Annotated in this window: 51 protein-coding genes (2 of these 51 only partly in view); 28 read left to right on the forward strand and 23 right to left on the reverse strand. The window is 66.9% G+C overall.

Annotated elements, in window-relative coordinates; translation table 11 throughout:
* A protein-coding gene (gene lysS / locus ACL58G_RS22320) for a lysine--tRNA ligase (protein ID WP_440963214.1) crosses the window boundary here: on the forward strand, positions 1-339 show its end. It extends 1,206 nt beyond the left edge of the window; the window shows 339 of its 1,545 coding nt (coding positions 1,207-1,545); its start codon lies beyond the left edge, outside the window; it ends in the stop codon at positions 337-339.
* Between the two features lie 123 nt (positions 340-462).
* On the forward strand, positions 463-1,038 hold the full coding sequence (locus ACL58G_RS22325) for a hypothetical protein (protein ID WP_413388391.1): 576 nt from the start codon (positions 463-465) through the stop codon (positions 1,036-1,038).
* Between the two features lie 112 nt (positions 1,039-1,150).
* Here the strand turns inward: ACL58G_RS22325 and ppnN are convergent, their stop codons facing one another.
* Positions 1,151-2,521 (reverse strand): nucleotide 5'-monophosphate nucleosidase PpnN, encoded by a 1,371-nt coding sequence (gene ppnN, locus ACL58G_RS22330; RefSeq protein WP_413388390.1) that lies wholly within the window; start codon positions 2,519-2,521, stop codon positions 1,151-1,153.
* A 235-nt stretch (positions 2,522-2,756) separates the two neighbouring features.
* On the opposite strand from ppnN, the gene ACL58G_RS22335 reads away from it, so the two are divergent.
* Positions 2,757-4,259, forward strand: coding sequence for a peptide MFS transporter (locus ACL58G_RS22335; protein WP_440963215.1), 1,503 nt, complete (start codon positions 2,757-2,759; stop codon positions 4,257-4,259).
* Positions 4,260-4,325: 66 nt separating this feature from the next.
* Here ACL58G_RS22335 and ACL58G_RS22340 read toward each other — a convergent pair whose 3' ends face one another.
* Entirely contained in the window at positions 4,326-5,255 is a 930-nt protein-coding gene (locus ACL58G_RS22340; RefSeq protein WP_440963216.1) for an NAD-dependent epimerase/dehydratase family protein, read from the reverse strand.
* 136 nt (positions 5,256-5,391) lie between these two features.
* Here ACL58G_RS22340 and ACL58G_RS22345 point away from each other — a divergent pair, with 136 nt between their 5' ends.
* The gene (locus ACL58G_RS22345) at positions 5,392-6,288 is read left to right on the forward strand and encodes a LysR substrate-binding domain-containing protein (protein WP_413388387.1); all 897 of its coding nucleotides are present in this window, start codon (positions 5,392-5,394) and stop codon (positions 6,286-6,288) included.
* A 71-nt stretch (positions 6,289-6,359) separates the two neighbouring features.
* Here the strand turns inward: ACL58G_RS22345 and ACL58G_RS22350 are convergent, their stop codons facing one another.
* Positions 6,360-8,612 (reverse strand): OPT family oligopeptide transporter, encoded by a 2,253-nt coding sequence (locus ACL58G_RS22350; RefSeq protein WP_440963217.1) that lies wholly within the window; start codon positions 8,610-8,612, stop codon positions 6,360-6,362.
* A 180-nt stretch (positions 8,613-8,792) separates the two neighbouring features.
* Here ACL58G_RS22350 and ACL58G_RS22355 point away from each other — a divergent pair, with 180 nt between their 5' ends.
* The 7 genes from ACL58G_RS22355 to ACL58G_RS22385 all read left to right on the forward strand — a co-directional run bounded on the left by ACL58G_RS22355 (position 8,793) and on the right by ACL58G_RS22385 (position 20,938).
* Positions 8,793-11,198, forward strand: coding sequence for a penicillin-binding protein 1A (locus ACL58G_RS22355; protein WP_440963218.1), 2,406 nt, complete (start codon positions 8,793-8,795; stop codon positions 11,196-11,198).
* Positions 11,199-11,380: 182 nt separating this feature from the next.
* Entirely contained in the window at positions 11,381-11,674 is a 294-nt protein-coding gene (locus ACL58G_RS22360; RefSeq protein WP_440963219.1) for a hypothetical protein, read from the forward strand.
* A gap of 140 nt (positions 11,675-11,814) precedes the next feature.
* Positions 11,815-15,264, forward strand: a complete 3,450-nt coding sequence (gene mfd / locus ACL58G_RS22365; protein WP_440963220.1) for a transcription-repair coupling factor — start codon at positions 11,815-11,817, stop codon at positions 15,262-15,264.
* A 22-nt stretch (positions 15,265-15,286) separates the two neighbouring features.
* Positions 15,287-16,135 carry a phosphoserine phosphatase SerB gene (gene serB, locus ACL58G_RS22370; RefSeq protein ID WP_413388382.1) on the forward strand — a complete coding sequence of 283 codons (849 nt, stop codon included), beginning with the start codon at positions 15,287-15,289 and terminating at the stop codon, positions 16,133-16,135.
* Between the two features lie 82 nt (positions 16,136-16,217).
* On the forward strand, positions 16,218-17,441 hold the full coding sequence (locus ACL58G_RS22375) for an SGNH/GDSL hydrolase family protein (protein WP_440963221.1): 1,224 nt from the start codon (positions 16,218-16,220) through the stop codon (positions 17,439-17,441).
* 31 nt (positions 17,442-17,472) lie between these two features.
* On the forward strand, positions 17,473-17,892 hold the full coding sequence (locus ACL58G_RS22380) for a hypothetical protein (protein WP_413388379.1): 420 nt from the start codon (positions 17,473-17,475) through the stop codon (positions 17,890-17,892).
* Between the two features lie 559 nt (positions 17,893-18,451).
* Entirely contained in the window at positions 18,452-20,938 is a 2,487-nt protein-coding gene (locus ACL58G_RS22385; protein ID WP_440963222.1) for a TonB-dependent receptor plug domain-containing protein, read from the forward strand.
* Here ACL58G_RS22385 and ACL58G_RS22390 read toward each other — a convergent pair.
* The 3 genes from ACL58G_RS22390 to ACL58G_RS22400 all read right to left on the reverse strand — a co-directional run bounded on the left by ACL58G_RS22390 (position 20,895) and on the right by ACL58G_RS22400 (position 23,887).
* The gene (locus tag ACL58G_RS22390) at positions 20,895-21,884 is read right to left on the reverse strand and encodes a ThuA domain-containing protein (protein ID WP_413388376.1); all 990 of its coding nucleotides are present in this window, start codon (positions 21,882-21,884) and stop codon (positions 20,895-20,897) included. The two genes, ACL58G_RS22385 and ACL58G_RS22390, sit on opposite strands and share 44 nt — an antisense overlap.
* Positions 21,884-22,867, reverse strand: a complete 984-nt coding sequence (locus ACL58G_RS22395; protein ID WP_440963223.1) for an aldo/keto reductase — start codon at positions 22,865-22,867, stop codon at positions 21,884-21,886. Before ACL58G_RS22395 ends, ACL58G_RS22390 begins: the two co-directional genes overlap by 1 nt.
* Before the next feature lie 126 nt (positions 22,868-22,993).
* On the reverse strand, positions 22,994-23,887 hold the full coding sequence (locus ACL58G_RS22400; RefSeq protein WP_413388375.1) for an EamA family transporter: 894 nt from the start codon (positions 23,885-23,887) through the stop codon (positions 22,994-22,996).
* A 181-nt stretch (positions 23,888-24,068) separates the two neighbouring features.
* Between ACL58G_RS22400 and ACL58G_RS22405 the strand changes: the two genes are divergently transcribed.
* From ACL58G_RS22405 to ACL58G_RS22425, 5 genes are all read left to right on the forward strand, one after another.
* Positions 24,069-24,476, forward strand: a complete 408-nt coding sequence (locus ACL58G_RS22405) for a hypothetical protein (protein WP_413388374.1) — start codon at positions 24,069-24,071, stop codon at positions 24,474-24,476.
* 224 nt (positions 24,477-24,700) lie between these two features.
* Positions 24,701-25,858, forward strand: coding sequence for an ABC transporter substrate-binding protein (locus ACL58G_RS22410; RefSeq protein WP_413343036.1), 1,158 nt, complete (start codon positions 24,701-24,703; stop codon positions 25,856-25,858).
* Positions 25,859-25,978: 120 nt separating this feature from the next.
* Complete coding sequence (locus ACL58G_RS22415; protein WP_056131728.1) at positions 25,979-26,869, forward strand: branched-chain amino acid ABC transporter permease; 891 nt, start codon at positions 25,979-25,981, stop codon at positions 26,867-26,869.
* Positions 26,866-28,812 (forward strand): branched-chain amino acid ABC transporter ATP-binding protein/permease, encoded by a 1,947-nt coding sequence (locus tag ACL58G_RS22420; protein WP_413343033.1) that lies wholly within the window; start codon positions 26,866-26,868, stop codon positions 28,810-28,812. The genes ACL58G_RS22415 and ACL58G_RS22420 overlap by 4 nt, the downstream gene beginning before the upstream one ends.
* A gap of 9 nt (positions 28,813-28,821) precedes the next feature.
* The gene (locus ACL58G_RS22425; RefSeq protein WP_413343032.1) at positions 28,822-29,544 is read left to right on the forward strand and encodes an ABC transporter ATP-binding protein; all 723 of its coding nucleotides are present in this window, start codon (positions 28,822-28,824) and stop codon (positions 29,542-29,544) included.
* Here ACL58G_RS22425 and ACL58G_RS22430 read toward each other — a convergent pair.
* The 3 genes from ACL58G_RS22430 to ACL58G_RS22440 are packed head-to-tail and all read right to left on the reverse strand — an operon-like array spanning position 29,523 to position 33,225.
* Positions 29,523-30,689 carry an aminotransferase class V-fold PLP-dependent enzyme gene (locus tag ACL58G_RS22430; protein WP_440963224.1) on the reverse strand — a complete coding sequence of 389 codons (1,167 nt, stop codon included), beginning with the start codon at positions 30,687-30,689 and terminating at the stop codon, positions 29,523-29,525. The genes ACL58G_RS22425 and ACL58G_RS22430 overlap by 22 nt on opposite strands.
* Positions 30,690-30,738: 49 nt before the next feature.
* A complete protein-coding gene (locus ACL58G_RS22435; RefSeq protein ID WP_413388373.1) occupies positions 30,739-31,878 on the reverse strand; it encodes a glycerate kinase in 1,140 nt (379 codons plus the stop codon).
* A gap of 9 nt (positions 31,879-31,887) precedes the next feature.
* Positions 31,888-33,225: an MFS transporter gene (locus tag ACL58G_RS22440; RefSeq protein WP_413388372.1), complete on the reverse strand. Its 1,338-nt coding sequence runs from the start codon at positions 33,223-33,225 to the stop codon at positions 31,888-31,890.
* 210 nt (positions 33,226-33,435) lie between these two features.
* Between ACL58G_RS22440 and ACL58G_RS22445 the strand changes: the two genes are divergently transcribed.
* From ACL58G_RS22445 to ACL58G_RS22470, 6 genes are all read left to right on the forward strand, one after another.
* Positions 33,436-34,584: a sugar diacid recognition domain-containing protein gene (locus ACL58G_RS22445; protein WP_413388371.1), complete on the forward strand. Its 1,149-nt coding sequence runs from the start codon at positions 33,436-33,438 to the stop codon at positions 34,582-34,584.
* Positions 34,585-34,813: 229 nt separating this feature from the next.
* Complete coding sequence (locus ACL58G_RS22450) at positions 34,814-35,233, forward strand: DUF4019 domain-containing protein (protein ID WP_440963225.1); 420 nt, start codon at positions 34,814-34,816, stop codon at positions 35,231-35,233.
* A gap of 16 nt (positions 35,234-35,249) precedes the next feature.
* The gene (locus ACL58G_RS22455; RefSeq protein ID WP_440963226.1) at positions 35,250-36,053 is read left to right on the forward strand and encodes a lipid II flippase Amj family protein; all 804 of its coding nucleotides are present in this window, start codon (positions 35,250-35,252) and stop codon (positions 36,051-36,053) included.
* Between the two features lie 4 nt (positions 36,054-36,057).
* Entirely contained in the window at positions 36,058-36,633 is a 576-nt protein-coding gene (locus ACL58G_RS22460) for a hypothetical protein (RefSeq protein ID WP_440963227.1), read from the forward strand.
* A gap of 123 nt (positions 36,634-36,756) precedes the next feature.
* Positions 36,757-37,104 carry a hypothetical protein gene (locus tag ACL58G_RS22465; protein WP_440963228.1) on the forward strand — a complete coding sequence of 116 codons (348 nt, stop codon included), beginning with the start codon at positions 36,757-36,759 and terminating at the stop codon, positions 37,102-37,104.
* Entirely contained in the window at positions 37,104-37,859 is a 756-nt protein-coding gene (locus tag ACL58G_RS22470) for a hypothetical protein (protein ID WP_440963229.1), read from the forward strand. The genes ACL58G_RS22465 and ACL58G_RS22470 overlap by 1 nt, the downstream gene beginning before the upstream one ends.
* A gap of 1 nt (position 37,860) precedes the next feature.
* Here ACL58G_RS22470 and ACL58G_RS22475 read toward each other — a convergent pair whose 3' ends face one another.
* Genes ACL58G_RS22475 through ACL58G_RS22485 form a run of 3 tightly spaced genes read right to left on the reverse strand, consistent with a single transcriptional unit; the run spans position 37,861 to position 39,788 of the window.
* Positions 37,861-38,268: a hypothetical protein gene (locus ACL58G_RS22475; protein ID WP_413345765.1), complete on the reverse strand. Its 408-nt coding sequence runs from the start codon at positions 38,266-38,268 to the stop codon at positions 37,861-37,863.
* A 12-nt stretch (positions 38,269-38,280) separates the two neighbouring features.
* The gene (locus ACL58G_RS22480; protein ID WP_440963230.1) at positions 38,281-39,039 is read right to left on the reverse strand and encodes a Mut7-C RNAse domain-containing protein; all 759 of its coding nucleotides are present in this window, start codon (positions 39,037-39,039) and stop codon (positions 38,281-38,283) included.
* Positions 39,003-39,788, reverse strand: a complete 786-nt coding sequence (locus tag ACL58G_RS22485) for a DUF72 domain-containing protein (protein WP_440963231.1) — start codon at positions 39,786-39,788, stop codon at positions 39,003-39,005. Before ACL58G_RS22485 ends, ACL58G_RS22480 begins: the two co-directional genes overlap by 37 nt.
* A 117-nt stretch (positions 39,789-39,905) precedes the next feature.
* On the opposite strand from ACL58G_RS22485, the gene trxC reads away from it, so the two are divergent.
* Complete coding sequence (trxC, locus tag ACL58G_RS22490) at positions 39,906-40,349, forward strand: thioredoxin TrxC (protein WP_413388363.1); 444 nt, start codon at positions 39,906-39,908, stop codon at positions 40,347-40,349.
* 46 nt (positions 40,350-40,395) lie between these two features.
* Positions 40,396-40,749 carry a DUF4870 family protein gene (locus ACL58G_RS22495; protein ID WP_413342687.1) on the forward strand — a complete coding sequence of 118 codons (354 nt, stop codon included), beginning with the start codon at positions 40,396-40,398 and terminating at the stop codon, positions 40,747-40,749.
* Between the two features lie 78 nt (positions 40,750-40,827).
* Here the strand turns inward: ACL58G_RS22495 and ACL58G_RS22500 are convergent, their stop codons facing one another.
* The 4 genes from ACL58G_RS22500 to phaC all read right to left on the reverse strand — a co-directional run bounded on the left by ACL58G_RS22500 (position 40,828) and on the right by phaC (position 46,211).
* Positions 40,828-41,991, reverse strand: coding sequence for a cystathionine beta-lyase (locus tag ACL58G_RS22500; RefSeq protein WP_440963232.1), 1,164 nt, complete (start codon positions 41,989-41,991; stop codon positions 40,828-40,830).
* A 120-nt stretch (positions 41,992-42,111) separates the two neighbouring features.
* The gene (gene rimO, locus ACL58G_RS22505) at positions 42,112-43,515 is read right to left on the reverse strand and encodes a 30S ribosomal protein S12 methylthiotransferase RimO (RefSeq protein ID WP_440963233.1); all 1,404 of its coding nucleotides are present in this window, start codon (positions 43,513-43,515) and stop codon (positions 42,112-42,114) included.
* Positions 43,516-43,726: 211 nt separating this feature from the next.
* Entirely contained in the window at positions 43,727-44,281 is a 555-nt protein-coding gene (gene phaR / locus ACL58G_RS22510) for a polyhydroxyalkanoate synthesis repressor PhaR (protein ID WP_056131689.1), read from the reverse strand.
* Between the two features lie 175 nt (positions 44,282-44,456).
* Positions 44,457-46,211 (reverse strand): class I poly(R)-hydroxyalkanoic acid synthase, encoded by a 1,755-nt coding sequence (gene phaC / locus ACL58G_RS22515; RefSeq protein ID WP_440963234.1) that lies wholly within the window; start codon positions 46,209-46,211, stop codon positions 44,457-44,459.
* A 50-nt stretch (positions 46,212-46,261) separates the two neighbouring features.
* Between phaC and ACL58G_RS22520 the strand changes: the two genes are divergently transcribed.
* Complete coding sequence (locus ACL58G_RS22520; protein WP_413388359.1) at positions 46,262-46,531, forward strand: hypothetical protein; 270 nt, start codon at positions 46,262-46,264, stop codon at positions 46,529-46,531.
* Between the two features lie 11 nt (positions 46,532-46,542).
* On the opposite strand, the gene pgeF is transcribed toward ACL58G_RS22520, so the two are convergent.
* Both pgeF and ACL58G_RS22530 read right to left on the reverse strand, forming a co-directional pair.
* Entirely contained in the window at positions 46,543-47,337 is a 795-nt protein-coding gene (gene pgeF / locus ACL58G_RS22525; RefSeq protein ID WP_413388358.1) for a peptidoglycan editing factor PgeF, read from the reverse strand.
* Entirely contained in the window at positions 47,337-48,374 is a 1,038-nt protein-coding gene (locus tag ACL58G_RS22530; protein ID WP_413343492.1) for an RluA family pseudouridine synthase, read from the reverse strand. The genes pgeF and ACL58G_RS22530 overlap by 1 nt, the downstream gene beginning before the upstream one ends.
* A 67-nt stretch (positions 48,375-48,441) precedes the next feature.
* On the opposite strand from ACL58G_RS22530, the gene ACL58G_RS22535 reads away from it, so the two are divergent.
* Positions 48,442-49,281, forward strand: a complete 840-nt coding sequence (locus tag ACL58G_RS22535; RefSeq protein WP_413343494.1) for an outer membrane protein assembly factor BamD — start codon at positions 48,442-48,444, stop codon at positions 49,279-49,281.
* A 215-nt stretch (positions 49,282-49,496) separates the two neighbouring features.
* On the opposite strand, the gene yaaA is transcribed toward ACL58G_RS22535, so the two are convergent.
* Positions 49,497-50,267 (reverse strand): peroxide stress protein YaaA, encoded by a 771-nt coding sequence (gene yaaA, locus ACL58G_RS22540; protein WP_413388356.1) that lies wholly within the window; start codon positions 50,265-50,267, stop codon positions 49,497-49,499.
* Between the two features lie 38 nt (positions 50,268-50,305).
* Here yaaA and ACL58G_RS22545 point away from each other — a divergent pair, with 38 nt between their 5' ends.
* A complete protein-coding gene (locus tag ACL58G_RS22545) occupies positions 50,306-50,776 on the forward strand; it encodes a putative toxin-antitoxin system toxin component, PIN family (protein WP_440963235.1) in 471 nt (156 codons plus the stop codon).
* The gene (locus tag ACL58G_RS22550) at positions 50,773-51,930 is read left to right on the forward strand and encodes a pyridoxal phosphate-dependent aminotransferase (RefSeq protein ID WP_440963236.1); all 1,158 of its coding nucleotides are present in this window, start codon (positions 50,773-50,775) and stop codon (positions 51,928-51,930) included. Before ACL58G_RS22545 ends, ACL58G_RS22550 begins: the two co-directional genes overlap by 4 nt.
* 81 nt (positions 51,931-52,011) lie before the next feature.
* Here the strand turns inward: ACL58G_RS22550 and ACL58G_RS22555 are convergent, their stop codons facing one another.
* The 4 genes in view from ACL58G_RS22555 to ACL58G_RS22570 are tightly spaced (at most 12 nt apart) and all read right to left on the reverse strand, a layout consistent with a single transcriptional unit that may run on beyond the window.
* Positions 52,012-53,241 carry a tetratricopeptide repeat protein gene (locus tag ACL58G_RS22555; RefSeq protein ID WP_440963237.1) on the reverse strand — a complete coding sequence of 410 codons (1,230 nt, stop codon included), beginning with the start codon at positions 53,239-53,241 and terminating at the stop codon, positions 52,012-52,014.
* 11 nt (positions 53,242-53,252) lie between these two features.
* The gene (locus ACL58G_RS22560; protein ID WP_413388352.1) at positions 53,253-54,146 is read right to left on the reverse strand and encodes an ExeA family protein; all 894 of its coding nucleotides are present in this window, start codon (positions 54,144-54,146) and stop codon (positions 53,253-53,255) included.
* On the reverse strand, positions 54,147-56,024 hold the full coding sequence (gene mshL, locus ACL58G_RS22565; protein ID WP_440963238.1) for a pilus (MSHA type) biogenesis protein MshL: 1,878 nt from the start codon (positions 56,022-56,024) through the stop codon (positions 54,147-54,149).
* A gap of 12 nt (positions 56,025-56,036) precedes the next feature.
* Positions 56,037-56,330, reverse strand: partial view of a hypothetical protein gene (locus ACL58G_RS22570; protein ID WP_413388350.1) — the 3' portion only. The gene runs 105 nt beyond the window's last position; only the last 294 of its 399 coding nucleotides appear in the window; its start codon lies off the right edge, out of view; its stop codon occupies positions 56,037-56,039.

Raw genomic sequence — 56,330 nt, forward strand, 5'->3', positions numbered from 1 at the left:
CCGGTCGAAGTGTCGCCGCTGGCGCGCGCGTCGGATACGCGCGAAGGCATCACGGAACGCTTCGAGCTGTTCATGGTGGGCCGCGAGATCGCCAACGGCTTCTCGGAGCTGAACGACCCGGAAGACCAGTCGGCACGCTTCCTGGCGCAGGTCGAAGCGAAGCAGGCGGGCGACGAGGAGGCGATGTACTACGACGCCGACTACATCCGCGCGCTGGAATACGGCATGCCTCCCACCGGCGGCTGCGGCATCGGCATCGACCGTCTCATGATGATCATCACCGATTCGCCGAACATCCGTGACGTGCTGCTGTTCCCGCACCTGCGCAAGGAAGATTGATCGACGGAGCGATGCAATGCATCACGAAAAAGGCGCGAACGAGAAATCGTCCGCGCCTTTTTCTTCGCCGACTCCCGGCATGACAATCACACGAGTAGAAGTCCGTGCAAAAATGGATATGACGTGCAATTGCAACGCCAGAAGATCCCACTCACGGTCCAGGCAACGAGAAAGGTGGATAACATGCAGTTCTTCGCAGCGCTTGTCGAGCATCTCATCGTCGGCATACTGGCCTTGGTTTGGATTTTGCCCGTGGCGCATTTTTTCGGGATCATTCCGTTACTTCCGCCGACAGAAAAATGGTCGGATTATAAAGAAGTACTGATTGCCGTCGGCTTGCCTGCTGCTTACGTCGCCGGCATGTTTGTGGACGTGTTTGCCTCGATGGCGACGCAGCGCCTACGAAACTTCGCCAAAAGAAGGTTCGGGGCTGCTTCAGGCACCTCTTACAAAAACACGATCAGGATTATCAAACCCTCCGCCGACGAAAGTGCCCGCTACCTGCTTCAATTGACAGCACGAGAAAAAATAGCTCGAGGAGCAGCACTGAATTTTCTTATAGGCGCATTCGTCAATTTCGCGCTCCCGAAAAGCACGTACTCCATACCGGGTTGGCTACTGATTGCCCTTTGCGTTCTCGGGACCTTTGTCTGGATGCGCCTGTACGGTCTTGTCGACAGATTCAAGGCACACTGGTAACCCGGATCGGGCGTCACACCCTACATAAGGATTGCCCATATAGCCGGCAAAAGAGGCCGATCTCAGGGAAACGGCCGCCCACCACACGCCGCAGACGACCGTTTGGCTTCCCTTATCGAACCACCCGATAGCAAGGCACATACTCCTTGCCCGGCAACTTCATGCGGCTCTGCTCCACGAACGACTGCAGCAGCTTGTCCATCGGCGCCATGATCTCGTTCTCGCCATGGATCTCGAACTTGCCGAACTGTTCGATCGCACGGATGCCCTCTTCCTTCACGTTGCCCGCGACGACGCCGGAGAACGCGCGGCGCAGGTGCGCGGCCAGCAAGTGCGTTTCCTGGTTCTTGTGCAGCGACAGGTTGCGCATGTTCTCGTGCGTCGGGCGGAACGGCTTCTGGAATTCCGGATCGATGCGCAGGCCCCAGTTGAAGTAGTACGCGTCGCTGCGCGACTTGCGGAATTCGCGCACCTGGCGGATCCCCTGCTGCATCTCGCGCGCCACCGCATCCGGGTCGTCGATGATGATCTTGTAGCGGCGCTGCGCCGCCTCGCCCAGGGTCAGGCCGATGAACTGGTCGATCTGTTCGAAGTACTCGCGCGCCGTCGCCGGGCCCGTGAACACGAGCGGGAACGGCTGTTCCGCGTTGTCCGGGTGGAGCAGGATGCCGAGGATGTACAGGATCTCTTCCGCCGTGCCGGCGCCGCCCGGGAACACGACGATGCCGTGGCCCGTGCGCACGAAGGCTTCGAGGCGCTTCTCGATGTCCGGCATGATCACGAGGTCGTTGACGATCGGGTTCGGCGATTCCGCCGCGATGATGCCCGGCTCCGAGATGCCCAGGTAGCGGCCGCCCTGCAGGCGCTGCTTGGCGTGGCCGATGGTGGCGCCTTTCATCGGCCCCTTCATCGCGCCCGGACCGCAACCCGTGCAGATGTCGAGTTCGCGCAGTCCGAGCTGGTAGCCGACGTGCTTCGAATAGTTGTACTCGACCCGGTTGATCGAGTGGCCGCCCCAGCACACGACGAGGTTCGGGTTGCGCTGCGGCTGGATCACGTTGGCGTTGCGCAGGATGTGGAAGACGGCGTCGGTGATGCCCTCCGGGCGCGTGAGGTCGAAGCGCGGATTGTCCGTCACTTCGAAATTCACGTAGACGATGTCGCGCAGGACCGAGAACAGGTGCTCGTGGATCCCCTTGATCATCTTGCCGTCGACGAAGGCGTGCGCGGGCGCGCCGCGGATATCGAGCTTGATGCCGCGTTCGCGCTGGATGATCTTGATGTCGAAATCCTTGTAGCGCTCGAGCAGCTCCTTGCCGTCGTCGATCGAACTGCCGGAGTTGAGCACCGCCAGCGCGCACTTGCGGAAGATCTGGTAGAGCCCACCCTGGCTCGTATCGAGGAGCTTGGCCACTTCGGCCTTGGACAGGACTTCCAATCGGCCTTCCGGAGAAATCAGCGTATCGACAACGTCGTAGTTCATGGTGTATTCCTTTTCTCTTCTGTGAATCGGTGTGGCTTTTGCTCCAATATACGACAAGTCAACCGAGTTTGCGTCTCCGTTTTCGCTTATGCCGATTCCGCATATGGCTGAGCTGTAAAAAGCTGGCCCCATATGCACGATTTCCACTAAAATGCGACGCTAGCCGCGGTCCTTACCCAGGACGCGCAGGCCAGGAAAAGACAATCACTCTTAAAAAGATTAGGGGAGGAACCGCATGAGCGGTGCAGCTACTTCAACCGCCGAACCGAAGGCGGTCCCGGAATTCAAGCAGATCATGGGCCATCCGGCGCCCCTCTGGATGCTGTTCATGACCGAATTCTGGGAACGCTTCGCTTTCTACGGCATCCGTTGGGCCCTGGTGCTCTACATCGTCGCCCAGTTCTACGGCGGCAGCGGCGTGGGCCAGGCCGACGCCAACCTGACCTATGGTTCCTACCTCGCCCTGGTGTATGCCGGCGCCGTGTTCGGCGGCTACATCGCCGACCGCGTGATCGGCTACCAGCGCTCGATCCTCGTCGGCGCCTCGTTCATGGTGGCCGGCCTGTTCGCCATCACCATTCCCAACCCGGACATCTTCAAGCTGGGTCTCGCCACGATCATCGTCGGCAACGGCATGTTCAAGCCGAACATCTCCGCCATGGTCGGCCAGCTGTACGGCATCAACGACCAGCGCCGCGATTCCGGCTTCACGATCTTCTACATGGGCATCAACGGCGGCGGCTTCCTCGCCCCGATCCTGACCGGCGCGCTGGCGCAGAGCATGTCCAGCCAGACCGGCGTGCCCGCGTACAAGGTCGTGTTCTTCGCCGCCGGCGTCGGCATGATCCTGTCGCTGATCTGGTTCCAGATCGGCCGTCGCATGCTGAAGGGTATCGGCGCTGCCACCGGCCCGCTGGCCAATCCGGTACGCCTCGTCGGCGTCGTCATCGGTTCGCTGCTCGTCATCCCGGTCGTGTACTTCCTGCTGAAGCTCGGCGCGGAAAAGCTGCAGGGCGTGCTGTCGGTCCTCTTCATCATCCTCGCGATCATGCTGATGGTGGAAGGCATCCGCGGCGGCGCGGTCGTGCGCGACAAGACGATCGCCATGCTCGTCATCTTCTTCTTCAACGTGATGTTCTGGTGCTTCTTCGAACAGGCCGGCAGCTCGTTCACGTTCCTGGCCGAATACATCGTGCGCCGCGACTTCGGCGGCTGGACCTTCCCGACCGGCTGGTTCCAGTCCGTGAACACGCTGGCCATCATCGTGTGCGCGCCGATGGTCGCCGCCGTGTGGGTCGCGATGGGCCGCAAGAACCCGTCGATCCCGCGCAAGTTCGGCCTGGGCCTGATCTTCAACGGCCTCGCCTTCCTGCTGCTGATGTTCGCGCTGCAGCACCTCGTCGGCGCCGACAGCAAGATCCCGTTCTGGACGCTGTTCATGGTGTACGTGATCCAGTCCATCGGTGAGCTGTGCCTGTCGCCGATCGGCCTGTCGATGGTGACCAAGCTCGCACCGACCCGCCTCGTGGGCCTGGGCATGGGCGGCTGGTTCCTGTCCACCGGTATCGGCAACAACCTGTCGGGCATCTTCGCTTCCGTGGTCTCGGGTGAAAAAGGCATGACCGTGGAATCGGCGCTGTCCGGCTACACGTTCGGCTTCTGGGCCCTGATCGGTGCCGGCGTGCTGCTGTTCCTGGTCGCACCGCTGATCCAGAAACTGATGCACGGCGTGAAGTAAAACGTCACGCTTCGTCCTCGACGGCGGCCTGCGGGCCGCCGTTGTCGTTGCCGTTGTCGATTCGCGTCAGACGAACGCCAGGTCGTGCAGCTGGATCGTCTCGTCGATCCAGTCCTCGCAATGGCCGAACCGGTAACCGAGCGCCTGCGCGCGCGACGTGTCGAGCACCATCGCGCCCGGCACGTCGAACGGCGACAGGCGCCCCATCTCCGCCGGCGGCACGCGCTGGCGCATGCGTACGGGCGTGTCGAGCACGGCGCCGACCCGCTCGTACAGGCTTTTTGCCGACAGAGCGCCGTCGCAGGCCGCATTGACCGGCCCCGTGAAATCCTGCATCCCGACCCACACGAGGAAGTCGGCCGCGCCCTGCAGCGGCATGAACGACAACACGGCGTCCGGGTTCGAATACTCCAGCACCCCGTTCATGCGCGCCAGTTCCACGTAGTGCGCGAGGCGGCCGGTAAAGTCTTCCGGCCCGCCCAGCACGTGCGCCAGGCGCGGCGTGACGAGGGGCAGCGAGCCGTCGCGTACGAGATAGGCCTCCGCCTGCACCTTGCCCGCGACGTAGCACTCGGTCGCGCGACACGGGTCGTGCCACGGATAGCCCGTGTCGATCGGCTGCGCCTCCACGGCCAGGTCGCTCTCGCGCAGCGGGTCGGCGTGGTCGTAGCCGAGGGCGCGGTAAGCGTCGATCGTGGACGCCATCACGTAGCGCCCCACCTTGCCCGCGAACGTGCGCACGGCGATGGCCGCGTCCAGCGGGTTGTAGCACATCTGGTCGTACACGATGTCGAACGGGCCGCGATGGGCGAACGCGTTGCGCATCGCGGTCTCGTTGCGGCGGTCGACGCGCACGCGCGCGATCCGGTCGCCGAACGGGTCGGGCGCATAGCCGCGCGTCGCGATGGTGACGCGATGGCCGGCGCGGAGCAGCCGCTGCACGAGCAGCTTGCCGATATAACGGGTACCGCCGATCACCAGGACATTCTTGGGCATGAAGTTTTCCTTAGTCTGTGGGCGAGGCTCGTAGCACTGTTTTGGTGAATCCGTTATATTCTGTAACTAGAACGGCAATTGTTCAAACGAGAAAAATAAATGATATGAATAAGAAAAACTTACGCTCGGGGATGGCGTGAAGCCGCTGCGCAGCCTCTCGGGCCTGATCGATTTCGATTGCGCCGCGCGCTGGGGCAGCTTCAAGCTGGCCGCGCGCGAGCTGCACAAGACGCCCGCCGCCGTCAGCCTGCAGGTCAAGCAACTGGAAGAAGCCATCGGTTTTCCGCTGTTCGTGCGGCATCCGCGCCACATCGCGCTGACGGCCAAGGGGCAGGAACTGGCGATCGTCGTCGCGCGCATGCTGGCCGACCTGCGCGGCAAGGTGGCGGCGCTGCAGCGGGGCGACGAGGAAGCGGTCCTTCGGATCTCGACCACGCACTCGTTCGCGATCAAGTGGCTCGTGCCGCGCATGTCGCGCTTCACCAAGCTGCATCCGGAGCTGGACCTGCGTATCGACTCCAACGACACGCCCGTGGACATCGAGGACGACACCGTCGACGTGGCGATCCGCTACGGCCCCGTGCGCGACGACGACCCCGCCCTGCTGTTCCGCGAGCGGCTCGTGCCGGTGTACAGCCCGGACCTGCTGGCGGAGGGCCAGGATGCCCTGCAGTTATCCGACCTGACCCGATTCCCGCTGCTGTGCGAACGCACGCCGGAAACGTGGCTGCAGCTGTTGAACGAGAACCGCGCGCTGAAAGGCGATTACGATTTTGCGCGCACGTACAGCCATTGGGGCGTGCTGGCGCAGGCAGCCGTCGCGGGCCAGGGGATCGGCCTCGTGCCGTACGGGATCGCGTTCGAGGACATCCGCGCAGGCACGCTGCTGCAGCTCGCGTGCAGGAGCGCGCCGTTCGGCTACGGGTACCGACTGCTCGTCAATCCGCACAAGGAGGCGATGACGAAGGTCCAGCACTTCCGGGCGTGGATCCTGGCCGAGATGGAATCCATGAAAGCCACGCTCAATACGTAGGGTGGGCTCGCCGAGCCCACGCGTGGCGCCAACCCATCGCATGCGTCACGCGTGGGCACCGGGTGCCCGCCCTACCGTGCTTTTTCGCGTCCGACGACGTACAACAGCACGCAGATCGCCGCATACGGCAGGATCGACAGCAGGTCCGCGCTGGCGCCCGCGAAGAACGGATTCGCGGCCTCGGCCCACCTGTTCATCGCATCGTCGAAGCCCGTCATCACGCCGGCCGTGATGGCGATGATGATGCCCGCCAGCGCGCCGCCCGCGATGTAGCCGGAGGCCAGCAAGGTGCCCGAGCTGCGGTCGCCCGCGGCCTGCAACTCGTCCTCGTTCAGGCCCTGGTACTGCGGCAGCCCGCTGTTGCGGCGGTCGACCATCCAGCGGATGATGCCGCCGATCGCGATCGGCAACGTGGACACGAGCGGCAGGTACACGCCCACCGTGAACGCGAGCGACGCGACGCCGGACATCTCCAGCACGACCGCGACCATCACGCCGAACAGCACGAGGGTCCATGGCAGCTGGTGGTCGAGGATGCCCTTGATGATGTACGACATCAGCACGGCCTTCGGCGCATCGAATTTCTTGACCTCGGTGCCGTCAGGCCGCGTGTGGTACTGGCCGTTGATGCCCGGGTCGACGAGCCAGGCGAGCGAACCGTCGGCGCGCACGAGGTATTTGCCGGCGGGGCCGCCCACGGTGTCCGTCTTCTGCCAGACTTTATACGTTGCGTGATCGGATGCGGCCTGCGGGCCTTGCAGCTGCGCGGACTCCGTCAGCTTCGATGCGTCCGTCCTGATGTGCGGCGCCACCTGCGCGGCCGGCACGTACACGGTGCCCGCGTCGTTCAGCTTCAGCAGGATCGGGCCGAGGATCAGCGCGGACGCGAGCGCGCCCGCGAGGATCGCGTACTGCTGCAGCTTCGGCGTCGAGCCGACGAGGAAGCCCGTCTTGAGGTCCTGCGAGGTCGTGCCCGCGTTGCTGGCGGCGATGCAGACGATGGCGCCGACCGACAGCGCCGTCACGTAGTAGCGCCCGCCCGTCCAGCCCATCACGAGGAAGATCAGGCACGTGAACAGCAGGGTCGCCACGGCCATGCCGGAAATCGGATTCGACGACGAACCCACCTCGCCCGTCAGGCGCGAGGACACGGTCGAGAACAGGAAGCCGAACACGAGGATCAGCAGCGCGCCCAGCACGTTCATGTGCAGCGGCGTCGCGAACGTGATCACGGCGATGATGGCAAGGCAGCCGATCACCACCCATTTCAGCGGCATGTCCTGCTCGGTGCGCAGCGACGTATCCACGTTCGAGGATTTACCGATGCCGGCCAGGCCGCCCTTGAGACCATGCCAGATCGTGGGCAGCGAGCGCACGAGGGAAATCAGACCGCCGGCCGCTACGGCGCCGGCGCCGATGTACAGCACGTAGGCGCTGCGCACGTCGTCCGGGCTCATGTCGCGGATCAGCATCGTGCCCGGCGCCACGGGTACCGTCAGCGCGTCGCCGAAAAACTTGATCATCGGGATCAGGAGCAGGTACGACAGCACGCCGCCGCCCGCCATGATCATCGCGATGCGCGGGCCGATGATGTAGCCGACGCCCAGCAGCTCGGGCGAGATCTCGGCGCCGGCCGAACCGGATTTCAGCGGCGCGTCGAAGATGAAGTTGACCGTGTCCTTCCACAGCTTCAGCGAGATGTTCATCACCTTGTACAGCAGGCCGAGGCCGAAGCCGCCGAAGATGATGAAGGCGCGCCGGCGGGCGTCCCTGGCTTCGTCCGAGTCCGCGTCGCGCACCTCGCCGGCCGCCTCGCGCGACGTTTCCGTGGCCGCCGCCTTCAGCACTTCGGCGCACGCGGTGCCTTCCGGGTATTTCAGTTCGCGGTGCTGGTCGACGATCATCGTGCGCCGCATCGGGATCATCATGAGGATGCCCAGCAGGCCGCCCAGCACGCCCACGAGCATCACCCGCGAGATCTCCAGGTCGAAGCCGAGGATCATGATCGCGGGCATGGTGCAGCCGAGGCCGAACGCGAGCGATTCGCCGGCCGAGCCGGCCGTTTGCGTAATGCTGTTTTCGAGGATCGTCGATTCGCGCCCGCCCATCTTCTTGGCGAGCCCGAACAGGGTGATCGCGATGACGGCCACGGGAATCGATGCGCTGACGGTCAGGCCCACCTTCAGCACGAGGTACAGCGACGACGCGCCGAAGACCATGCCGAGTACGGTGCCCATGATCAGGGCGCGCCACGTCAGCTCGGGCAAATGCGCCGACGCCGGAATATACGGTTTGACCGCGGGCGGATGGGGATCGTAGGGCATCGGAGGGATTTCCTTCAGGCGTGGGTAGTGGCAAACAGGACTGCCGGGATCGCCATGCAGCCCTTGAAAGCGTGACTATCTCACATGCCGTACGTTAAGAAAAGCGGATTATAATTTCTCAAACCGCCCGTGTTTACGGCCTCAACGGGGTTTTACGACCCGCATCAAGAGAGTTCAGTTTTGGCAACTATCCCCCGCCGCCAACGCGGCTTCCTGCTCCCCATCCTGGCCGTCGCGGCCGCAATCATCGTCCTGTTCATTGCCGGCGTCGCCGGCTACGTGGTGTTCCGCGTGCTGCCCAACGTGCCGGCGCTGGATGCCGTCACCGACTACCGGCCCAAGATCCCGCTCCGGGTCTATACGGCGGACAACGTCCTGATCGGCGAGTTCGGCGAAGAGCACCGCGATTTTGTCCCGATCAACAAGATCCCGGACCTGATGAAGAAATCGCTGCTCGCCATCGAGGACGCCCGCTTCTACGAGCACGGCGCCATCGACTGGAAGCGCGCGATGGGCGCCGTCGGCTCGAACCTGCGCGGCGGCTTCGGCTCCGGCGGCGCGTCGACGATCACGATGCAGGTCGCCCGCAACTTCTTCCTGTCGCGCGAAAAGCGCTTGTCGCGCAAGATCAACGAGATCGCGCTCGCGTACAAGATCGAGACCGCCCTGTCGAAGGACGAGATCCTCGAGCTGTACATGAACCAGATCTACCTGGGCCAGCGCGCCTACGGCTTCTCCAGCGCCGCACGCATCTATTTCAACAAGACGCTGGACCAGCTGTCGGTGGCCGAGATGGCCATGCTGGCGGGCCTGCCGCAGAACCCGGCGCGCCATAATCCGGTGGCCAATCCGAAGCGGGCGCGCGAGCGCCAGCACGCCGTGCTGGGCCGCATGCGCGCACTGAACTACATCACGGACGCGCAATACGAAAAGGCCATGGCCGAACCGCTGCGCGTCAACCAGCGCGGCGTCCAGGACTTCGGCACGCACGCGGAGTACGTGGCCGAACTGGCGCGCCAGGCCGTCTACAGCCAGTTCAAGGAAGACGCGTACACGAAAGGCATCAAGGTCTACACGACGATCCTGAAGCCCGAGCAGGACGCCGCCTACGCCTCCGTGCGCCGCAATGTGCTCACGTACGACCAGCGCCACGGCTGGCGCGGCCCGGAAGACCGCATGGAGCTGCCGTCCGATCCGGTCGAGCGCGAAGACGCGATCGGCGACGCGCTGGGCAAGCGCCCGACCAGCGATGGCCTGATCCCGGCCGTCGTGCTGTCGGCCACGAGCAGGATGGTGCGCGTGGAGACCGTCGACGGCGACACGGTGGACCTCACCGGCGCCGGCCTGAAATTCGCGCAGGCCGGCCTGTCGTCCAGCGCCAGGGAAAAGATGAAGCTGACGCCGGGCGCGATCATCCGCGTCGCGAAGGATGCGAAAGGCAACTGGAGCGTCACGCAGGTGCCGCAGGTGGCCGCGGCCTTCGTCGCCATCGATGCCGATACGGGCGCCTACCACGCGCTCGTCGGCGGCTTCGACTACAACTTCCAGAAGTTCAACCACGTGACGCAGGCGTACCGCCAGCCCGGTTCCGGCATGAAGCCGTTCATCTACTCGGCCGCCGTCGACAAGGGCTATTCGCCGGCCACGCTCATCCTCGACGCGCCGCTCGACATGGCGGGCGAGGATGCTGGCAAGACGTGGTCGCCGCAGAACGACGACGGCAAGTGGGACGGTCCGATCACGATGCGCCGCGCGCTGGCCGAATCGAAGAACGTCCCGTCCGTGCGGCTGCTGCGCGCCGTCGGCGTGCCGTATGCGCACGAGTTCATCGCCAGGTTCGGCTTCGACCTCGCGCGCCAGCCGTCGAACTACACGCTGGCGCTGGGCACCGGCGCGGCGACGCCGCTGCAGATGGCGGGCGCGTACGCGGTCTTCGCGAACGGCGGCTACCGCGTGCAGCCCTACCTGATCGCCCGCATCGAGGATGCCGACGGCAAGATCATCCAGGAGACGAAGGCGCCCGCCGAACACACCGACGAACAGCGCGTGCTCGACCCGCGCAACGCCTTCATCACCGACAGCATGCTGCGCGACGTGACCCGCTACGGCACGGGCGCCGAAGCGACCAGGGCGCTGGGCCGCACGGACATCGCCGGCAAGACCGGTACGACCAGCGACGCCGTGGATGGCTGGTTCTCGGGCTATGGCGGCAACGTCGTCGCGGTCGCGTGGATGGGCTACGACGATCCGAAATCGCTGGGCGGGCGCGAATTCGGCGCCACCGTCGCGCTGCCGATCTGGATCGACTACATGCGGGTGGCGCTGGCCAAGCGCCCGCAGCAGGAAGAGCGCCTGGCGCCGGAGGGCGTCGTGCGCGAGAACGACGACTGGGTGTATGCCGAGTTCGCGGAAACGCCGGCCCTCGGCGGCATCGACCTCGACCAGGCGCCGGATCCGAACGCCGTACAGCCGGTGGACGGCACGGTCCCGCCGGGCCAGCCTGGCCAGCCTGGCCAGCCTGGCCAGCCGGTGCAGCCGGTGCGGCCGGTGCCGCAGCAACAACAGCCGTCGAATACGCTGTTCTGACCTGCTGCTCGCTCGCCGAACGGGCCGCCGCGTGCGGCCCGTTTTCATTGGCAGGCCGGCAATCGCATTGCAACAAATGGAAGAGATCGTGCGCCCAGTCCTACATGTCTGTACGAACTCATCCTATTTCGAACGCAAAAGTGTGCCCCCATGATGGCGTCACTTTTACAAAAGGAGTCAACATGAAAAAGTACCAAGCCCTCCTGATCGGCGGCCTGATGGCCATGTCCCTGGCCGCATGCAGCTCGACCGGCACCAGCGGTAGCGACAGCAGCAGCGCCAGCGGCAGCTCCTCGTCGGGCGCGATGTCCAGCGGCAGCGGCTCCGCCCCGGCCTCGACCGGCACGCCGGAATCCAACGCCACGGGCACCTCCAGCACGACGCCGACCGGCATCTCCGCCGGCGGTACCGGCAATTCGAACGCCACCGGCCAGGGTACCAACCCCGCACCTGCCCAGACCAGCGGCAACCAGTAATCGTCTCCGTCGTCCGGCCACCCCGGGCCGGACGACTCCGGCCTACCCGGGCCGGACGTACGCCTCGGCACGAAGGCGGCCCGCACGTTGTTCGACTATAATGGACGCTCGTCCTGACGAACCCGAACAGCACCGCGTCAATGCCCTTCGATCTCACCAAACACCTTCCCAAGCCCGGAACCCGTTTCGCCCTGCCCCAGTTGCATGGCTCGGCCGATGCCTATGCGCTCGCCGTCGCCGCCCTTGCGCTGAAAGCCAGGAAGCAGATGCTGACCGTGATCGTCGCGAATGCCAGCGACGGCCAGCGCCTGCTCGATGAAATTCCCTGGTTCGCGGAAGGCAAGCTGTCCTGCCACCTGTTGCCGGACTGGGAAACGCTCCCGTACGACGCGTTCTCGCCGCACCAGGACCTCGTATCCGAACGCCTCGCCACGCTGCACGAAGTCCGCAACGGCCAGTGCGACGTGCTCGTCGTGCCCGCGACTACCGCGCTGGTGCGCCTCGCGCCGCCGTCGTTCCTGGCCGCCTACACATTCTTCTTCCGCCAGGGCGAAAGCCTGGACGAAGCGAAGCTGAAAGCGCAGCTGACATTGGCCGGCTACACGCACGTCACGCAGGTGATGTCGCCGGGCGAATACTCGGTGCGCGGCGGCCTGATCGACCTGTTCCCGATGGGTTCCGCGCTGCCGTACCGCCTGGACCTGTTCGGCGACGAGATCGAGACGATCCGCACCTTCGACGCCGACACCCAGCGCTCGCTGTATCCCGTGAAGGAAGTGCGCCTGCTGCCGGGCCGTGAATTCCCGATGGACGAGCAATCGCGCAGCGCCTTCCGCGGCCGCTGGCGCGAACGCTTCGAAGGCGATCCGTCGCGGTCGACGATCTACAAGGACATCGGCAACGGCATCGCGTCGGCCGGCATCGAATACTACCTGCCGCTGTTCTTCGACGAGACGGCCACGCTGTTCGACTACCTGCCGGACGAATCGAGCCTCGCCCTCGTCGGCGACATCGAGGCGGCCATCCAGCGCTTCTGGCTCGATACCGAATCGCGCTACAAATTCCTCAAGAGCGACCGCGATCGCCCGATCCTGGAACCGAAGGAGATCTTCCTCGGCGCCGAGGATTTCTTCGTGCAGGCCAAGCCGCACGGCCGCTGGGCCATCGCGCGCGACCCGTCGGCGGGCGCTTCCGAGCTCTCCGCAGCGGTCCCCGACATCGCCGTCAACCGCCGCCTCGACGATCCGCTCGCGAACCTGCGCTCGTACCTGATGCAGGCCGCGGGCAAGCGCGTGATGATCTGCGCGGAGTCGGCCGGCCGGCGCGAGACCCTGCAGCAGTACTTCAGCGAGTACAAGCTGGACCTCGCATCGATCGAAGGCTTCGACGGCCTGCGCGCGACGGAGGCGAAGGTCGTGCTGGGCGTCGCGCCGCTGCAGGCGGGCTTCGAGTTGATGGAAGAAGGCGCCGGCCATCTCGTGTTCATCACGGAGACGGAGCTGTACGCGGGCACCGGCCGGCGCGCGGGCAAGAAGAAGCAGGAAGCTGGCTCGCAGGTCGAGTCGATGGTGCGCGACCTGTCGGAGCTGAAGATCGGCGATCCCGTCGTGCACATCAATCACGGCATCGGCCGCTACCTGGGCCTCGTCAGCATGGACCTGGGCGAAGGCGAGACGGAATTCCTGCACCTGGAATACGCTAAAGAATCCAGGCTCTATGTGCCGGTGTCGCAGCTGCACGTGATCTCGCGCTATTCGGGCGCGTCGCCCGACGACGCGCCGCTGCACACGCTCGGCTCGGGCCAGTGGGACAAGGCGAAGAGAAAAGCCGCGGAACAGGTGCGCGACACGGCGGCCGAGCTGCTGAACCTGTACGCCCGCCGCGCCGCGCGCCAGGGCCATTCGTTCGAGTACTCGGCCACGGACTACGAGAACTTCGCGCAAAGCTTCGGCTTCGACGAGACGCCGGACCAGCGCGCCGCCATCGCCGCCGTCATCCAGGACATGACGTCGGGCCGGCCGATGGACCGCCTCGTGTGCGGCGACGTCGGTTTCGGCAAGACCGAGGTTGCCCTGCGCGCCGCATTCATCGCCGTCATGGGCGGCAAGCAGGTCGCGATCCTCGCGCCGACCACGCTGCTCGCGGAACAGCACGCGCAGACGTTCTCCGACCGCTTCGCCGACTGGCCCGTGCGCATCGCCGAACTGTCGCGCTTCCGCACCGGCAAGGAAATCAACAACGCGATCAAGGGCATGGCCGACGGCACCGTCGACATCGTGATCGGCACGCACAAGCTGCTGTCGCCGGACGTGAAGTTCACGCGCCTCGGTCTCGTCATCATCGACGAGGAACACCGCTTCGGCGTGCGCCAGAAGGAAGCGCTGAAGGCCCTCCGGGCGGAAGTCGACGTGCTCACGCTGACCGCGACGCCGATCCCGCGCACGCTGGGCATGGCGCTGGAAGGCCTGCGCGACTTTTCCGTCATCGCGACGGCACCCCAGAAGCGCCTCGCGATCAAGACGTTCGTGCGCGGCGAGGACGGCTCCGTCATCCGCGAGGCGTGCCTGCGCGAACTGAAACGGGGCGGCCAGATCTACTTCCTGCACAACGAAGTCGAGACGATCGAGAACCGCCTCGCGATGCTGCGCGAACTGCTGCCGGAAGCGCGCATCGCCGTCGCGCACGGCCAGATGCACGAGCGCGACCTGGAAAAGGTGATGCGCGATTTCGTCGCCCAGCGCTACAACATCCTGCTGTGCACGACGATCATCGAGACCGGCATCGACGTGCCGACGGCGAACACGATCATCATGCACCGCGCCGACAAGTTCGGCCTCGCCCAGCTGCACCAGCTGCGCGGACGCGTCGGCCGCTCGCACCACCAGGCCTATGCCTACCTGCTCGTGAACGACGTGCTGGGGCTCTCGAAGCAGGCGCAGCGCCGCCTGGATGCGATCCAGCAGATGGAAGAACTGGGCAGCGGCTTCTATCTCGCCATGCACGACCTGGAAATCCGCGGCGCCGGCGAAGTGCTGGGCGAGAACCAGTCGGGCGAGATGCTGGAAATCGGCTTCCAGCTGTACTCCGACATGCTGAACGAAGCGGTGAAGGCGCTGAAGGCCGGCCGCGAACCGGACATGAGCGCGCCGCTGTCGTCGACGACGGAGATCAACCTGCACGTGCCGGCCCTGCTCCCGGCGGATTTCTGCGGCGACGTGCACGAGCGCCTGTCGATCTACAAACGCCTCGCGAACTGCGAGGAGCAGGGCCGCATCGACGACATGCAGGAAGAACTCATCGACCGCTTCGGCAAGCTGCCCGATGCCGTGAAGGCGCTGATCGAGACGCACCGCCTGCGCATCGCGGCGAAGTCCGTCGGCATCGTCAAGATCGACGCGCATGCGGATGCCGCCAGCCTGCAGTTCATGGAGAAGCCGCCGATCGACCCGATCAGGATCATCACGCTGATCCAGAAGAACCGCCACGTCAAGCTGGCCGGCCAGGACAAGCTGCGCATCACGGCCAGCATGCCGGACCTGGCCGCGCGCGTGAACCAGGTCAAGCAGACCATCAAACAACTCCTCGCTTAAATAGCTTAAAGCAAACCAAATCATGTTCAAGAAGCTCGTCCTCCAGGGCCCGAACGCCGACCAGGCCGCACTCGCACAGATCGCCGCCATCGTCCGTCCGGCACGCACCACCGAAGTCCACGCGCACGCGCTCCGCTGCGACGGGTTCGACTTCACGCCGGAACTGAAAGCGCAAGTCGAGGCGGCCGCCCACGCCGCCGGCGTCGACGCGACGTTCGTCGACGCGAACCTGACCTTGGCCGATTTCAGGCTGGTCGCGATGGACATGGATTCCACCCTGATCACCATCGAATGCATCGACGAGATCGCGGACATGCAGGGCCTCAAGCCCCAGGTCTCCGCGATCACGGAAGCCGCGATGCGCGGCGAACTGGATTTCTCGGAAAGCCTCACGCGCCGCGTCGCGCTGCTGGAAGGGTTGCCGGTCGATGCGCTCGAGCGCGTGTACGAAGAACGCCTGCGCATCTCGCTGGGCGGCGAAGCGATGCTGCAGGCCGTGCAGGCCGCGGGCCTCAGGACGCTGCTCGTCTCGGGCGGTTTTACCTTCTTCACCGAACGCCTCAAGACCCGCCTGGGCCTCGACTACACCCACGCGAACGTGCTGGAAGCGGCCGGCGGCGTGCTGACCGGCAAAGTCGTCGGCGGGATCGTCGACGCGGAGGAAAAGAAGCGCACCGTCGAACGCGTGTGCGCCGAGCTGGGCATCGCCACGAAGCAGGCGATCGTCATGGGCGACGGCGCCAACGACCTCAAGATGATGGGCGTATCCGGCCTGTCCGTTGCCTTCCGCGCCAAGCCCGTGGTGCGCGCGCAGGCCGACGTGGCGCTGAATGTCACGGGCCTCGACGGCCTGCTGGCCGTCCTCGCCTGACGCCTCTCCTGATCTGGCGCAAGGGCTATGCGGTGTGCATGTGTAGATTGATGGGGTCCGCTCGTCGATCACGGAGCCCGCGATGCCGTCACGCCGCACATTTCTCCACGCCTTGCCGGCACTGGCCGGCTGCCTGACGCTGCCGGCCATCGGTGCCGACACCTGGTGCGCCACCTGGGGCACGGCGCCGGCCGGGCCGCCGCCGTCCGCCAGCCTGCAGACGTTCAGCAACCAGACGCTGCGCCTGATCGTGCGCACGAGCATCCCCGGCAACCGCGTGCGCGTGCGGCTGTCCAACGAAATGGGCAGCGGGCCTTTGCGCATCGGCGCCGCGCACATCGGCCTCCGATCCAGTGGCGCCAGCCTCGTCTCGGGCAGCGGGCGCGACCTGACGTTCGGCGGATCGCCGTCCGCCACCGTCGCACCGGGCGACCCGCTGGTCTCCGACCCCGTCGACTTCGCCGTGCCCGCGCTGGCCGACCTGGCCGTCAGCCTCTGGCTGCCGGGCAGCACGCAGGCGGCGTCGATCCACGACCTCGCGCTGCAGACGAACTACGTGTCCGCCGCCGGCAACTACGCGGGCGCGAACACCCTGCCCGTGCAGCGCACGCTGGCCTCGTGGCCGTTCCTGACCGAAGTCGACGTGACGAGTGCCGCCGGCACGCCGTCCGCCATCGTGGCCCTGGGCGATTCGCTGACGGATGGCGTGCGCAGCACGAGCAACGCCAACCGCCGCTGGACCGACTACCTGGCGCGCCGCCTGCGCACCGAAACCCTGCCCGGCAGCCCGCCCATCGCCGTCGTCAACCGGGGCATCAGCGCGAATTCGCTGCTGACGGACTATCCGACGGCGCTGCTGTCCGGCCGCGACGCACTGGAACGCTTCGACCGCGACGTGCTGGCCACGGCCGGCGCGCGCTGGCTGTTCGTCCTCATCGGCATCAACGACATCGTCTATAGTTCTGCGTCAAGTCCCATCCCCGCGGAATCCCTGCAAGCGGGCTGGCTGCAACTGATCGCGCGGGCGCGCACGCGCGGCATGCAGGTCATCGGCGCGACCTTGCTGCCGTACGAAGGCCATCCGTATTTCACGACGGCGCGCGATGCCGTGCGTCAGCGCGCCAACGCATGGATCCGGACGTCCGGCGCCTGGGATGCCGTGGCGGACTTCGATGCCGTGCTGCGCGATCCGGGCCGTCCCACCCGGCTGCTGCCGGCCTACGACGGCGGGGATCACCTGCATCCGAACGATCTCGGCTACGAAGCCGTGGCGAAAGCGATACCGTTGGGCTGGTTCGGTGTATAGTTTGCTTGTGGCAACAATTCAGGTGAATATCATGGCCATCTCTTCCATCTCGTCGACGACCACCTCGACGGCAAACACGTCCGTGACGACGAAACCGCCCGAGACGGCGACGCAGGATCCGGCGACCCGCGTGACCTTATCGAACCTGTCCGAACAGGCAAGCATCGTCGCGACACTCGGCAACCGCGACAACGGCGTCCAGACATATGACGCGGCGGGCCTGCTGAACGCCGTCGCGCAGGCCGGCATGGCGCAGGCGGGCACGGCGGCGCCGGCGTCGACCGATCCCGCCGCATCCGTGGACACGTCCGCGGAATCCAGCACATCCGTGGCGGCCGCCGTGCCGGGCGACTGGGGCACGATCCTGAAATCGAATCCCGCGTTGACGAGCGTCGCGGTCGAGGACGCCGTCGCGCAGGGCATCGTCAACACGATCAATGTCTACGTGTGACCGCTACATGGACTGCGCGTCATGCTTGTAACGGCGGCGACCTCACGAGCGCCAGGGCGCTCGCGAAGCTGCGCGACGACCGCAGGGAAGCCAGCGGCGGAACGCAGGAAGCGCATCATCGCCGCGCCCACCGGACGCAAGCCGGCGGCGCAGAGTCGCTGACCTGCAGCGCATCCGCAACGACCGCGCCCACCCCAGCTCCGGGCTCCACCACCGACGTATCGGCCTGACCGTCCACCTTGGCCCGGCATGCCGCCGGGCCTGTCTCGCACTAACAAACCAGCAACTTTGTGACATTCCGCGTATATGCATATTCGGAATTCTCATGCTCGCCAACGGCCTTTGCGTGGCCGGCAATGCCGCATCCTCCCCAGAATAGCCGCATTTCGTCTATCACAACAAGCAAGATTGCCCTTGATGCATCAATTTCACAACAGTATAGACAGGTGACGATTGTGAATACGGCTGGGCGCTCGTTACACTGCGTCACGCTTGGCCGGCATCCAACCCGGTGCGGTTGGGCGTTCTCACAACAACAACCATCGACGAGAGAATAAGGATGACCCAACTCCGCGCCGTACCCGTCTTTACCCGCACTTTGCTTGCTTCCTCGCTGTTCCTGGCCTTCTCTCCCGCCTGGTCTCAAGAGACCCCCGCCACTGCGCCGCAGGCACAGCCGGCCGCCGACAACGGCATGGCGTCCGTCGTGGTGCTGGGCTCGCGCTCGACCGCGCGCACGGCGCTGGACTCGGCCGCGCCGGTCGGCCTGATCGGCGCCAAGGACATGGCGATGGCCGGTCCGGTGGAACTGGGCAAGCTGCTGCAAACGCTCGACCCGTCCTTCAACTTCTCGACCACGTTCATCAGCGACGGCACGGACATCATCCGCCCCGCCACCTTGCGCTCGCTGGGCCCCGACCAGCTGCTCGTGCTCGTGAACGGCAAGCGCCGCCACCAGCAGGCGCTCGTCAACGTGCAGCAGACCATCGGCCGCGGCTCGGCCGGTACGGACATCAACGCGATCCCGATGTCGGCGATCCAGCGCATCGAAGTGCTGCGCGACGGTGCCGCCGCGCAGTACGGTTCCGACGCGATCGCCGGCGTGATCAACATCGTGCTGAAGAACCAGACCAACGAAACGCAGCTGTCCGGCACCGTCGGCGGCACGACCGAGGGCGGCGGCGAGCTGCGCCAGGGCAGCGTCAACAAGGGCTGGACGATCGGCGACGGCGGCTACATCAACCTGACGGCCGAGGCCCGCCACCGCGGCGAAACCAACCGCGCGGGCGTGAACTCCCTCCGGGTCGACCCGCCGCGCGTCACGCAGCGCATCGGCGACAGCCTCGCGAAAGACAAGTACTTCTGGTGGAACTCGGCCGTGCCGGTGTCGAGCCAGGGCGAGTTCTACACGTTCGGCGGCGTGTCGCACCGCACGGGCGATTCGGCCGGTTTCTTCCGCTCCGCGGACGACGGCCGCAACGTGCCCGCCGTCTACCCGAACGGCTTCCTGCCGAACATCCGCACCACCGTCAAGGATGCGTCGCTGGCCGTCGGCTACCGCCGCGACCTGGCCAACGACTGGAAGGTCGACGTCTCCCTGAACCACGGCCGCAGCGAACTGGATTTCCACGAAAAGAGCACGATCAACGTCAGCTACTGGTTCGAACCGAAACCGGGCGGCGGCATCTACGCCGAATCGCCGCTGGAAGCCGATACCGGCAAGCTGAAATTCAAGCAGACGACGTTCAACGCCGACCTGCGCGGCCCGCTGGACGTCCTGGGCAGGACGATCAACTTCGCGACGGGCTTCGAATGGCGCCGCGACGGCTATGCGATCGACGCCGGCGACCCGGTCTCGTACCAGTACGGCCGCACGAACAATCCGGCCATCGTCATCAAGGACCAGACGGGCGGCGCGGCCGCGTCGGGCACGCAGGGCTTCCCCGGCTACACGCCCGCTACCGCCGTCGACGATGCACGCCACAACATCGCGCTGTACGCCGACGCCGAATACAACATCACGCCGCAGCTGCTGGTCGGCGCCGCCGCGCGCTGGGAAAAATACTCGGACTTCGGCAGCACGACGACCGGCAAGCTGTCGCTGCGCTATGACCCGAGCCGCCAGGTGGGCTTCCGCGGCACCTTGTCGACCGGCTTCCGCGCACCGAGCGTGCAGCAGAAGTTCTACAGCTCCGTGTCGACGAACCTGAACGGCGCCGGCGTGCTGACCGAGACGCTGACCGCGCGCGAAGGGAGCGCGGTCACCAAGGCTTTCGGCATCCCGAACCTGAAGGAAGAAACGTCGAAGAACGGCAGCGTGGGCATCATCCTGCGTCCGGCCTCGAACTTCTCGGTCACCGCCGACCTGTGGCGCATCGACATCGACAACCGCATCGTGTTCTCGTCGAACATCGCACCGGAATCGGGTGCGTGCGCGACGGCCGCCGCGTGCCCGATCAAGGCGATCCTCGATCCGCTCAAGGTCGGCCAGGCACAGTTCTTCACGAACGCGATCGACACCGAAACGAAGGGCCTGGACATCGTCGCCGAGCACACGACGCGCTGGCCGGCCACGACGCTCGTGCTGTCCGCGCAGCTGGACTTCAACCGCACGTCGGTGACGGGCCGCCATTCGGATTCGCCCGTGCTGACGGGCGCCCAGCTGTTCGACGACTCGCAGGTGACGCTGATCGAACGGGGCCAGCCGCGCCAGCACCACGTGCTCGCGGCCGACCTGACGCACGGCCAGTGGAACGGCAACGTGCGCGCCAACTGGTATGGCGAAGTGCAGGGCCAGGGCTTCACCGCCCCGTTCGTGCAGACCTGGGACGGCAAGTGGATCGTGGACGCCACCGTGCGCTACAACTTCTCGAAGTCGACCAGCCTGACCGTCGGTTCGAACAACATCTTCAACACGTTCCCGACCAAGTGGGACCCGGTCAAGGCCGCGCCGTTCCCGCAGCTGGGCTTCACCTACTGCTGGGAGACCTGCCCGTTCGGCATCAACGGCCGTTCGTGGTCGGCCCGCCTGGACGTGGCCCTGTAAGCGCGGGACGCGGGCGCGCGTCGTCTCCGGACAGGCGCAGCGCCCAGCGGATCGCCTCCGTGTACATGCGCGCCACATCGGGATCGTCGAAGGCTTCCTTCGCGTGGCCGATCGTGGACGCGAACACCCGTCCCTGGCCGTACTGCCTGATCCACGCGACGGGGACGTCGCGGTCGGGCGGCAGTTGCTCCGGGATGCGCGTCATGTCCAGCCGCTCGCCGTCCATGCTGAGCAGGACTTCCGAGTCGGCGCGCGAGAAATTCTTCACGACATAGAGTTCGTCCTGCCGGATCCAGCGGGCCGGCAGGAACGACGTCATCGGGGTATCGCGGTTCTCGGTCCGCAGCGGGAACGGGAACAGCGGCCACGCGTGGTTGTTGAATGGATGGGACACGAACACGCCGCCCACCATCTCCACATAATCCTTCCAGCCGGCATTCGCGTCGACGCCGCCATGGATCGCGACCAGGCCCCCGCCCGCGCGCACGAAGTCGAGCAACGCGGCTTTCTGCGCGGCGTCCAGGCCCCAGTCGCCGGTCGCGCTGACGACGACGATCGCATCGAAGTCGCGCAGCCCCACGGGCTGGAAGCCGGCCGTCATCGGCTGGCCGCCGCGCCCGTTGACGAGGCTGAATTCCGTGCGCATCTCGGTGTCCCACAGATGCGTCGCACGGCCCCAGTTGTAGACGGCGGCCATGCCGGCCGGGATCGAATCGTGATGCCAGCCGCGCGCGCCGCCCAGCACCAGCACGTGCTTGGGCGACGGCGAGCGCATCCCGGGCGGCACCGGGGACGCCGGCGCCGCGCCCGGCGGCGGAGGCGTGACGGCGATGGGGCCCGCGTTGGCGGGCGGTCCGGCCCAGGTGCCGTTCGATACGGTTTGGGCGGATGCGCCGCCCATCGTTGCGGCCAGGACGAGCGCGGCCAGCGCACCGGCGCGCACCATCAGTACGCTCCCCGGATGAAGTCGCGCACGTGGGCGCGGTAGACGCCCGCGAGCTTCCCGTGCAGGTCCGCCGGCAGCGGCCGCACTGCCGCAGCGTCCACGTTGGCCCGCACCTGCTCCGGGCGGCTCGCACCGGGGATCACCACCGAGACCTGCGGGTGGTCGAGGATCCAGCGCAGCGCCATCTGCGCCATCGTCATCCCGGCCGGCACCAGCGCCGCCACCTGCTCCGTGGCCGCGATGCCGCGCTCCAGTTCCAGTCCGGCGAACGTCTCGCCCACGTTGAACATCGCGCCGTCGCGGTTGAAATTGCGGTGGTCGTCGTCGCGGAACGTCGTCGCCCGCGTGATCTTCCCGCCCAGCAGGCCGCTCGCGAGCGGCAGGCGCACGACGATGCCGACCTTCCGCTCCGCCGCGCGCGGGAACAGTTCCTCGGCCGGCTTCTGGCGGAAGACGTTGAAGATCACCTGCAGCGACGTGAGGCCGTCCTGCGCCAGGCAGATCAGGCCCTCTTCGACCGACTCCACGCTGGCACCCCAGCGCTTGATCAGGCCCTCCTGCTGCAGTTCGCGCAGCCAGTCGAACACGTGCCCCTGGCGCATCACCTCCGTCGGCACGCAATGCAGCTGCGTGAGGTCCAGCGCGTCCACCCGCAGGCGCTCGAGCGAACGCTGCGTCGCTTCGCGCAGCGACGCGCGCGTGTAGCCGTCCGGGTAGATGCCCGCGCGGCCCAGTTTCGTCGCCACGACGATATCCGGCTCCTTGCGGCCGGCGAGGAAGCGGCCGATCGAACGCTCGCTCGCGCCGTCGCCGTAGACGTCGGCCGTGTCGATGAAGCGCACGCCGGCGTCGATGGCCGCCTGCAAGGTCTGCTGCGCGATGTCGTCGTTCCAGTCGTTGCTCCAGCCGCCGCCCAGCTGCCAGCAGCCCAGGCCGATCTCCGGTACCGTCAGGCCGTCCTGGCCCAGTTGTCGTCGTTGCATGGTCTTCCCTCGGTTGTGGGTGAATTTGGTGCGCTACTCTACCCCAGTTCGTAGGGTGGGCGGCCCTCCGCCCACGCGTGACGCCGGCAAAACGCATACGTCACGCGTGGGCCCGGGGTAACCGCGCTACACCGGCACCGGCGGCTCGGCATCGGCGGGACGGCGGCGCGCGGCCAGGCTGGCACTCGTCGCGGCGCCGATCGACGACGCGACGATCAGCGCGATCGCGAGCCATTGCGACACGTCGAGGTGCTCGCCCAGCAGCACGAGGCCCATCAGCGCGCCGATGGCCGGCTCCGCGCTGAGCAGCGTGCTGAACGTGTTGGCCGGCAGGCGGCGCAGCGCGACCATCTCGAGCGAATACGGGATCGCGCTGGACAGCACGGCGACGGCCACGCCGAACAGCAGCACCGAGGGTTCCAGCAGCGCCGCGCCCGCGTGCGCGATGCCGACCGGCGCCGCGATCAGCGCGCCGAGCACCGTGCCCCAGCTCGACGCGGCCGCGCCATAGGCCGCGCTGGCGCGCTTGCCCGCCAGGATGTACACGGCCCAGCAGGCGCCCGCGCCGAGCGCGAACGCGATGCCGCGCCAGTCGACGGCCGGCGCATTGCCGCCCAGCGGCAGCAGCAGCGCGAGGCCCACGCACGCGAGCGCGATCCAGGCGAAGTCCAGGCGCCGGCGCGACGTCGCCACGGCCACGACGAGCGGCCCCGTGAACTCGACGGCGATCGCGATCCCCAGCGGTACGTACGCCAGGGCCGAATAAAAGCTCAGGTTCATGGCGCCCAGCGACAGGCCGTATTGCAGCAGCGCGCGCCTGTCGCCGCGCGGCTTGAAACGCCACGGCCGGAACACGATCGCGAGGATCACGGCGGCGAAGGTCAGCCGCATCGCGGTGGCGCCGGCCGCGCCGACGACGGGGAACAGGTGCTTGGCGAGCGAGGCGCCCGTCGTAAGCGAGACGAGGGACAACAACAGGGCCGCGTAGGGGAAAATGGACGAACGCGTGAAAGAGGACATCGAAAAGCGGCGTGTAGCGAAACGTGCGACGATATCATCAAACCGGCCCCCTCCGCCGGCGCTACGATGGGATGGGACCGGGTAACGCTCTTTTTCCGGAACATGAACATCTGTAACAGCCTGTAAAACAACAGGCACGCGCCAACGGATTCTTTATAGTTGGCAGGTGAGGAGAACCGCCATGATCAAGCTCGCTATTATCGTTTCCTGCGCCGCCGCCCTGACCGGCTGCGCCACGTATTACCCGGCGCCGGCCAACTACGGCACGCGCGCCTATGCGCAACCCGACGCCAACGGCTGGCAGGTCGTGTCCGTGACGCCGGTGGCGCCCGGGACCGGTGCGGCCGCGGCAGCATCGGGCGACGCCGGCCGCGTGACCTATTCCCCGGCCCCGGCGACCGTCGTGACCCAGCCGGTGTACGTCGCGCCGCCCGTGTACGCGCCCGCGCCGATCTACGCGCCGGCCCCCGTCTATGCCGACCCGCTGTGGTATCCGCCGATCTCGATCGGCCTCGGCTTCAGCTGGAACCACTGGAGCGGCGGCCATCGCGGCGGCTGGGGCCATCGGGGCGGGTGGCGTCACCGCTGACCTCCGCCGTACCGAAAAGGCTGCGCTTCGGCGCAGCTTTTTTTTCGTCCGTACCCCTGCTGCCTGACGCTTTCCTTACGCGTTTGCATGAATGACGCATGTTGCATCGCGTCACATCAATCGATTGCTGTTGTCTGATTGCTATTCTACAATCGGCTCACGATGGGCCCGGCACTGGTCCGCGGCGCCCGGCGTAAAACGAGAATACGACTACGGAGACGACAATGAATTTCAAGGTAAAGGCATTGGTTGCAGGGGTAGTGTTGGGTTTTTCGATGTCGGGCATGGCGGCGGAGCCGGTCAAGATCGGCGTGTCCGGTCCGTTCACGGGCGGGTCGGCGCCGATGGGCGTGTCGATGCGCGATGGCGTCCGTCTCGCCGTCGCTGAAATCAATGCCAAGGGTGGTGTGCTGGGCCGCAAGGTCGAACTGGTCGAACGCGACGACGAAGCGAAGAACGAACGCGGCGTGCAGGTCGCGCAGGAACTCATCAACAAGGAGCGCGTCGTCGCCACCGTCGGCTACATCAACACCGGCGTGGCCCTCGCCTCGCAGCGCTTCTACCAGCAGGCGAAGATCCCCGTGATGAACAACGTGGCCACCGGCTCCATCGTCACGAAGCAGTTCGCGAACCAGCCGCAAAACTACATCTTCCGCAACTCCGCGAACGACACCATCCAGTCCGCGATGATCGTCGAGGAAGCGATCGCGCGCCGCGGTTTCAAGAAGCCCGCGATCCTCGCCGACTCCACCAACTACGGCCAGCTGGGCCGCGAAGACCTCGAGAAGGTGCTCGAGAAGAAGGGCGTGAAGCCGGTCGTCGTCGAGAAGTACAACATCGGCGACGTCGACATGACGGCGCAGCTGCTGCGCGCCAAGCAGGCCGGCGCCGACGTCGTCCTCACCTACGGCATCGGCCCCGAGCTGGCGCAGATCGCCAACGGCATGCAGAAGCTCGGCTGGAAAGTGCCCATCGTCGGCAGCTGGACGCTCGCGATGGCCAACTTCATCGACAACGCGGGCAAGAACGGCGACGGCACCCGCATGCCGCAGACCTTCATCCAGAACCCGGACACGCCGAAGCGCAAGGCGTTCATCGACGCCTACATCAAGGCCTACAACCCGCCGGGCGGCCGCATGCCGTCGGCCGTGTCGGCAGCGCAGGGCTACGATTCCGTGTACCTGCTGGCCGCCGCCATCCAGCAGGCCGGCAGTACCGAAGGACCGAAGATCGCCGCCGCGCTGGAAAACCTCACGCTGCCGGTCGAAGGCGTCGTCACCACCTACAACAAGCCGTACTCGCATGCGGACCACGAGGCCATCAACTTCGAGAACACCAAGTTCGGTGAAGTGAAGGATGGGCGAGTGGTGCAGGCCAAATAACGTCGTCCCCGCGAAGGCGGGGACCCAATTTTGTTTGCGCCGTCGTTACGCACGCAAATTAGGTTCCCGCCTGCGCGGGAACGACGTTACTGGATTCACGCGTCTGCTCCCGGAGGAACCATGGAGATCCTGCTCCAACTCGTCGTGTCCGGCATCGCACTCGGCATGATCTATGCCGTGATCGCGTTCGGCTACCAGCTCACGTTCGCCACGTCCGGCACCCTCAACTTCGGCCAGGGCGAGGCGCTGATGCTCGGCGCGCTCGTCGGCCTGTCGCTCGTCGGCACCATCCACGGCGGGCCTTATCTCGGCTACTGGCTGATGATTCCCATCGTCGTCCTGTTCGGCGCGCTGCAGGGCGTGTTCGTCGAATGGATCGCCGTGCGGCCCGCGATCCGCATCAAGTCGGAATTCGGCTGGATCATGTCGACCATCGCCCTCGCCATCATCTTCAAGAACGTGGCCGAGAACATCTGGGGCAAGGACGTGCTGCCCTTCCCTTCGCCGCTGTCGTCCGAACCGTTCACCGTGCTCGGCGCGAACGTGCAGCCGATGCAGGTCGCCGTGATCGTCGGCGCGCTCGCCATCATGTTCGCCGTCGAGATCTTCAACCGCAAATCCATCTACGGCAAGGCCGTCGTCGCCACCGCGAACGACCGCGACGCGGCGGGCCTCATGGGCATCAACACCGGCATGGTCATCACGTTCTCGTACGCGCTGTCGTCGGCGACGGCCGCCTTCGCCGGCGCCCTCGTCGCGCCGCTGACGCTCACGAGCGCCACGATGGGCGCGTCGCTGGGCCTGAAGGCGTTCGCCGTCGCGATCATCGGCGGGCTGACGTCGGGCATGGGCGCCATCGTCGGCGGCATCATCCTCGGCATCGCGGAGACGGCGACCGGCTTCTACCTGTCGACCGGCTACAAGGAAGTGCCGGGCCTCGTCCTGCTGCTGCTCGTGCTGGCCGTGAAGCCGTCCGGCCTGTTCGGCAAGGCCGCCATCAAGAAGGTATGACGATGAACAAGCTGACCTGGGGCGGCGCGATCGCGGGCATCGCGCTGCTGGCCGCCTTTCCCGTGCTGGTCGGGAACCCGTACTACATCCACCTCGTCGAGACGATCCTGATCTACGCGATCCTGCTGTTCGGCCTCGACATCGTCGTCGGCTACACGGGCCAGGTGTCGCTGGGCCATGCCGGCCTGTTCGGCGTGGGCTCGTACGTGACGGGCGTGCTGGTGATGAAGCTGGGCGCCGCGTGGTGGCTCACGCTCCCCGCCAGCATCGCGGGCGCGGCGCTGTTCGGCGCGATCCTCGCCCTCCCCGCCCTACGGGTGACGGGGCCGTATCTCGCGATGGTGACGCTGGCCTTCGGCACCATCGTGCAAATCCTCATCAACGAGATGACCTTCCTCACCGAAGGCCCGATGGGCATCATGCTGACGAAGCCCAGCGTGGCCGGCCACGAGCTGACGGAAGTCGAGTACTACTATGCCGTGGCCGCGCTGATGATCGTGTCGCTGCTGCTCGTGCACCGGCTGCTGAAATCGCACATCGGCCGCGCGTTCGAGGCCCTTCGGGACAGCCCCATCGCGTCGGACTGCATGGGCGTCTCCGTGTACCGTTATAAAGTGTATGCATTCGTGATCAGCGCCGGCTTCGCGGGCCTCGCGGGCAGCCTCTATGCGTATTCCGAACAATACATCTCGCCCAACACGTACAACTTCGAGCTGACGATCCTGTTCCTGCTCGCCGTGATCATGGGCGGCCGCAAGACCCGCAGCGGCGCGCTGATCGGCGCCGTGATCGTCGTGATGCTGCCGAGCCTCCTGTCCGACATCGACCTGTTCCGCCGCATCGCCGTCGGCGCCGCGATCCTCGCCGTCGTCGTCGCGGGCCTGTTGCTCGCGCGCCGCAAGACGACCGCGCGCCGCGTCATCGTGCCCGTCGTGGCGACGCTGGCGCTGGCCGTCGTCTCCTACAAGCTGCAAAGCATGGTCGACTGGCGCCTCACGATCTTCGGCCTCATGACGCTGTTCGTCGTCTACTACCTGCAGGAGGGCATCGTCGGCTTCCTGCGCGACGTGCTGGGTCGCGGGCGCCAGCATGCGCGCGCGCTGGCCGACCACGGCGGCGATCCTTTTGCAGGCGTCCCGCAGGCGGAAGCCGCCGGCGGCGACCTGCTGAAAGTCGAGCAGGTGCTGATGCAGTTCGGCGGCCTGAAGGCGCTGAACCAGGTCGACCTGACCGTCGCGCGCGGCACCGTGCACGGCCTGATCGGACCGAACGGCTCGGGCAAGAGCACGATGATGAACGTCCTCACCGGCATTTATAAACCGACGGCCGGCCGGGTGGTCTTTGCCGGCAGCGGCATCACGGGCCGCACGCCCGCGCAGATCGCGCTGGGCGGCATCGCGCGGACGTTCCAGAACGTGCAGCTGTTCGGCGAGATGACGGCGACGGAAAACATCCTCGTCGGGCTGCACCACAGCTTCCGCTCGAACGTGTTCGACGCCATGCTGCACACGCCGCGCCGTTTGCGCGAGGAACTGGCCGCACGGGCGCGCGCCGCGGCGATCCTGAGCTTCGTCGGCCTCGCCGACCTGGCGGACGAGGAAGCGCGCAACCTCCCCTACGGCAAGCAGCGCCTGCTGGAGATCGGCCGCGCGCTGGCGCTCGACCCGCGCCTGCTGCTGCTGGACGAACCGGCCGCGGGCCTGACGGCACCGGACATCCGCGAGCTGATGGCCATCATCCGCAAGATCCGCGACCACGGCATCACCATCGTCCTCATCGAGCACCACATGGACGTCGTGATGTCGATCTCGGACACCGTCACCGTGCTGGATTTCGGCCAGAAGATCGCCGAAGGATCGCCGGCGCGCGTGCAGTCCGACCCGCGCGTGATCGAGGCCTACCTGGGCGGTGCCGGCGAACCCGCCGCATCCGCCGCCGTCTGAGGAGACCGCATGCTCACCATCGACAACCTGCACGCGGCCTATGGCAAGGTCGAAGTGCTGCACGGGATCTCGCTCGAGGTCCCGAAGGGCAAGCTCGTCACGCTGATCGGTTCCAACGGGGCCGGCAAGACGACGACCATGCGCGCCATCTCCGGCATGATCAAGCCGCGCGGCGGTAAAGTGACCCTGGCCGGCCGCGACATCACCGGCATGGATTCGCATCGCATCGCGCGCGCGGGCCTCGCCCATTCGCCGGAGGGGCGGCGCGTGTTCGCGACGATGACGGTCACGGACAACCTGCTGCTGGGGGCCTTCCCGCGATTCACGCGCTCGCGGCCGAAAGGCGACGTGCAGCACGACCTGGAGCGGGCACTCGAACTGTTCCCGCGCCTGAAGGAACGCCGCACGCAGCTGGCCGGCACCCTGTCGGGCGGCGAGCAGCAGATGCTGGCGATGGCGCGCGCCGTCATGCTGAATCCGGACGTCGTGCTGCTGGACGAACCGTCGATGGGCCTCGCGCCCATCCTCGTGGACGAAGTCTTCCGTATCATCGCGCGCCTGAAGACGGAAGGCGTCACCATGCTGCTCGTCGAGCAGTTCGCCCAGGCCGCGCTGAACGTGGCCGATTACGGCTATGTGCTGGAGAACGGCAGCATCGCCGTGCACGGCCCCGCCGCGAGCCTGAAGAACGATCCGAAGGTGGTCGCGGCCTACCTGGGCGGCGCCCACTGACGGATCGCATCCGCCAGCGCATCGAGGTCTTCGGGCCCGTTGTACAGGTGCGGCGTCACGCGCACGATCTCGGTGCCGCCGAATTTGCGGATGACGGTGAAGATGCGGTGGTCATCCATCAGCCGCCGCACGACCTCGGCGGCGGGCACGCCGTCGATGCCGAACGCGCCCAGCGCGCCATGCAGGGCCGGATCGCACGGGGTGTACACGCGCACGCCCGGCAGGTCGCGCACCTGGTCCATCCAGCGCCGCGCGAGCCAGCGCAGGCGCGCTTCCTTGTTGCCGGACCCGATCGAGGCGTGGAACGCCAGCGCATCCTCGATCGCCATGACCGGCGCCGGCGGCACGGTGCCGAACGCGCCCAGCTTGTCGATGTCGGTGCGGCCGGACGTCACGTCGCCGTACAGCGGGGCGATGTCCGCGATGCGTTCGCGTGCGATGTACAGCAGGCCCGTGCCCAGCGGCGCGCCGACCCATTTGTGCAGGTTGAACGCGGCGATCTGCGTCCCCAGTTGCGGGATCGTATAGTCCAGTTGCGCGAGCGCGTGCGCGCCGTCGACGATGGGGTCGATGCCACGCTCCCGGGCCAGCGCGCCCAGGCGCGCCACCGGCATGATGCGGCCGGTACGGTGCACGATGTGCGTGATCAGCAGCACGCGGGTGCGTGGCGTGATCGCGTCCGCGTACAGTGCCGCGATCGCGTCTTCGTCTTCCACCTCGTGGGGCACGTCCACCTCGATGACGGTCAGGCCCTTGCGCGCCGCGACCATGCGGACGATGTCGTGGCTGAAGTCGTAGTCGTGGCGCGCCATCAGGATCGCGTCGCCCGGTTCGAACGGATAACCCTGGAACACGATGTTCAAGGACTCGACGGCGCTGCGGGTGATCAAGAGCTCATCGGCCGCGACGCCGGTGAAGCCGGCGAGCAGCGCCTTCACGTGCGCGAGGCGCGCGGGCCAGCGCTCGCGCAGGAAGAACGCGTTCTCGGCATCGACCTCGTCCTGGTAACGCTTGAGCGCCGCGCGCACGGGATCGGCCGGCATGCCGAAGTAGCCGTTCTCCAGGTTGAGGAAGTCGGGCGAGCGCGTGTACTGCGCGCGGATGGTGGACCAGAACGATTCGTCGTCGGGAAGGATGGCGGTCAAGACGGGCTCCTGGCGGGCGTTGTGCAACCGCCATCATAGCCCGCTCCGGTCAATGCTGCAGGCGTCCCCCCAGCGCCAGCGCCGCCGCGAGATTGCGCGCCGCGCGGCGCAGGTTGTCCGCGCCCGCGGCCAGCGCCTCGGCGACGGAACACGGCCGCGCCACCGCGGCGACCACGACCTCGATGCCGTGCGCGTGCACGGCGCCCGCATCGACGGCGAGGCTGCCGCCGATGGCGACGACGGGCTTGCCGTGGCGGCGCGCGACGTTGGCCACGCCCATCGGCGTCTTGCCGTGCACGGTCTGGCCGTCGATGCGGCCCTCTCCCGTCACCACGAGGTCCGCGTCGCGCACGGCCGCATCGAGCCCGACGGCATCGAGCACGATCTCGATTCCGGGTTTCAGCTGCCCTTCGAGGAACACGACCATCGCCGCCGCGATGCCGCCGCCGGCGCCCGCGCCCGGGCTTTGCGCGATATCCTGGCCGAGGTCGCGCCGGATCACGTCGGCGTAATGCGCAAGCGCGGCGTCGAGCTGCGCGACCATTGCCGGCGTTGCGCCCTTCTGCGGGCCGAACACGGCGGACGCGCCGCGCGGGCCGGTGAGCGGGTTGTCGACGTCGCACGCGATCCGGAATTCAGTCGCGCGCACTCGGGGATCGAGCCCGGACGCGTCGATGCGGTCGAGGCGCGCCAGTTCCGCGCCGCCCGGGCCGATGTCCTTGCCGTCGGCATCGAGCAGGCGCACGCCCAGCGCCTGCAGCATGCCGGCGCCACCGTCGTTCGTCGCGCTGCCGCCGACGCCCAGCACGATCCTGCGCGCGCCGGCATCGAGCGCCGCGCAAATGAGTTCACCCGTGCCGCGGCTCGTGGCCGTGCGCGGATCGCGCAGGTCGGGCGGCACCCCTTCCAGGCCGCTGGCCGCCGCCATCTCGATCACGGCGACGCCGCCGGCCTCGCCGTAGAACGCGTCCACCGCCTGGCCCAGCGGTCCGGTCACGCGCACGTCCACGCGCCGGCCGCCCGTCGCGTCGATCATGGCCTGCACGGTGCCTTCGCCGCCGTCGGCCACGGGCACTTTCACGTATGTCGCGTCGGGCCAGACCTCGCGCATGCCGGCCTCGATGGCGTCGGCCACCTGCAGCGCCGTCAGGCTTTCCTTGAACGAATCGGGGGCAATGACGATCTTCATGGGCTCTCCTCAGCGGTTGACCAGGCGCGCCGGCACGGTCATGACCAGCACCGCGCCGACCAGCAGCACGGTCGACAGGATATACAGGGCGACGTCCGTGCTGCCGGTGGCGTCCTTGATCCAGCCGACCAGGAACGGGCTGACGAAGCCGGCCACCTGGCCCAGCGAATTGATCAGGGCGAGGCCGCCGGCCGCGGCGGCGCTGCCCAGGAAGGCGGCGGGCAGCGGCCAGAACATCGGCAGTCCGGTCAGCGCCCCCATCGTGGCGAGCGTGAGCCCGATCATCACGAGCACGACGTTGTGCGAGAAATTCGCGGCCAGCAGCAGGCCGGCGAGCGCCATCGCCATCGGCACGGACAAATGCCAGCGGCGCTCGCGGCGGGCATCGGCCGAGCGGCCCACGATCACCATGAAGATACCCGCGAACAGATACGGCAGGGCGCTCAGCCAGCCGACCGTCGTCGGGTTGTCGAAGCCCAGTGCCTTGATGATCGACGGCAGCCAGAAGTTGATCGCGTACACGCCCATCTGGATGCTGAAATAGATCAGGCCCAGCATCCACACGTGGCCGTTGCGCAGCACGCTGGAGAACGAGTGCACCGCATGGCTGCTGGCGCGGCGGCCCTGCTCGTCGGCGTCGAGCGCCTGCTTCATCGCGGACTTTTCTTCCGGCGTCAGCCAACGGGCATGCCGCAGGCCGTCGGACAGGAAGAACAGCACGGCCACGCCGAGGATCATCGTCGGCAGCCCCTGGAGCAGGAACAGCCACTGCCAGCCGGCCAGGCCGCCCTGGCACGTCGCGAAATGGCTCAGCATCCAGCCCGACAGCGGACCGCCGACCAGGCCGGAGACGGGAATCGCCGACATGAACAGCGCCATCACCTGGCCGCGTTTCTGCGCCGGGAACCAGTTCGTGAAGTAGAACACCATGCCCGGGAAGAACCCGGCCTCGGCGACGCCGGTGAGGAAGCGCAGCGCGTAGAACGAGACGGGGCTCGTGACGAACATCATCGCCGCGGACAGGCCGCCCCACATGATCATCATGGCGGCGATCCAGCGGCGCGCGCCGAGTTTATGCAGGATCAGGTTGCTCGGCACGCCGCTGGTGACGTAGCCGATGAAGAAGATGCCGGCGCCGAGTCCGTACACGGTCTCGCTGAGCTTCAGGGCGTCGAGCATTTCCAGCTTGGCGAAGCCGACGTTGACCCGGTCCAGGTAGTTGAACAGGTAGCAGATGAAGATGAAGGGGATCAGGCGCCAGGTCGCCTTGCGGTAACCGCGCTCGAGGATGGCGGGATCGGCAACGCCCGCCGGCTGGGCCGCGCCCGTGCTCATGCTGTTTCTCATGGTGTCTCCGTGATGTCCGCCATCAGTCGGGGCGGCAGACCGCATTATGACCAAATCGTCACTGCAAGTCCTCGGCACGCGGCACGAGACGCGCGGGCTTCTTGCGCGTGCCGATTGTGCATCTTCACAAAATCGTTCACATAAACACAAGATCGACACGCCCGGCGTTGGCACTTGGCACAGTGACCACGATCGGCTAGAGTGGCTGGCATGCTCGAACTCAGCACCCGCCTCGCCCAGGACATCGTCAGCCGCACCATGCGCATCATCCCGTTCAACGTCAACGTGATGGATGCGCGCGGCGTGATCCTGGCCAGCGGCGACGCCGCCCGGGTCGGGGAGCTGCACGATGGCGCCCTGCTCGCCCTGGCGCGGCGTGCGACGGTCGAGGTGGACGCGGCGTCGGCGCCGCACATGCACGGCGCGCGGCCAGGCATCAACCTGCCGCTCGTCGTGGATGGCCAGATGTGCGGCGCCGTCGGCCTGAGCGGCGCACCCGACGCCGTCCGGCAATTCGGCGAGCTGGTGCGCCTGACGGCCGAGATGATCCTGGAACAGGCCAGCCTGGCCGGCGAACTGCAGCGCGACAGCCGCTATCGCGAGACCTTCGTGCTGAACCTGATCCGGGGGGATGCCGGCGGCCGGCCGGAACTGGAGACCTGGGCGCGGCGCCTGGGCCTGGATTTCGGGCGCGTACAGGCGGTGTTCCTGCTCGAGCTGCGCGCCGGTGCCGCCGACGCCGAACGGACGATCAGCGAGCTCCAGCGCTTGCAACTGGCCCTGCTGGCGCGCCAGCCGGCGCTGCTGTCCGCCACGACCGGCCCATACGACATGGTGATCCTGGATGCGTTCGACCCCGACGCCGCCCCGGTCGACACGGCGGCGCGGCGGCGCCACGCGGCCCTGGTCGCGCTGGTGCGGGAATTGTGCGCCCTGCCGTTCACGCTGACGATGGGACTGGCCGCGCGCGGCGTCGAGGCGGCGGCCGTGTCCTGGCAGAGCGCACGCACCGCCGCGCGCATCGGACGCCGGCGCGACCCGGCGCGCACGGCATGGAGCCATTACGACCTCGCGCTGCCGGTGCTGCTGTCCGGCCTGGACGCCGGCTGGCAGGCGGCGCAGCTGCGCCAGCCGGTCGCGTGCCTGGCCCGCGACCGCAGCGGCGCCACGCTGCGGCGCACGCTGGACGCCTGGTTCGCCCACAACGAAAGCGCGGCCGCCACCGCCGCCGCGCTGCACATCCACCGGAACACCCTGGATTACCGGCTGCGCCGCGTCGAGGAACTGACCGGCCTGCTTCTCGCGCGTGCGGAAGACCGTTTGCTGCTGTACGTGTCGGCCCTGCTAAGCCAGGATTAAGTCAGAAAGCATTGCCTTATCGACAAAAAGGCGTTCATAATCCTGCGACCCGAGCCAGGAGAACGCCATCCCCTCACCGCTCGTCCGCCTGCGCCTGCGTTGGTACGCCGTCAGCAACGGGAGACGTCCGTCGTCTTCATGTCCACGCACGACAGGGCATTCGCGGATGCGATCGGCGCGGCGGTCGTGGAATTCGAAACACTCACGGATAACCGATCAGGGAGTCGCCATGAAACAGCTTGCTTCACTGTTCGTACTGGCCGCCGCGCTGGCGGCGCCGCAGGCGCATGGCCAGCGGCAGGACGCGGTGCGGGGCGCGGTCGATGCAGCCAACCGCTGGCTCGTGCCCGCCGACGCCGGCGACGCCGCCGCGACGTGGGACCAGGCGGCGGCCGCGTTCCAGGCCGGCGTGTCCAGGGCCGACTGGACCGGCGCGCTCAAACGGGTCCGGCAACCGCTCGGCGCGGTCACGTCGCGCAAGCTGGTGTCGTCCGAATTCAAGCGTTCGCTGCCGGGCGCCCCGGACGGGGAATACGTCGTGATCCAGTACGACACGCAGTTCGCGCACAAGGCGCATGCGGTGGAGACCGTGGTGCCGATGCGCGAGCGCGACGGCAGTTGGAAGGTCTCCGGATATTTTGTGAAATAGACGTAGATACATAGACGTGGATACCCAACTTCTCTTCATCTGCTTCCTGACGTTCGTGATCCACCTGATCGGGACTCTGGCGTACTCGGTACGGATCGCCGGCGTACGGACCAGGCGGATCGCCGTGTCGCTGGCCCTGTTCGGCATTCTCATGCTCGTGTCGCGGACGTCGAATTCGTTCCTGGGCCCGTTCCTGGCGAAGCGCGTCGAGACCCACCTGGCCCCGCTCGCGGGCGGTGCGCTGCTCGCCGATTTTCGCTGGCTGCTCGTGTCCGCAAGTCTTGCGACGGTGGCGGGCGCCCTGCTGATCCCGACGTTCCAGCGTGTATTCTGCCGTGCGGTCCTGCATTTCCAGGCACATCGCTCGATCCCGAAGCTGATCCTCCACGGCTTCTTCAAGGGTGGCCTGTCGTACGTCCGGGACGTCGCCCGCATGCCCGCCGCGCGCCACATGACCGGATTCCGGTCGGGACACGGCGTATCGGGCCGGATCACGCTGCTGAACGTCGGCGCCACCGCGCTCTGGACCGTCGGCGTGTTCGCGGCCCTGTACGCCGGCGTGCTGGACCCGTCGGTGCGCGTCACGTCCAGCACGCTCTCCTCGATCATCAACGGCGGCGCGACCATCATGATGGCCGTGTTCATCGACCCGCACATGTCGGGGATGACGGACGATGTCGTCGAAGGCAACGTCACGGAAAGCCAGTTCAGGAAGGCCATCGTCTGGCTGGTCGGCAGCCGGCTGGCGGGCACCGTTGCCGCGCAAGCGTTGCTGGTACCGGCGTCGCTGCTGATCGCGTCCGTGGCCCGCGTCATATGATGCCATGCTGACCCATCCTCGCCAGGCCAGGCCCGACGAATCGCTTGGATTCCCATCCGCGCTGCGCGCTTCCGTACGCGCGGCCGTTGCCGTCGTCGCGCAGGACGAACTCGCGCCCCCGCACGGCGCCTTCGACGTCGACGTGGATGGCGCAACGCTGCACATTCCCTATCGGCTGTACTACGACCCAGCCCGCCTGCTCCGCGCGTTGGAGGATGCGCGGGGCGTCGACCGGCGCATCGTCGCCTGCCTGGGGACGCGGCATTACGACGGTCACGTGCGCCAGGCATGCCTCGCGCAGATTCTCGACAGCGACGAACCTTGGCTCCTGCCCTACATCGTTCAGCTGGCCGGCGAGTACGTGATCGAGATCGTCGAGGACGTCGCGCGCTGGATCGGGACGCGCGACGCGTCGTCCCTCGCGTCTTTCGCACGCGCCAACCCGGCCTGGCTCGCAACCCTGGCGCGGCGCGTGACGAGCTACTGGAACTGCTATCATCGGCCGGCGTTTCCGGATCGGGCCGACTATCCGGGCGCCCGGGTCCTTTCACGCTTCAGATCCGATGCCACACGCCGATAATTTGCAGTTGCGACGCGCAACCCGCGCCGACCGCTTCCGTGCCGCCCAGCGCTGGCGCCGCGCGCCCGTCGGCGCCAGCGAGATCGCATACACGCTGGCACGCCCGGTGGTATCCTTGGCGCCATGACTACCGATTCCGATATTGAACTGTCCGGCCCGTTCCAGGCCAAGGACGCCCATGGCCGTACCCTCGACGTCAAGTCGATCCGCATTTTCGACGAGGGCTACGGGATCATCGACGTGTACGTGAAATTCAAGGACCGTCTCGAACCCGGCGCCTACAAGGACGCCGTCCTCGTGCGCGCCATCATCGACCGGCTGCGTGCCGTCGGCTACAAGGGGCCGGACTTCGGCCACAGCGATCCGGGCCTGCAGGAGAGCCGTCTCATCGTGCTCGAGGCACCCGAGGAATTCGCGCCGTTCGCGAAAAGCAAGGGGTGGAAGAACCTGGCCGAAGACTTCGACAGCTGATGGCACGGCGCCCCGGACTGCTCGCGGGGGCGCTTGCCGTCGGCCTCTCATGCGCGGCGTCCGCGTACGCCGACCCCGCGTACGAAGGCTGGCTGCTGCGCATGGGCGACTACGAAACGCTCGCCAACGTCTGGCGGGCGGATAGGGACAGCGACGACGGCGCGCAACAGGAACGCCTGGCCGCCCTGTTCCTCGGTCCGCATGCGCGGGCCGCGAAGGCGCGTCCGTTCGAAGGCATCCACAATCTCTATTGGGCGGCCCTGCGTGGGCGCCGCGGCGCCGTGCTGCGGCTCGCGGATGCGCTGGACAAGGGGGCCTTCGGTCTGCGCAAGCGGCCCGACGCCGCCCGCTGCTGGGCGCAGCTGCCCGCTACGTTCGACGCCCGCCTCGCGTGCGTCCGCCTCACCGAATTCCGCGACCCGAAAGCACGGCTCGGATGCGGCGACCTCCCCATCGCCAGGGCAAACGGCCGCCCCCTCGACGGCGCGGACGCGGCACGGATCTGCGTCGCCACCGGCACACCCACCCTGCTCGAACCGGGTCCTCCGCCCGGCCCGGAGACCGTCGGGCGCATCCGCGCCTACGCGCGCCACGGCATCACACTGTCGGTCACGGGCGACGTGTACGACCCGGCGTTCGAAGCGTACCGCGACCGGTTCAACCGCACCACGGTCGCCGCGCTCGAGGCCAGGCATGGGCGCGGCTATCTCGAGCGGCTGGAGCACGAGGTCGACGCGCGCGCGTCGTCACAATAAGTCAGGGCGCCCCGAACAAATCGTGCGCATCGAGGATCGCGTACGTGATCTCGGGATGGCGTTCCAGCACCCTGCGCACGGCCGCCGGCACGGACTGGCGCACCTTCTTGCACAGGCCCGGCCGGTCTTCCAGCACGATGAGGATGCCGCGCAACGTGCGCACCTCGTTCGGGCCGGGCGCGATCTTCAGTTCGACGCCGAGGTTGGCGCGGATGCGCTCCTGCAGCCGTTTGAGTTCGTCGTAGCTGGCGACGGCGCCGATGCGCTCGAGCAGTTTCTGCTCTTCCGTGCGCGTGAGGCGCAACGGGCGCAGGTCCGCCTCCGGATCGGCGAGCAGGATCTCGCGCTCGCAGACGCAGGCGCCGGGGGGGCATTCGGTGCGGATGGGTATCGGTACTTGTTGCAACATGGGGTCACGCTGTCAACGGATGGCTCGTCCGGGAAAGCAGTGTATCTCATTTAATACGCCCGCCATACGCTGCCAGTGCGAGCCCTTCCAGAACACGCCGTGGCAGCAGTCGCATGTGCTGAACTCGTCCTGCGTGGCCGCCACGCGCGGCGGCAGCCGGTCCCTCACCTCCGCCTTCGCGATGGGCCGCAACGGCGCATTGCACGACAGGCACAGCGTGAACGGGCGCATGCGCTCGGCCAGGCCGAAGCGCTCGACCACTTCACGCAACTGCGCTTCCCCCTTCAACGCCCGCACGTAGCAGCCGTACGCGATGCCGCGGCGCTTCAGCAGTTCGCGGTCGCGCGTCAGCACGGCGCGTCCGTCATCGAGCGCGATCGCTTCGACTTCGGCGTCGTTCAACGTATTGCGGTAGATGGTGTCGAACCCCGCCATTCTCAACAGCCGCGCGAGACCGCCGAGATGCGCATCCGCGACGAAGCGCACGCGGCCCGGCGGACGCTGGTCCAGCCGCGCCACGTCGGCCACATCGAAGGCAGTGAAGCGCGGGTAGACGGCGATGCGGTCGCCCTCTTCCAGGATGTCGTCCAGTCCCCGCGGCTCGCCGTTCAGGAGCACCAGCTCCACCTCCGTGTGCGGCACGCCGAGCGCCTCGATCATGTGCTTGGCCGTGGCGGCACGCGCGCACGGCGTCGCGAAGGAGCGTCCGCGCCGCGCGCGCGCGAGGAAGTCGTTCAGTTCGCCGTAGAAGCGGAACGTCGCGCTGACCATGATTCGTCCACGCCGCGCAGCACCTCCAGTGCGTTCGGCACCGAATGGCCCTCGGCCGTGTTATCGAAGATGCACCAGAGGTCCGCGCCGGGTTGCGTCATCGCGACGATGCGCTGCTCGACCTCGCGCAGGAATTCGGGCGGATAGGACGAGTAGTAGATGCGCGGCGCGCCGTGCAGGCGGATGTAGGTCGACGCCGTCGTCGGCGCGTGCGGGCCGGGCTGGCCGGCGGGCGGATCGGCCATCACGCGCGTGACGCCGTGCTCGCGCAGCAGCGCGGTCGCCGTGTCGCCGAACCACGTCGGATGGCGTCCCTCGATCGCCAGCATGCAGGGGAAGCGAGCGCGCAGGCGCGGCAGGAAACCGGCGACGGTCTCCGCATCGAACACGCCGCTGGGCGGCAGCTGGACGAGGACGCAGCCCAGTTTCGGTCCCAGTTCGCCGGCTTCGCGGACGAAGCGGTCGAGCAGCTCGTCCGCGTCGCGCAGCTTCGCCTCGTGCGTGATCGCCTTCGGCAGCTTGACGGAGAAACGAAAGGCGTCGGGCACGCTGGCGGCCCAGCGGGCGTACGTCCGCGGCTGGTGCGGCCGGTAGAACGACGAGTTGATCTCGACCGCTGGGAACACGGCCGCGTAGCGCTCGAGGTGGCTTCCTTCGACGGGGAAGTCGGCCGCCACGTCCTTGTTGAGGCCCCAGCCGGCGCAGCCGATCAGGGGCCGATTGACTGCCGTGGATTGCAATTCGCTCATCTGGACCCATGTTGGAGGGCATCCGCCCGGCATCCGATTCTAAGTCGAACGGCATGATCGACGGCGCACGCGCCACCGGGCATACAATATCAATCGCAATCAGGAGGAAACACCACCATGGCCGAGTCCCTGCACATCGTCTGTCCGCACTGCGACGCCGTCAACCGCGTCGCCGGCGCGCGCCTGGCCGACCAGCCCGTCTGCGGCAAATGCGCGAAGGCGCTGTTCACCGGCCAGCCCACGGACGTGTCGTCCGCCCGCTTCGACAAGCACGTCGGGCGCAACGACATTCCGGTGCTCGTCGATTTCTGGGCCGCGTGGTGCGGCCCGTGCCGCATGATGGCGCCCGCGTATGCGCAGGCCGCCGGCCGGCTGGAGCCGCACGTGCGACTGCTGAAGGTCGATACGGAAGCGTCGCAGGATCTCGCGGCGCGCTACAACATCCGCAGCATCCCGACGATCGCCTTGTTCCAGGGCGGGCGCGAGATCGCGCGCCAGGCCGGGGCAATGGATGCGAACCGCCTCGTCGCCTGGGTGCAGCAGAACGCGCGCGCCGCCTGAGCGATCGATCGGTTATCGTAATGGCAATCTAGAACCAGGAGAGGTCATGGCCCAGGAACTCGTCTACGAACGCGGCCTCGAGGATGCCAAGCAGTTCGCCCGCATCCTGTACGTCGCCCATGCGCTCACGTTTTTCTTTTCGCTCGGCACGCTGTCGATCCTGGTGCTGATCGTCAACTACATCCGGCGGCCGGACACGGCCGGGACGATGGTCTACAGCCACCACACGTGGATGATCCGGTCGTTCTGGTTTTACGCGCTGTGGATGGTCCTGGGCGCGTTGTTGTGGTTTACCGTCGTCTTCCCCTTCGTTATCTGGGGGATTGCGTGGGTGTGGATGGCGTACCGGATCATCCGCGGGTTCCTCGACCTGAACAACAACCGCGCGATGCCGGTCTAGAATCGATCGGTGGGCACAGGGTGCACACCCTACGCGATCGGGTCCGTAGGGTGGGCTCCCCGAGCCCACCAAGCGTGCTTACAGTTTGCCGAGGGCCTGCTCGATGTCCGCGATCAGGTCGTCGGTGCCTTCGAGGCCGATGTTGAAGCGCACGAGCGGGCCCGTGTCGGGCCAGTCGCGCCGCATGCCCTGCATCCGGTACGGCACGGCGAGACTGTGCGTTCCGCCCCAGCTGTACCCGATGCCGAACAACGCGAGTGCGTCGACGAAGCGGTCCACCTGCTCGCCCGCATGGCGTGCATCGAACACGACGGAGAACAAGCCGCCCGCGCCCGTGAAATCGCGCTTCCACACGTCGTGGCCGGGGCAGTCCTCGAATGCCGGGTGCAGCACCTTCGCGATTTCGGGACGGCCTTTCAACCACGCCGCCACCTTGCGCGCGGAGGCATCGTGCGCGTCGAAGCGCAGCTTCATCGTTTCCAGGCCGCGCAGCACCAGGTAGGCATCGTCGCCGCCCACGCCCATGCCGAGGCGCATGTGCGACATCGCGATGCGGTCGTTGATGGCCGCATCGCGCGTGATCACGGCGCCCATCAGCACGTCCGAGCCGCCCGACTGGTATTTGGTGAGCGCCTGCATGACGATATCGGCGCCGACGTCGAAGCCGCGCAGCGCGAGGCCCGCGGCCCATGTGTTGTCCAGCGCGACCAGGATGCCCTTGTCGTGCGCCGCCGCGCAGATCGCGGGCAGGTCCGGCACTTCCATCGACACGGAGCCCGGCGCCTCGGTCCAGATCAGCTTCGTGTTCGGCTGGATCAGGTCCGCGATGCCCGCGCCCACGAGCGGATCGTAGAAGCGCGCGGAGACACCGAAGTCGCTCGCGAGCCAGCGTCCCAGCTCGCGCGTGGGGTTGTAGACGTTATCGGGCAGCAGGACGTCGTCGCCCGACTTCAGCAGCGCCAGCAGGATCATCGAGATCGCGGCGAGACCGGACGGCGCCAGCAGGCAATGCGTGCCGCCTTCGATGGCGGCCAGGCGCGCTTCCAGCGTGAACGTCGTGGGCGTGCCGTGCAGGCCGTAGGTATAGGCCTGCTTGCTGCGCCAGTCGCCCGAGCGCAGGCTGGCCACGTCCTTGAACAGGACCGTGGACGCGTGATGGATCGGCGTCGGGTATGCGGCGAAGCCGGCCGGCGGGCGGTAGTCGCTGTGCGTGAGCGTGGTCTCGATCGACTTCTTCGTCACGTCGGATACTCCATGGATATGCCGTCGTCCCCGCAGAGGCCGGAACCCAAGTTGCAAGCGTATCGTCAGCGCCAAATTGGGTCCCCGCCTTCGCGGGGACGACGTATCAAGGTATGGCGGTCAGGCGACCGTCGCCCACAGGTCGTGCGCATCCGCCTTCGTCACGACCACCTCGATGAACTCGCCCACCGCCGGCTTGGCCTTGCCCGGCGTGAGGGCGCGCTTGATGTGGACGACGCCGTCGATTTCCGGCGCATCCGCTGCCGAGCGGCCGACCGCTTCGCGCGGGCCCACTTCGTCGACGAGGACGCGGATCGTCTTGCCGACCTTCGCCTGCAGGCGCTGCGCCGAGATCTCTTCCTGCAGCAGCATCACGCGTGCGCGGCGCTCTTCCTTGACTTCGTCCGGCACCGGGTTCGCGATCTCGTTCGCCGTCGCGCCTTCGACCGGCGAGTACGCAAAGCAGCCCAGGCGGTCGATCTGCGCTTCCTTCAGGAAGTCCAGCAGGTATTCGAATTCGGCGTCCGTCTCGCCCGGGAAGCCGGCGATGAACGTCGAGCGGATCGTGAGGTCGGGGTTCATCTTGCGCCATGCCTGGATACGGTCGAGGTTCTTCTCGCCGCTGGCCGGGCGCTTCATGCGCTTCAGGACGTCCGGATGCGCGTGCTGCAGCGGGATGTCGAGGTAAGGCACGACGTTCTCGCCCATGAACGGGATCACCTGGTCCACGTGCGGGTACGGGTACACGTAGTGCAGGCGCACCCACGCGCCGTACTGCTTCGCCATCTGGCCCAGGGCGTCCGTCAGCTGCGTCATGTGCGTTTTGACCGGGCGGCCGTTCCAGAAGCCGGTGCGGAACTTGACGTCCACGCCGTACGCGCTCGTGTCCTGCGAGATCACCAGCAGTTCCTTGACGCCCGCCTTGAACAGGTTCTCCGCTTCCTGCAGCACATCGTGGATCGGGCGCGACACGAGGTCGCCGCGCATCGACGGGATGATGCAGAAGCTGCAGCGGTGGTTGCAGCCTTCGGAAATCTTCAGGTAGGCGTAGTGCTTGGGCGTGAGCTTGACGCCGTGGTCCGGCACGAGGTCGATGAACGGATCGTGCGGCTTGGGCAGGTGCGTGTGCACGGACTCCATCACTTCGGCGACGGCGTGCGGACCGGTCACCGCGAGCACCTTCGGGTGCACCTTGGTGATGATATCGCTGCCCGATGCATCCTTCTTGGCGCCGAGGCAGCCCGTGACGATCACTTTTCCGTTTTCGGCCAGCGCCTCGCCGATCGCATCCAGCGATTCCTGCACGGCCGCGTCGATGAAGCCGCAGGTGTTGACGATCACGAGATCGGCGCCGGCATACGACTTGGCGGTCTCGTAACCCTCCGCGCGCAGCTGCGTGAGGATCTGTTCGGAGTCGACGAGCGCCTTCGGGCAGCCGAGCGAGACGAAACCGACCTTCGGCGGCACGGCGGTGCCGGCAGCGTCGGAGGTGGCGGGAAGAGGGTTACGGCGGAGTTCTTGCATTGTCGGATTGCGGCAAAAATTCAGGGCAATCCGCGATTGTACAGGAAGCGGGGGCGGAGGGAAATCGACGACCATGTCGCATACAGCGAATGTCTTTGCAGCCCGCGCCCTCTGTACGCCGCCCCGGCGAAGGCAGGGGTCGAATTTTTCATGCGTTGCCGCAATGCGGGCAACATTGGATCCCCGCCTCCGCGGGGACGACGTGCAAACGTTACTTCTTCTCCGGCGGCACCCCGAACGGGAACGCGCCGAACATCGCCTTGCTCTGGCTCTGCATCTGCTCCTGCATCTGCAGGAACAGGTTCTTGCTCTGGTCGATGTAGTTGTTCATCATGCCCTGCATCATCGGACCCTGGATGTTCATGAACTGGGTCCACATCTCGGTGCTGAACGGCTTGCCTTCCATCGCGCCCGTGGCCGAGCCGACGAATTTGTTCTGGATGTCGGTGAACGCCTGCACGTTCTTTTCCAGATACGAGCCCATCATGCCCTGCATCGCGTGGCCATAGTAGCGGATGATCTGGGACAGCACGCCGCTGGAGAACATCGGCACGCCGTGCGCTTCCTCTTCGAGAATTATCTGCAGGAGGATGCTGCGGGTCAGGTCTTCGTTCGTCTTGGCATCCACGACCGTGAACTCGTCGGAATCGAGGACGAGTTGCTTCACGTCGGACAAGGTGATGTAAGAACTGGTCTGGGTGTCGTACAGCCGGCGGTTCGGATACTTCTTGATCAGGCGTTCAGTGCTTTTTTTGACACTACTCATCTCATTTCCATGTACAGCGCCGAAGCGCATTTATTATGCGGCGACCGCGGGGATCTCCCGCGGCGTCTCCGATTCCAAGAGGATATCCGCTAAAAATACCACGTTGCGAACGCAGGTGCAGCAATTATTCGCTGAGCAACTGAATGATTTCTTTCGCCATATGTTAGCGGTCCCTTCAATCGGCCCTGGCCTTGACGTACCGGCCCGGCGCCGGCTCGATCGCCGGATACTGCGCATTGCCCGGCTGTGCGGGCGGCGCGACCTCCTTGCCGCCGTGTTCGACCAGGAACTTCGCCCATTCCGGCCACCAGCTGCCCTTCTTCTCGACGGCGCCGGCCATCCAGTCGGCCGCCGTCTTCGGCCGCGTCTTGCCGCCCTCGTTGACCCAGTAGCTGCGCTTGTTCTTCGACGCGGGATTGATCACACCGGCAATGTGGCCCGACGCGCCCAGCACGTAATGGTTGTTCTTCGGCTTTTTCGGGTTCAGCAGCCCCATCGACGCGAACGCCGCCTCCCAGGGCACGATGTGGTCTTCCTTCGACCCGTACAGGAAGGTCGGGCAATCGATGGCGCCCAGGTCGACCTTGACGCCCGCCACCGTCAGCGCACCCGGCACCTTCAGCTTGTCCTCGAGGTAGGTATTGCGCAGGTACCAGCAATACATCGGACCCGGCAGGTTCGTGCTGTCCGCATTCCAGTACAGCAGGTCGAACGCGGGCGGCGTCTTGCCTTTCAGGTAGTTTTGCTGGACATAGTTCCACACGAGATCGTTCGGACGCAGCGCGGAGAACGTCGTCGCCAGGTCGCGTCCCGGCATCAGGCCGCCGCGGGAAAGCTGCTGTTCGCGCAGCTTGACCTGGGTTTCGTCGACGAACACGTCGAGCACGCCCGTGTCCGAGAAATCGAGCAGCGTCGTGAACAGCGACAGGCTGGCGGCCGGCTTCTGGCCGCGGGCGGCCAGCACGGCCAGCGCCGTCGCGGCGATCGTGCCGCCCACGCAGAAGCCGAACACGTTCACCTTGTCCTGGCCCGTGATGGCGCGGGTGGCGTCCAGCGCGCGGATCGCGCCCTGCTCCACGTAATCGTCCCACGTCGTGCCGGCCAGGCTCTGGTCCGGATTACGCCAGGACAGCATGAACACCGTATTGCCCTGCTCCACCAGGTAGCGGACGAGGGAATTCTCCGGCTGCAGGTCGAGGATGTAGTACTTGTTGATGCACGGCGGCACCATCAGCAGCGGCACCTCGTGCACGGTCGGCGTCGTCGGCGTGTACTGGATCAGTTGGAACAAGTGATTCTCGAACACGACCGTGCCCGGCGTGATGCCGACATTGCGGCCCACCTCGAATGCGGACTCGTCCGATTGGGAGATTCGGCCCTTCTGCAGGTCGGCCAGCATGTTCTGCAGACCCTTCGTGAGACTCTCGCCCTTGGTCTCGATGATTTTCTGCTGGGCTTCCGGATTCGTCGCGAGGAAGTTCGCGGGCGACATCGCATCGACGATCTGCTGGACGGCGAAGCGGATCTTCTGCTTGTCGCGCGGCGGCGCTTCGACGGCCTCGGCCAGGGCCATGAGGAATTCGGAATTCAGCAGGTAGGACGCGACGCTGTACGCGGACATCGCGTTCGCCGTCCACTCGGGCGCGGAAAAGCGGCGGTCGCTGAACGACGGCAGCTTGCCGGTGACAAACTCCTGCCACAGCTTCATCGCCTTTTGCAGGTAATCGTTGCGCAGCGCTTCCAGCCTGCCCTGCGACAGCCCGGCGCCGATATCGCCCAGCATCTTGGCCACGGGTGCGAACGCTGCCGAGCCGTCGGCACCGTCGGGGAGTTTCATCCAGGACTGCCAGGCGGAGGGATCGGTGAATTGCGCAAACGGCGCCATCCAGGGTGCGGCAAGCATCTGCGGGGTAGCATCAGGCGTATTCATAAGGCGTCCATTGTGTAGAATCGTTTTATCGACAGCAACCGGAGCATCGCATGTGGATCGTAGCCATAGGATGGATGTACGTCGTAACCCTGATGGCGGCGACGGAGCCGACTGTGGTTGGCGGCATTATGACTTTTTTCGGCTATGGCGTGTTGCCATTCTCAATCGTTTTTTACCTTGCGGGATCAAGACGGCGGCGCGCCCGCGCGGCACAGGCGGCATTGCGGACGGCTGACGGGACACCGGTCGTGCCCGCGGCCGGCCATGCGGCCGGCGCCGATGGCGCTGCGGCCGGGCACGGCCACGATGGAGGCCGCTGAACGGCCCGCCCTTATTTCAACCAGATGAGGCTGGCCTGCCGGCCAGTCACGCCGTCGCGGCGATACGAATAAAACCAGTCGGTCTCGGTCGCCGTGCAGCGGTCGCCGCCATGGACGCGCGTGATCCCGTCGCGGGCCAGCATGCGACGCGCCAACAAATACATGTCCGCCAGATACTTGCCCGGACGCCCCGCATACGGCCGGAAAGCATCGGCCACCTGCCCCGGCAACGCGGCCTCGAAGGCGGCCAGCACGTCGCTGCCCACTTCGAACGCATCCCTGCCGATCGCCGGCCCCAGCCAGGCCGTGACCTCGCCCGCACCGGCCGCGCGCATGGCCGCGACCGTCTGACCAAGCACGCCGCCGGCCAGCCCACGCCAGCCCGCATGCGCGGCGCCCGCGACCTTGCCGCCCAGGTCCGCGAACAGCACGGGCAGGCAGTCGGCCGTGAGGATGGCGCAGACGACGCCCGGCACCGTCGCGATGCTCGCGTCGCCCGTCAGCACGGGACCGCCCGGCTGGACGGTCGCCGCGTCGACGACGTCGGGGCCGTGCACCTGCGCGATCCACGCGGGCGGGCCCGGTAGGCGCGCGCGCAGACGCATCCGGTTGGCCTGCACGGCCTCCGGATCGTCGTTCACGTGCCGGCCCAGGTTCAGGCCGCCACCGTCCCGCCCATCGCCGTACGGGCCCATGCTGACGCCACCGCGCCGCGTCGTGGCCAAGGCACCGAACGCGTCAGGCAGATCGGGCCACTGGGTCGCGGGGTGGATCAGATCGGCGTCCTGCAGATCGGATTCCACCATCAGATCGCTTCCGGTTCTTCGATCCCGGCCTGTTCCAGAAGTTCCGCGAAATCGTCGGCCAGCGGCACGACCCATTCCATGTGCTCGCCGGTGGCCGGGTGCGTGAGGCCCAGGCGGCGCGCCTGCAGCGCCTGGCGGTGGAAGAACGAACGCAGGTGCTGCTTGCCGTACACGGTGTCGCCGACGAGGCTGTAGCCCAGCGACTGCATGTGCACGCGGATCTGGTGCGTGCGGCCCGTCTCCAGGCGGCACTGCACGAGGCTGACCGGGCGACGGTCGAGCTCGCCCGTCTCCAGCAGTTCGTAGTGCGTGATGGCCGGCTTCGCCGACGGGCTGTTCGACACGGCCATCTTGACCCGGTCCTTCGCGTCGCGGCTGATGGGCGAGTCGATGGTGCCGTAGGCGCGCGGCGTGCCCCACACGAGCGCGAAATATTCGCGTTTCACCGTGCGCGCCTGCAGCTGGCGCACGAGGTCCGTCTGCGCCTCCAGTGTCTTGCCGACGACCATCAGGCCACTCGTGTCCTTGTCGAGGCGGTGCACGATGCCGGCACGCGGCACGGACACCAGTTGCGGGCAGTGATGCAGCAGCCCGTTCAGCAGGGTGCCCGACCAGTTGCCCGAGCCCGGATGCACGACGAGGCCGGCAGGCTTGTTGATGACGATGATGGCGTCGTCCTCGTGGACGATGTTCAGCGCCATCGGTTCCGGCGTGTAGGCCGTGTCCTCGGGCGCCGGCTGCGGCACGACGGTGACCGTCTCGTCGCCATAGGCCGTGCTCTTGCCCTTCGCCGGCTTGCCGTCGACGGTGATGTGGCCTTCGTCGAACCATTGCTGCAGGCGGCTGCGCGAGAACTGGGGCACCAACCCGGCCACGACCTTGTCCAACCGCTGGCCGCAGTGTTCGGGGACCAGCTCCAGGGTGATCGGGGCGTAATCAGGGCCACCGGTGCCGGCATCGAGCTCGGCGTCGAGGTCCTCATCCAGGTCGGGGTCGAAAAGGTTTTCCGCCGAATTCGGCGCAGCAGTTAATATCACGTCAGTCCCATCGGCTATAATCAGCCGTTCGTTGAATCTCGGTAAAACTTTCTTGCACTAAGAGCTTATGCAAAAAAAATTGTCTGTAATAGTCGTGACTAGCGTTCTGCTCAGTTTGTCAGCTTGCGGTTTGTTACCGGAAAGATCCGACGAAAACAAGAACGTGTCAGCATCGAAATTATACGCTGACGCGCAGGAGGAAATGGCGGGCGGCCACTACGAAGCCGCGATCAAGCTGTTCGAACGCCTCGAATCCAACTATCCGTTCGGCACCTACGCCGCCCAGGCGCAGATGGAAATCGCCTATGCGCACTACAAGGCGCAGGACCAGGCCGAGGCGCTGGCGGCCGTCGAACGCTTCATCAAGCTGCACCCGAACCACCCGCAGGTCGACTATATGTACTACCTGCGCGGCCTGATCAATTTCAACGACCAGATCGGCTTCCTCAGCTTCATCTACGCCCAGGACCCGACCGAGCGCGACCCGAAGGCGACGCGCGAAGCGTTTGCCGCGTTCAAGGAACTCGTCGACAAGTTCCCGAACAGCAAATACGCGCCGGATTCGGTCGCCCGCATGAACTACCTGATCAATGCGATGGCGCAGTACGAAGTGCACGTGGCGAACTACTACTACCGCCGCGGCGCCTACCTGGCCGCGCTGAACCGCGCCCAGGGCGCCGTGACCCAGTTCAGCGAAGCCCCGGCGCGCGAGGAAGCACTGTTCATCATGATTCGCGCCTACGACAAGCTGGGCATGTTCGACCTGCGCGACGACACGCAGCGCATCTTCACCATGAACTACCCGAACAGCCGCTTCATGGGCGGCAAGGGTTCGGGCGACGCGCCGTGGTGGAAGTTCTGGGCCAAGGCCGGCCCGAAACCGGCGCCGAAAGACGCCGTGCAGTAACAACAGTGCCCGCGGAAGCGGGCTTTTTTTCGCGCCCCTGGCGCAAAATTCGGGGTCAGAGCACATTTCCGATCAATGTCCGGCAACCAGTTGCTCTGGCAACGCTCTGCGCGCGTGCACGCCCTCCGTGGACGTTCGCGCCCGGCGCCACGCGCAGAACTTGCTTCGCGGACCTTGCGCAAAAAAGTGCTCTGACCCCGAATTTTTCGACGTCGTCAGCCTTCGATGCGCCGGCGGAACACCCAGGATTTGTCCGTCGACACGGCCTCGTCGTACGCATACCCGTCCACGTCGAAGTCCTTCAGGCGCTCGACGTCCGTGATGCCCTGCTCGGCCGCATGGCGCGCCATCATCCCGCGCGCCCGCTTGGCGAAGAACGAGATGATCTTGTACTTGCCGTTCTTCCAGTCTTCGAACACGGGCGTGACCACGGGCACGTCCAGCAGCTTCGGCTTGACGGACTTGAAGTACTCTTCCGAGGCGAGATTGACGAGGACGGACGATCCCGCGTCCTTCAGGTCCGCGTTCAGCGCGGCCGTCACGCGCTCGCCCCAGAAGGCATACAAGTCCTTGCCGCGCGGGTTCGCGAGGCGCGTGCCCATCTCCAGGCGGTACGGATGCATGGCGTCCAGCGGTCGCAGCACGCCATACAGGCCCGACAGGATGCGCACGCGGTCGCGCACATAGCCGAGCGCCTGCTTGCCGAGCGTGCGCGCAGCCAGGCCCGTATAGACGTCGCCGTCGAACGACATGATGGCCTGGCGCGCGGCGGCGTGGTCCGGGTGCCAGTCGGCGTAACGGGTCACGTTCAGCACCGACAGCTGGTCCGAGATCGCCATCAGCGCGCCGATCTCGGCCGGCGATTTCGGCTTGAGAACGCGGATCAATTCGGCGGCATCGTCGATGAAGCGGGGCGTCGAGCGCTCCTGCGTGGTGGGTGGCGATTCGAGGTCGAGGGACTTGGCGGGCGAGAGAACGATCAGCATTTAGTTATGAAACACGTACAGCGGGTAAAATTGCTGACATGATACCTGCTTCAGCGAAACCCATCGTCATCGACACCAACGTCTGCCTCGACCTGTTCGTATTCCGCGACCCGCGCTGGGCGCCCCTGCTTGCCGCGCTCGAATCCGGCAAGGTGCGCGCCGTCACCCGCGCCGATTGCCGCGACGAGTACCGGATCGTGCTGCATTATTCGCACCTGCCGCTCGACGACCGCACCCGGCCGCAGGCGGAGGCCGCCTTCGACGCCCTGATCGAGGTGGTGGCGCCGACGTCGCGCGCGCTGCGCCTGCCCATCTGCACGGACCGCGACGACCAGAAATTCCTCGAGATCGCGCGCGACGCCGATGCCGCCGTCCTCGTCACGAAGGACAAGGCGTTGTTGAAACTGGCCCGCCGCGCCGCGCGCGAGAACCTCTTCCGCATCATGACGCCCGACGCCTGGGTCAAGACCGAGGCCCCGGCAGCCCCATCCAACCCGTACGCACCATGACCACACCCGTCCTGCAATCGCGCCTGCCGGCCGTCGGCACCACCGTGTTCACCCTGATGTCCGCGCTCGCGGGCGAGCACGGCGCCGTCAACCTGGGCCAGGGCTTCCCCGACTTCGACTGCGATCCGCGCCTGCTGGACGCGGTCGATGCCGCCATGCGCGCGGGTCACAACCAGTACGCGCCGATGACCGGCCTGCCCGTGCTGCGCGAGGCCATCGCCGCCAAGCTGGCCGCACTGTACGGCCACGCCTACGATGCCAGCGCCGAGATCACGGTCACGGCCGGCGCCACGCAAGGCATCATCACGGCGATCCTGTGCGCCGTGCATCCGGGCGACGAAGTCATCGTCATCGAGCCGTGCTACGACAGCTACCAGCCGTCGATCACCCTGGCCGGCGGCTTGCCGGTGCCCGTCGCGATGCGCGTGGACGCCGGCGGCTACAGCGTGCCGTGGGACGCCGTCGCGGCGGCCGTCACGCCCAGGACCCGGATGATCGTCGTGAACACGCCGCACAACCCCACGGGCACGATCCTGCGCCAGGCCGACCTCGATGCGCTGGCCGCCATCGTCGAAGGGACCGATATCCTGATCCTGTCGGACGAGGTGTACGAGCACATGGTCTACGACGGCCAGCCGCACGCGTCGGTGAGCCGCCATCCCATGCTGGCGGAGCGCGCGTTCGTCGTGTCGAGCTTCGGCAAGACGTACCACGTGACGGGCTGGAAGGTGGGCTACGTGGCCGCGCCAGCGCCGTTGATGGCGGAATTCCGCAAGGTCCACCAGTACAACGTCTTCAGCGTGAACACGCCGATGCAGGCCGGCCTGGCCGCCTTCATGCGCGACCCGGCGCCGTGGCGCGACCTGCCCGCGTTCTACCAGCGCAAGCGCGACCTGTTCCGCGCGGGGCTGGCGCGCACGCGGTTCACGCTGCTGCCGGCGGACGGCACGTACTTCCAGTGCGTGCGCTACGACGGGATTTCGGACCTGGGCGAATCGGAATTCGCGCAGTGGCTCACGCGCGAGATCAAGGTGGCCGCGATTCCGGTGTCGGCCTTTTACAGCAAGCCGACGGAGTCCCGCATCGTGCGGTTCTGCTTTGCGAAAAGGGACGAGACGTTGAGCGTGGCCCTGGAGCGCCTCGCGGAGGTGTGATGCATGCAATGGTGGGCACAGGGTGCCCACCCTACGGCCGTCGACGAATACCGGAGCGTGGCACCCCTTGCCCACGCGACGTCAATGGGCGAGCTGCTGGATGCGGCGCTCCACGAACCCCTGCAATTCCTGCGACAACCCGCCGCCGGCGCGCGCCCGCTGGAACGCGTCGAGCGCCTCGCCGTTGCGTTTCTCGGCCTGCAGCGAGATGCCGAGGCCCATCCACCACACGCCGTTCGACGGCACCGCGCGCACGGCCTGGTGATACTGCTCGGCCGCCTCGCGGTGACGCTGCTGGCGTGCCAGCGCGGCCGCCAGGAAGGCGTGGTAGTCGGCGTCGTTGCCCGCGTACGGCAAGGTGCGCATCAGGGTGTCGATGCCGTTGCCGCCACGCTCGATCTGCAAGCGCGCCAGCAGCATCGCCATCGCGGGCTGGCGCGGGTCCAGGGTGAGGCCCAGCTGCAGCTGGCGCATCGCCTCGTCGTTGCGGTTCGCCTCGATCAGCAGGCCGACCAGGGTCTGGCGCGCCGCTTCGTGCGTCGGTTCGTATTTCAGCGCCTGCTCGAGCGCCGCGACGGTCTCGATCATGCGGCCTTCCTGCAGGCTCGCCAGCGCGCGCCGGTATTCGCCTTCCGCGCGCTGGGCGCCCGTCTCGTGGCGGCCCTGGACGTTGCGTTTGCCCTTCGGCGGCGCGTCGTCGTGCGCGGCCGCGCGCGCGGCGGCCACCATCGCGGCGGACGTCTTCTTCGGGGACTTGCCCCTTGCGGCCAGCGCCTGCGCCATGGCGCGACGCGCCTCGCGCGCTTCCGCGCTGTCCGGCTCCATCGGCGCCACGTCCTGCGCGCGCACGAACGGCGTCCGCGCCGCCTGCTCCGCCTTGCGCGCCGCGGCTTTTTCTTCCGCGAGGCGCTTGCGTTCCGCGCGGCGCTCCGCCCGCGTCATGTGCTTCGTTGCCGGCGCGTCTACGGTCTTTTCCACGGCGGGCGGCGGCGTCGCCGGCGCGGCGGGCGCCTGCACCGGCACGGCCACGACCGGAGAAGCCTGCACGGGACCCGTGACCACCGGCGCCACGCGGACGGCAGCGACGGGCGCCGGCGCGGCCGGTGCCGGCGCCGGCGTGCGGTGCAGTTGGGACAAGGCCAGCCAGCCGAGTGCGCTTGCGGCGAGCGCACCGCCGACGGCAGCCGCGATCGCGCGCCGGTTCGGCCGGTACGGCCCGCGCGCCACCGGCTTCACCTGGCCCGGCAGTTCGCCGTCCTTGGGCGTGCCGCGCGCGTCCAGGTCTTGCAGCATCTTGTTAATCAGGCTCATTCCGGCTCCCGTCAATGGCTCAGCGCCCAGACCAGGCCCGCGCCCGCGGCGGCCAGCGCGGCGGCGGATGCGGCCCAGGGCCACACGCGGCGCCTGCGCGTCGCGAGCGTGTCGCGTGCGGCCAGGTTCACGTGCGCGCGCGCGACCTGCTGGCGTCCCTGGCCGTAGCACAGCATCATGGCCTTGTGCGCGAGGATGTTGACGAGGCGCGGCACGCCGCCGCTGGCGGCGTACAGGCGGGCCACCGCACCGCGCGAGAACAGGCGCGCCCCATCATACCCGGCGACGCGCAGGCGGTGCGCCACATAGTAATCGAGGTCGTCGCGGCTCAACGGACCGAGATGATAGTGGAACGTGATGCGCTGGGCGAGCTGACGGATCGATTGCAGCTCCAGCTTGCGGTTCAGCTCCGGCTGGCCGAACAGGACGATCTGCAGCAGCTTGCGCTTTTCCGTCTCCAGGTTCGTCAGCAGGCGCAGCGCCTCGAGCGTCTCGACGGGCATCGCCTGCGCCTCGTCGAGGCACAGCAGCACGCGCTTGTCCCCGCCCGCCAGATGCAGCAGCCGGTGCGTGATGGCTTTCAGGACCTGGTGCTGGTCGGCGTCCTTGTCGTAGCCGACTTCCAGCTCGTCCGCGAGCGCCAGCATCAGCGTACGCGGCTCGAGGTACGGATTCGGGATGTACGCCGTGACGAATTCCGGGCCCAACGTCGCCATGAACTTGCGGCACAACAGGGTCTTGCCGGTGCCGACTTCGCCCGTGATCTTGATGAAGCCCTCGCCGCCGCGCGCCGCGACGAGCAGCGTGTTCAGGGCTTCCTGCGAATGCGGGGCGCCGAAGAAGAAGCTGGTGTCCGGGGTGATCCCGAACGGCAGTTCGCGCAGGCCGAAGTGGGCCGTGTACATTCAGCGGCTCCCCCGGGTGCGCGGGTCGAGCTGCTCGATGCGGCGGTTCGTGTCGAGCAGGTCGTCGTTCCAGTTGTTGATGCCTTCGACGATGGTCGGCTTGATCAGCACGACCAGTTCGCGCTTCTGGTTCACGCGCTTCTTCGCGCCGAACAGCGCCGACAGCACCGGCACCCTGCCGGTCCCCGGCAGCTGCGAATCGTCCGCCGTCGACGACTGGCGCATCAAGCCGCCGATGGCGACGACCTGGCCATTCTGGCCGCGCACGATGCTGTCCAGTTCCGACGTCGCCGATGCCGCGAGCGGCAGGTTCAGGCTGCCGGCCGTACCCAGGTTGACGGACTTGTTGATCGTCGAGACCTGGCTCACGGACGGGTGCACGTGCAGCAGGATGTTGCCCTTCTCGTCGATCTGCGGCGTGACGTCGAGGACGACGCCGGAGAAGAACGGCTGCAGCGTGACGCTCGGCGATACCGTGTTGCCGGTCGTCGTGGAGTTCGTGGTCGTCTGCACGCCGGTGACGTAGAACTCGTCGGTACCGATCTTCAGCACGGCCTTCTGGTTGTTGACGGCCGCCACGCGGGGGCTCGACAGCACGTGCACGGTGCCCTGCGTTTCGAGGAACGAGATCAGCGCCGCGAAGTTCGCAGTCTGCACGGCCAGGCCGAACATCGAGCCGGCCGCACCCGCCGCATTCGACAGCGAGAAGCCGCTGCTGGCCGACAGGCCGGTGCTCGGATCCGTGATCACCGCAGGCTGGCCGCCGCCGAACGGCAGCGGTGTGAGCGTGGCGCCCGGCGCGATCATGCCGCCCGAGACGCGGTTGTCGTGGCCGCTCTTGATCGACGCGAACGACGCCCAGTTGACGCCGCTCTGGTAGCTGTCGTTCAGCTCCACTTCGAGGATCTTCGCTTCCAGGATCACCTGGCGGTCGACGGCGAGTTGCGTGGCCTTCAAATAAGCGTCGACGTTGCGCAGCTCGTCCGGCATCGCGCGGATCACGAGCACGCCCGACTGCGGGCTGACGACGACGCTGCGGCCGCCCTCCTTCGATCCCACGATGGCCTCGATGGCCAGTTTCAGGTCGCCCCAGAAATCGTTGGCGGACGTCGTGGCGACGTCCGTGCTGTCCATCTGCCCGCCGTTCTGCCCGTTCGGGTTGTTGCCGTTGTTGTTCTGGTTGTTACCGTTGTTGCCGTTCTGGTTCTGGCCCTGGTTGCTGCCATTGTTGCCGTAGCCGTTGCCGTTCTGGTTGTTGACCGCGTTCGCGACCGACGTCGACGTCACGCGCGTGCTCGACGTCCCTGAGCGCTTGCCGACCAGGTAGTTCACATGGAACATCTTGGTCTGCATTGTCAGCGGCTTGATCGAGATGCGCGTGCCGTCGATCCGGTAGTCGTAGCCGTACATCTCGCGGATCGCGTCGAGCGTCTCCGGCAAGGTCACGTCCTTCAGGTTCGCCGTGATGGTGCCGGCAACGTCCGGATGCACGAGGATGTTGTAGCGCGTGCCAGCGACGATCGAGCGGAAGAACTGCTGCGCCGGCACGTTGTTGAAGGAGACGTTGAAACGCTCCTCCAGCGCGGGCCGCGCCTTCGGCAGTTGCGTCGCCAGCGCGGCGGCCGGCGGCAGCAGCGCGTCGGCGACGGCCGCGTCGACCGTCGGCGCGGCGGCCGGCGGCAGCAGCGCGTCGGCGACGGCCGCGTCGACCGTCGGCGCGGCGGCCGGGCGCTTGCTCGCGCCGCTCGCCACCTCGCCCTTGATGTTGTCGTAGGTCGTCACGCTGGGCGTCGTCTGGCAGCCGCCCAGCGCAATGAGCGTCAACAGCGCGGCGGCGCCCGTCGCCATGGAACGCATCGGAATACGCTTGTCGTTCATCCTCATCCTCTGTCAGCGCCGCACGGTGACCGTGGCGGCGTGGTCGCCCTTGATGCCGCCTTCGGCTTCGGCGTACAGGCGCAGCACCTGGCGTTCGCCGCCGCGCACCAGTTCCACCTCGTTCTCGCGGATGCGCACGACCTTCGCGCCGCGGAAGCTCTCGCCCAGGCGCACCGTCTCGCCGTCGATGACGGCCACGTGGCGCCCGCCCGCCGCGCGCCCGATCAGGATCGATTGCAGCTGCGGGCCGCTGCTCATGGCCTGCGGACCCAGCGCGACCGGCGTCGCCGCCGCGGGCGGTTTCGT

Origin of the sequence: Massilia sp. GER05 (genome assembly GCF_052056005.1) — a bacterium.
GTDB classification, from domain to species: Bacteria; Pseudomonadota; Gammaproteobacteria; order Burkholderiales; family Burkholderiaceae_D; genus Telluria; species Telluria orientalis.

What these genes read in the sequence shown, in the direction of transcription:
- ppnN (WP_413388390.1), bottom strand. Translation starts at nt 2,521, where the DNA reads ATGAACTACGACGTTGTCGATACGCTGATTTCTCCGGAAGGCCGATTG.
- ACL58G_RS22335 (WP_440963215.1), top strand. Translation starts at nt 2,757, where the DNA reads ATGAGCGGTGCAGCTACTTCAACCGCCGAACCGAAGGCGGTCCCGGAA.
- ACL58G_RS22340 (WP_440963216.1), bottom strand. Translation starts at nt 5,255, where the DNA reads ATGCCCAAGAATGTCCTGGTGATCGGCGGTACCCGTTATATCGGCAAG.
- ACL58G_RS22350 (WP_440963217.1), bottom strand. Translation starts at nt 8,612, where the DNA reads ATGCCCTACGATCCCCATCCGCCCGCGGTCAAACCGTATATTCCGGCG.
- ACL58G_RS22360 (WP_440963219.1), top strand. Translation starts at nt 11,381, where the DNA reads ATGAAAAAGTACCAAGCCCTCCTGATCGGCGGCCTGATGGCCATGTCC.
- mfd (WP_440963220.1), top strand. Translation starts at nt 11,815, where the DNA reads ATGCCCTTCGATCTCACCAAACACCTTCCCAAGCCCGGAACCCGTTTC.
- serB (WP_413388382.1), top strand. Translation starts at nt 15,287, where the DNA reads ATGTTCAAGAAGCTCGTCCTCCAGGGCCCGAACGCCGACCAGGCCGCA.
- ACL58G_RS22375 (WP_440963221.1), top strand. Translation starts at nt 16,218, where the DNA reads ATGCCGTCACGCCGCACATTTCTCCACGCCTTGCCGGCACTGGCCGGC.
- ACL58G_RS22380 (WP_413388379.1), top strand. Translation starts at nt 17,473, where the DNA reads ATGGCCATCTCTTCCATCTCGTCGACGACCACCTCGACGGCAAACACG.
- ACL58G_RS22385 (WP_440963222.1), top strand. Translation starts at nt 18,452, where the DNA reads ATGACCCAACTCCGCGCCGTACCCGTCTTTACCCGCACTTTGCTTGCT.
- ACL58G_RS22390 (WP_413388376.1), bottom strand. Translation starts at nt 21,884, where the DNA reads ATGGTGCGCGCCGGTGCGCTGGCCGCGCTCGTCCTGGCCGCAACGATG.
- ACL58G_RS22395 (WP_440963223.1), bottom strand. Translation starts at nt 22,867, where the DNA reads ATGCAACGACGACAACTGGGCCAGGACGGCCTGACGGTACCGGAGATC.
- ACL58G_RS22400 (WP_413388375.1), bottom strand. Translation starts at nt 23,887, where the DNA reads ATGTCCTCTTTCACGCGTTCGTCCATTTTCCCCTACGCGGCCCTGTTG.
- ACL58G_RS22405 (WP_413388374.1), top strand. Translation starts at nt 24,069, where the DNA reads ATGATCAAGCTCGCTATTATCGTTTCCTGCGCCGCCGCCCTGACCGGC.
- ACL58G_RS22410 (WP_413343036.1), top strand. Translation starts at nt 24,701, where the DNA reads ATGAATTTCAAGGTAAAGGCATTGGTTGCAGGGGTAGTGTTGGGTTTT.
- ACL58G_RS22415 (WP_056131728.1), top strand. Translation starts at nt 25,979, where the DNA reads ATGGAGATCCTGCTCCAACTCGTCGTGTCCGGCATCGCACTCGGCATG.
- ACL58G_RS22420 (WP_413343033.1), top strand. Translation starts at nt 26,866, where the DNA reads ATGACGATGAACAAGCTGACCTGGGGCGGCGCGATCGCGGGCATCGCG.
- ACL58G_RS22425 (WP_413343032.1), top strand. Translation starts at nt 28,822, where the DNA reads ATGCTCACCATCGACAACCTGCACGCGGCCTATGGCAAGGTCGAAGTG.
- ACL58G_RS22435 (WP_413388373.1), bottom strand. Translation starts at nt 31,878, where the DNA reads ATGAAGATCGTCATTGCCCCCGATTCGTTCAAGGAAAGCCTGACGGCG.
- ACL58G_RS22440 (WP_413388372.1), bottom strand. Translation starts at nt 33,225, where the DNA reads ATGAGAAACAGCATGAGCACGGGCGCGGCCCAGCCGGCGGGCGTTGCC.
- ACL58G_RS22445 (WP_413388371.1), top strand. Translation starts at nt 33,436, where the DNA reads ATGCTCGAACTCAGCACCCGCCTCGCCCAGGACATCGTCAGCCGCACC.
- ACL58G_RS22450 (WP_440963225.1), top strand. Translation starts at nt 34,814, where the DNA reads ATGAAACAGCTTGCTTCACTGTTCGTACTGGCCGCCGCGCTGGCGGCG.
- ACL58G_RS22460 (WP_440963227.1), top strand. Translation starts at nt 36,058, where the DNA reads ATGCTGACCCATCCTCGCCAGGCCAGGCCCGACGAATCGCTTGGATTC.
- ACL58G_RS22465 (WP_440963228.1), top strand. Translation starts at nt 36,757, where the DNA reads ATGACTACCGATTCCGATATTGAACTGTCCGGCCCGTTCCAGGCCAAG.
- ACL58G_RS22470 (WP_440963229.1), top strand. Translation starts at nt 37,104, where the DNA reads ATGGCACGGCGCCCCGGACTGCTCGCGGGGGCGCTTGCCGTCGGCCTC.
- ACL58G_RS22475 (WP_413345765.1), bottom strand. Translation starts at nt 38,268, where the DNA reads ATGTTGCAACAAGTACCGATACCCATCCGCACCGAATGCCCCCCCGGC.
- ACL58G_RS22480 (WP_440963230.1), bottom strand. Translation starts at nt 39,039, where the DNA reads ATGGTCAGCGCGACGTTCCGCTTCTACGGCGAACTGAACGACTTCCTC.
- ACL58G_RS22485 (WP_440963231.1), bottom strand. Translation starts at nt 39,788, where the DNA reads ATGAGCGAATTGCAATCCACGGCAGTCAATCGGCCCCTGATCGGCTGC.
- trxC (WP_413388363.1), top strand. Translation starts at nt 39,906, where the DNA reads ATGGCCGAGTCCCTGCACATCGTCTGTCCGCACTGCGACGCCGTCAAC.
- ACL58G_RS22495 (WP_413342687.1), top strand. Translation starts at nt 40,396, where the DNA reads ATGGCCCAGGAACTCGTCTACGAACGCGGCCTCGAGGATGCCAAGCAG.
- rimO (WP_440963233.1), bottom strand. Translation starts at nt 43,515, where the DNA reads ATGCAAGAACTCCGCCGTAACCCTCTTCCCGCCACCTCCGACGCTGCC.
- phaR (WP_056131689.1), bottom strand. Translation starts at nt 44,281, where the DNA reads ATGAGTAGTGTCAAAAAAAGCACTGAACGCCTGATCAAGAAGTATCCG.
- phaC (WP_440963234.1), bottom strand. Translation starts at nt 46,211, where the DNA reads ATGAATACGCCTGATGCTACCCCGCAGATGCTTGCCGCACCCTGGATG.
- ACL58G_RS22520 (WP_413388359.1), top strand. Translation starts at nt 46,262, where the DNA reads ATGTGGATCGTAGCCATAGGATGGATGTACGTCGTAACCCTGATGGCG.
- pgeF (WP_413388358.1), bottom strand. Translation starts at nt 47,337, where the DNA reads ATGGTGGAATCCGATCTGCAGGACGCCGATCTGATCCACCCCGCGACC.
- ACL58G_RS22535 (WP_413343494.1), top strand. Translation starts at nt 48,442, where the DNA reads ATGCAAAAAAAATTGTCTGTAATAGTCGTGACTAGCGTTCTGCTCAGT.
- yaaA (WP_413388356.1), bottom strand. Translation starts at nt 50,267, where the DNA reads ATGCTGATCGTTCTCTCGCCCGCCAAGTCCCTCGACCTCGAATCGCCA.
- ACL58G_RS22545 (WP_440963235.1), top strand. Translation starts at nt 50,306, where the DNA reads ATGATACCTGCTTCAGCGAAACCCATCGTCATCGACACCAACGTCTGC.
- ACL58G_RS22550 (WP_440963236.1), top strand. Translation starts at nt 50,773, where the DNA reads ATGACCACACCCGTCCTGCAATCGCGCCTGCCGGCCGTCGGCACCACC.
- ACL58G_RS22555 (WP_440963237.1), bottom strand. Translation starts at nt 53,241, where the DNA reads ATGAGCCTGATTAACAAGATGCTGCAAGACCTGGACGCGCGCGGCACG.
- ACL58G_RS22560 (WP_413388352.1), bottom strand. Translation starts at nt 54,146, where the DNA reads ATGTACACGGCCCACTTCGGCCTGCGCGAACTGCCGTTCGGGATCACC.
- mshL (WP_440963238.1), bottom strand. Translation starts at nt 56,024, where the DNA reads ATGAACGACAAGCGTATTCCGATGCGTTCCATGGCGACGGGCGCCGCC.